Origin of the sequence: Glaciecola petra, assembly GCF_031846345.1 — a bacterium.
Lineage (GTDB): Bacteria > Pseudomonadota > Gammaproteobacteria > Enterobacterales > Alteromonadaceae > Glaciecola > Glaciecola petra.
The window spans coordinates 115,344-173,014 of sequence record NZ_JAVRHX010000001.1 but is presented as its reverse complement, the minus strand read 5'-3'; the positions used below and the strand labels follow the sequence as shown (position 1 = coordinate 173,014).

The following is a 57,671-nucleotide window of genomic DNA, read 5'->3' as shown; positions in this document are numbered from 1 at the left end:
AGGACAACCCGGTAAGACACCCATTGATTTAGGCTTAGAGCCTTAAATTACTGCATTGAGACATTAAGCGTAGGTATTAATTAGACTACCCGAACTAGACGTACTCGGTGCAGGAACCGCAGCGGCTGACTCTAACAATTGCAATACAGCCTGCCCTTCTTGTTTCTGCTGGTTATTAGCCAATTGTGCAGATTTTACTTGAAGCGCATAGTTAAGGCTTGTTGAACCTTGAATATCCATTGCGTTTCCTTATTCAATTGCTTCAATAGAGATGCTTGAAGCAGAACGAATTTGCAGGCACAATTGCCCACCTCATTAGTATCGGCACATGACGCTTATTATAAACGAAGAAATATGAATAAAATTATTGAAGCACTTAACGAAAATCTAAAAGTCATTTATCGCAAAGCGGTAGATGCCGATGCTGCATTAAACTCTCTACAACACGCAGGCAAGGGCAAGTTTGAAAGTATTTTCGCGGCTGAATCAGGGTTTGAAACCCGCAGTAAGCGTTTTGTCCCTTATGTTGAGGAACTTGCAGGTGAAATCGCAAAAGTTGCCAGCGCGGAGCAAGATATAGAGAGCGCGGAGCAAGATATAATAAACGAAGCCCTGCCCAATATAGTTAAAAAAATTGAGTTGATGCTAAACACACTTAAACAATTTAAAAAGACACTCAACTAAGTATTGAGTGTCTTTTGAAGAGACGCTATTGAACTTAATTTACGGCTTAACTTGCTCAACTTTATAACCTAGCCCGGCCAATTGAGTTAATAGACCATCTTCGCCAGGTAAATGAAGCGCGCCAACCAAAATATACTCGGTGTCTCCATCCCCAAACATCGTCTTTATTTTTTTCATCCATGCGTTGTTTCTTTGGGTTAATAACACCTTGCTTACTTCTGGGTAGTCACGAAATCCTTCTAAACCAACTTCCACCAATTTTTCCATATCGCCATTGCGCCAACTACTATGTAGGTCACTTATCATTTTGTCTATTTTGCCTAACTCATCAAGCGTATAGTTTATCAGCTTATTTGGCTCATCGCTGTTAAGCACACTCAAAAATCCTAGCTGCTCGGATGGCGTTTCAAACCACCCCAGCGATTTATTGGCTTCTGTCGCTTTGGTCAAAAAGTGTTTATCAACACCTTCTGCAGTAAATCCTCTCATTTGATATTCTGCGATCGTGATCGTCAACATTACACCCAAAGGATTCATTTGCATCATCATATCACCAGGGATACCTCTGCTAGCAAAATGAGCTTGCAAACGTTCGTACGTTTTAGCGTCCAACGCATCCTCTAAGGTGCTGCCGTCTTGAAACATCATAACTTGCATAGATTGCTGCATAAACTCAGGTTTCTCCATCGCAGCCATATCGGTCTCAAAGTAAACTTCATCTGACGCAGCAAATGCAGTATCAAATGCTTTTGGCAATGGATAATCATCAGGGGTTAGCAAATGAAAGGTTCCTCCGATATAAATAGTATCGTCACCTTTGCTAACCTTATAAACGGGCGCAGCGAAAGCTGCACTAGCTAGGCTACATCCAAATACCAATGTACCTAGTAATGTTAAAATTCTTCTCGTATCAGGGTTAAATAGTTTAAAACGCATTTTTTATCCTTTTCGTTAATCAATCGCCAAAATCAGTAGCTTGTTAAATGTTAGTAAAATCATACGACACCTTTGTTGTACTTTTATTGTCAATTTTTCATTTGTTTCCATTACGACGTAAACCGAACTTGGCATGCAAAGAGGGTCCTGTAGAGCAATATCATTTTGACAGAGCTAAACCCGAAAGACGACGTTCGATTTCTGACACCACCGCTAAATATTCCGGACTATCAACTTTACTATATTTCAGTTCAAATTCTGCTTTAGTCATCCCTTCTTCGAAACCAGTTACGTCTACCATAAAAAGCGCTTCATTCTTTTTATGGCGCAATGCTTGTTGCACTTGAACCGCTGTTTTTGGATCAACAGCCATCGCTGCAAAATGGGCGCCAGACATATCAGCAGCAAGGTCAATAAAACTGTACCCTGAACCACCCGCTCCCCTATCCATAAGTTCTTTAAATTCTCCAACGGCAATACTGATGCCTTTTTCAGACATAAGTTTTATTGCCGCAGAAAAAACAAAATGCAGGCTTAGATCTTGCCTATTGACTAAAACTGGTTTGACTCTAGCGTAAGGTAATCGGTCTAAAGCAAAACTAAGATCCCCAGTGAAAGTTGCAATTCTCCTGCTGCCTGCATAAATAGCTAGTGCTAGAATCGCCGCTTCGTTTTCCAGTGTCGCAGACCCATTTTCACTGAGCACATATGCTTCTTGCATTAAAGCTTGTATATAAATATCTAGTGAGTTTTCGGTAGCATTAATAGACAAACCATCAAGCAATCGTAAATAGTGAGCTATTTTGATTTTGAGTAAAATTGATTCTTCGTCATCGCCCCCAGTTTGTATATTTTTAAACTCGCGCAATAAGCTGTCTAGCGGAGTTAAATGTACGCGCATGCCAGTTGAGCTAATGGTCAATTTCTCTACACTGGCGATGGCTTTTGTCGCCACTAGGCTGTTTGTATAGGCATTGGCAACATATTCCATTATGCTCAAGGACCAACTACCCGGCAAACGTAACTTCCCAACTTTAACGGTGTTGATATTGACGCCACTGCCCTCAGTGATTTCGCTTTCAATATTGATAAAGACTGGAAAGAGTAGTGCGTCCAATTGGTAACTTAGATTAACCATTAGAATATTGTCTTTAAACAATATCTCTGCTCGCGCTTGTTGCTTTGCGCGCTGCAAAAAGCCAGCCAGACTTTCCGCTTGGAGGTCACTAACATCTATTGTTTGAGCGTCGTAGCGACTGCGTAAACTGGTCCTTAAATCAGATAATAGGGCTTGAATCTGATCGGCATTATTTACCTGTTTAGAGGCGTCGACGTTAACAGAGGGGCTAAACTCGATGATTAGCACAGTGAATAAGAGTAGCAAAATAAAGCAAGCTATCAGCACTCTTTTTATGAATCGACGCATTCGGTAATTAGGGCCATATTAAAAGATGTAATCATTTGTACAGAATAGCGAATTAAAGTTCAATAATACTCGAATAGAAAATAACGACTTGGTTTATCGTTGTACTCTGGAACCGCTTGGAAAACTGGATTAGTAAAATGACTTCAAACTTTCATTTGACTCACCATATTCTTCGCCAATCAATAATACCCTAGATTCAGGACTTGGGTCGATATTTTGAATTGCGAAAATTAGACACGCGGTCTTTAAAAGCTTTCCCATGCATCACGTTCATGACCATCCGTTTATAGAATATGTCAGGAACGTCTTCTTGATGATTAGATTGACGTTCCGTTATCGTCAATACTTGGATTTTTCTGGCAGGCTTTGATAAGTCCAATACGCTATTAGCCCATTACGGAAGATTAAAAAAGTTAGCCTTTCCTCGTGAAAGGCCTTCTGATCGTCATGAAAAATCCAACTAGTACCAAAACTCCCCACATCGCTGGTGCCGAGGCGGCGCTCACAGATTCAACGGTGAGTCTCAATCTATAGGTCACGTCGCCCGCGTTGCCAAGTGGAACCAGTTGCACAGAATACGTACCAGCACCTGACGTACCGAATATGTCACTTCCGGTTGAAAAAACAAATTGCGTACTAATGCTGCTAAAACTGGGCGCCTGTCTGTTAAGTGTTAATAATCCATTGGTGCCAGTAACATCAAGCGTTAATATGTCTAATGTCCAGTTACTTGCTGTCGTGAAAGTGAAGAAATCAAATTCGTCATCACCACTTCCCTGCATTGTACCGCTTGCACCGCCAGATAAGGTACCTAGGACGTCGTACATTCCGCCAGAGAGCAGTCCGGCATCAAATGTCGTTGTGGCGTTGTCGGTCAAATCACCTGATACGGATTCATCGTAAATAATGATTGCAGCATGTGATTTAAAAGATAGCAATATCGCTGTAATAACCAGTAGTTTTGTTATTTTATTCATTATTATTTCCATAATTCGGTATTTATTTTTTTAAGTATAAATAGCATGCAGCAATTATCACGCCATTAATTAAGTAGCTGAAAAACATATATTATTTATAGACTCGATGTGCTAAGTGTAAAAAATGCTGACACTAAAAAATGCTTGAATTATTATGATTGTTATTTATTAGCTCTAGATAGGGTGATTTTTTAACGCGATCTTAAGCAAAGCAATCCGACTAATCCAAATCCGAACAGCGCGAGTGTTACCGCCTTTATACTTGAGCTAAATTGCCTTTGCTTTCGAGCCATGCTTTTCTGTCTGGAGAACGTTTTTTAGAAAGTAACATATCCATCAGTTCCAACATACTTTCTGCATCTTCACTAGTAAGCCGAACCAACCTGCGTGTATTAGGATCCATGGTGGTTTCACGTAATTGTAAAGGGTTCATCTCTCCTAAGCCTTTGAAACGCTGAACATTGACTTTACCGCGTTTTTTCTCTGCCTCAATACGATCTAACACACCCTGTTTTTCGCTCTCATCCAGGGCATAATAAACTTCTTTACCTATATCGATACGAAATAATGGCGGCATTGCTACGTAAACATGTCCTGTGTTGACTAGAGTCCGAAAATGTTTCACGAACAAAGCACAAAGCAAAGTCGCTATGTGTAAACCATCAGAGTCTGCATCAGCCAAGATACATATTTTGCCATAACGTAAACCCGACAAATCATCAGAATCGGGGTCTATACCTAAGGCAACCGAAATATCATGTATTTCTTGGGAAGCCAATACTTGAGAAGAATCTACCTCCCAACTATTCAATATCTTTCCTCTTAAGGGCATAATCGCTTGAAATTCTCGGTCACGGGCTTGTTTTGCCGAACCACCGGCTGAGTCACCTTCGACTAAAAATAGTTCAGAATTTTCGTTTTCTTGGCTGGAACAATCGGTAAGCTTACCTGGTAATGCCGGTCCTTGAGTCACTTTTTTTCGGGCAACTTTTTTACTCTGACGTAATCGATTTTGCGCATTGGCAATACACAATTCAGCTAATAGTTCTGCCACGTCGGTATGCTGGTTTAGCCATAGGCTAAAAGCATCTTTTACAATACCCGACACAAATGCCGATGCTTGTCGAGAAGATAAACGCTCTTTGGTTTGACCCGCAAATTGAGGATCTTGCATTTTGGTTGACAGTACATAACAACACTTTTCCCAAATATCGTCTGCGGTAATTTTAACGCCGCGAGGCAATAGGTTTCTAAATTCACAAAACTCTCGAATAGCGTCTAGCAAACCTTGGCGTAAGCCATTAACGTGGGTACCACCCTGAGCCGTGGGAATAAGGTTCACATAACTTTCGGTTACCATATCTCCACCTTCTGGTAACCACATAACCGCCCAGTCAGCCGCCTCTCCATTACCAGAAAAACTACCAACAAAAGGTGCATCGTCAGGCAAAGTCGCATACTCTTTTAAACCTTCAATCAAATAATCCTGAAGGCCATCTTCGTAATACCAAGAGTGAGTTTCTTTCGCTATTTTGTCTTCGAATTTTATGTTTAAACCCGGACACAAAACTGCTTTGGCACGTAAAATATGTAGCAATTTAGATACCGAAAACTTTGATGTGTCGAAATAGCTAGGATCAGGCCAAAAATGTACTCTTGTGCCGGTATTACGCTTACCACAAGTGTCTATTACTGCTAACTCTTCTGCTTTATCGCCATTCTCAAAGGCAATTTGGTGTACTTTACCATCGCGTCGAATAGTGACTTCTACTCTGGTTGACAAGGCATTGACTACTGATATCCCTACCCCATGCAAACCACCTGAAAATTCATAGCTTTTGTTTGAGAATTTGCCGCCAGCATGCAATTTAGTCATGATCAGCTCAACACCGCTCATTTGTTCTTCAGGATGAATATCTACCGGCATTCCACGGCCGTCATCAATCACCTCTAAAGATTGATCTTCATGCAAAATCACTTTTATGTTGCTGGCAAACCCACCCAAAGCTTCATCAACACTATTATCAATAACTTCTTGGCTTAAATGGTTAGGGCGAGTGGTGTCGGTATACATGCCTGGTCTGCGTTTGACCGGCTCAAGACCGTTTAGAACTTCAATAGCGTCTGAATTATATTCGTTAGACATGCAGAGTACTCTTTGTTAGCGCGATTTTTATATCGTTTTTATTATATTTTATAATTTTGTGTCAAGCTGCGTTAAAACAACTGTATATAAATCCAATACTAGCAAGCAAACATAGATTGGGCAATGCTCAAGATAACAAGAATTTGAATATATCTGGCAAGTGTTTGTGATAATCAACAAAGCTATGATTACCGCCATCTTCAATGACTAATTTAGCCTTAGCATATTTTTTTGCTGCTAAACGATAGTCTAAGGTTTCATCACCCTTTTGAAGCAGTGTGAAATACGCTTTCGGGCTTTTTAGATATTCAGTGCTGGCTCCTTTTAACTTACTTAAGTGTCCGGAGTGAATAACAAATTTTTCATCTGTATAAGGGTTTACATGCTGACCAATATAAGCACTTAGCAAGTTAAAAGGCTCTACAGCCGGATTTATTAATACCGCTTTACCTCCATATTTTTCTACACAATAAGTGGATAAAAATCCCCCCATCGAACTGCCAATAAAACTAAATCGCCCCGTAGGCAGGGTGCTGACTAAAGAGTCGATTTTGCTGATACTCACATCAATGTCACCCGGTAACTCTGGCAAGTGCACGTTCAACCAGGGAAAATGTGTTTTTGCAAAGGCTAGGGTCTGTTGTGCTTTTTCAGATTTCGGGCTGGATAAAAACCCATGTAAATAAACCAAATGTTGCATATAATTCTTCTTATTATACTGTGTCGTTACTATCACTATTCAGAAATGTCTGAGGTCAGCTCTTGGCTTAAACAAAAATGCAGCCATTCAGCCAAAAATACATTCACCATAAATTTTTCATTACGCTGATGCATATTCAAATTTGGGTATTCGTAAACTGGCTCAAGACGAGCTGTGCGTTGTGCCTCTAACACTTCCGCAACTTTTGCATCATGGTATAACCTTACTACCATTTTAGGTTGTAAAAAAGTGGGGGTGTTTTTACTAATATGTGACATTTCCAAGGTACTGGTGTAGCGACTTGAATCAATGATTTTGATTCGATATTTGAGGCCATCAGCTACTTTAAATTCGAAGGTTAAATCTAGCGTATCGCAATCGGGAAGCAGTTTTAGCATGCACACGTAGTTGTGCTCACAAGTAGCAATTATACTTGGCAGGTGTGGCACATATTTTCTTTTCATACCCCTACTATTTTGCATTTGCTCCCTCATATTGAGATTTATCGGTAATATTCACTTTATTCCCCACTGTTCTAGCAGTTTGTGTTTATTTAGTAATAACCATTGCACCGCAATAATAGCGGTACTGTTATTTATGCGCCCCGTTTCTAGCCAAGTTGAAGCTTCATTTAATGAAACTCGTAGTACTTTTATGTCTTCGGCTTCGTAGTCTAAACCATGAATCCCCGATGCTTTTGTTGCATCAACTTCTCCAACAAAAAGTTCTATTGACTCTGTACAGGCACCTGGGCTTGGCAAAAAAGCACAGATTTTAGTTAATTTTGTGATCGCCATGCCGGCTTCTTCTTGGGCTTCTCGGTAACACAAGTCACCCGCACTTTCTCCAGGCTCTAATATACCAGCCACAACTTCAATCAACCATGGACTTTGCATGGTTTCAAAGGCTGGCATTCGAAATTGTTCAATTAGTACCAATTCATCTAGTTTAGGATCATACATAAGTACAGCTGCAGCATGACCACGTTCAAATACCTCTCTCGTGATTACATTGCTTTCACCACCTTCAAACAGAGGATGCGATACATGATACTTGTTTAAGCTAAAAAAACCTTGATAAAGCTTCTCTACTTTATGCACCGTAATATCATCTCGTGTGAATTTTGCCATTTATGCTACGCCTTAAATAAATTTAATAATCTGATCGTTAACCGAAAGGGCTTTGTATAATAGCCCATGAACCTGTTGAGAAAATGTATTGAGCTTTTGTGTAATCTATACTTCAGCAACTTTTCTTTGTAAGGATTAAGGTATTTACCTGCAGAATCATTACATTCTGTTACACTTAAACAATAAATGATACAAGCTAGTATTACATATTAGTACTTGTTTAACTTACACTTAGCCTTATTAACAAAACATCGATTTTATCAATATACTTAAATTGAACTTTGCAGAGCGACCATCAATGAAAAAAACATTAGTATCTTTAGTTTTAGGACTGGCAGTATCAAGCGGTGCATTAGCAGACGACTTAGCCACAATTTACGAATTAGCGCAAGCGAACGACCCTATAATTAATCGAGCAAAAGCGCAAAAAGATGCTGCCTATGCCGGTATTGCGGTCAGTAGAGCTAACTTGCTTCCGCAAATTTCTGGCACCTTGGCATATAGCGACAGTACCCGTGAGACTTTGTTTGGACCCAGTGTGGTTGATATTGATAGTTCTACTTTGTCTGCTGATATTACACTAAGTATGTCGTTGTATGATCATGCAAATTGGCTAGGACTTGACCGTGCTGAACTTGTTGCTCAACAAAGCGATGCAAGCTTGGGTGCCAATATGCAGAGTCTAATGCTACGCACAACTAATGCTTATCTAGCCGTGCTTAGAGAGCAAGACAGTGTTGAGTTTGTAAAGGCCGAACTTCGCGCAATTGAGCGCCAATTAGAACAAACCAAACAACGTTTTAATGTTGGTTTAACTGCAATAACAGATGTTCATGAAGCACAAGCTAATTTTGATAATACCGTAGCTCGACAAATTAGAGCAGAGAATTTGCTAGAACTAAGACTAGAAGAATTAAGAGAAATTACTGGAAAATACCACTCTAGAATTTCAATTCTCGATACAGAACGCTTCGACGCAGCGCCGCCGACTCCTGCTACTGCAGACGCTTGGATGGAAATTGCAGAGGAATCAAATTTAGATCTATTGGCACAACGTTTTGCAAGGGATATTGCTAAACAAGATGTCGATATTACACGCAGCGGCCATTACCCAACTCTTGGACTTAGATTAAACTACGGTACCAGCGACAACGAACAAACCTTTAATGGTGAAAAAAGCTCACCACCTCGTCTTGATGACAGTAGCATTGGGCTTACTTTGAGTGTTCCCATTTATCAAGGTGGGTCAGTCTCTGCGAATACTGACAGAAACAGAGCGAATTATGTTGTTGCAGCTGAAAATCTAGAACTCACGTATCGTCAAACAGTTCGTTCAGTAAGAAGTTCGTTTAACGACGTGAAAGCTGCGATCTCAACCATTAGAGCACTGCAACAGTCGGTTATCTCTGCAGAAAGTGCTTTAACAGCAACAGAAGCTGGTTTTGATGTGGGTACTCGTACTATCGTTGACGTATTAAATAGTACTCGAAATGTGTTTGATGCGCGTCGTAATCTTGCGGATGCTCGCTACAATTTCATCACGGCTATCGTTAGCCTAAAACAAGCAGCTGGCACATTGAAAGAAAGTGACCTGCTAGACATAAATAAAGTATTAATGCCAGCGCCAGTTCCAGCTTCTTAATAAAACCAGCTAAACAAGGGGTCAGACCCCTTGTTTATGTTTCTTTCTTGAGTCTCTTTCTTTTCTTTTTACTTAATACTGCAACTTGAGTACTTAATTGAGTAATTTGAGCTTGCAGATCACTCATCGATGGTTGACCTTTGTTAGCTTCTTTAGCGTGTTCTTCGTCCATCACACCTACTACAATTCCAATGACCATATTCAAAAATGCGAAAGCTGTGAAGAAAATAAAGGTCACATAGAATATCCAGCTCATGGGGTAATGATCCATTGTTTCATATTGGATGTCGGTCCAATCCTCAAAGGTCATCACTCGGAAAAGCGTCAACATCGAAATAGCGATGTTGCCCCATAAATCGTCATTTATATGTTGGAATAAGTAACTTCCAATAGCGGCATAAATATAAAAGATAATAAACATTAATAGCGCAACATAACCAAGCCGAGGTAATGCTTTTAATAATGAATTTATCAGCAACCGCAACTCGGGAATAATGGATATCATGCGCAAAACACGAAATATGCGTATCAACCTTGCTAACAAGGCCATTTCAGATTCATCTACAGGAATCAGACTGATAGCAACTACTAAGGTGTCAAATACATTCCAACCCGATTTAAAGAAGTTTTTCTTATTGTCTTCAGCGATAAATCTAATGATTATTTCAAACAAAAAGAAGACGGTAATAAACACGTCCATATAAGCCAACAAATAGAGTGTTGTTGGCTTCAAATTATATGTCTTGGCGCCTATTTCTAATGCTGAAATTATGATTATAGCAATAACAAAGAATTCGAATAATTTGTTATGTCTTAAATGCACAATACCTTTTTGAATATTTGCCAACAAGGCGATACTTCCCTATTACCTCGTTATAAATTGTACTCGTTTTTCAGAGCATCTAACCTTGTTTTCGATTCTGGCAGTGTCAGCGGTAAATCACCCAGTCTGCGCTGAGCAATTACGACGCTACCGTTCTTTAATAAGGCTTCAATATAATTCAAAAATATCTCTTCATTTTTTACTTCTTCCGACATTACGCGGTTATAAGCTTCTACTGCTTCCTCATACTTTCCTTGTTTGAATAAAATTTGAGCGTAAGTATCTGCGGTTGCAACGTTATCAGGTTCAATCTCATACGCTTTTTCAGCATAGCCAAAGGCAATATCTAGATTTCCCTTTTCCATGTGCAAATAAGCTATGTTATTGAGCACTACAAAATTAGAAGGAGACCTTTCTAGTATTTTTTCATAGTTTATTATCGCTACATCAGGGTTAGATGCAATTTTGCGCTCTGCCAATAACATTCTAGCAGCAATGTCGTTTTCGAACCTTTCAACATGTTGAGTTAACAAGCGAACAGTTTCTCCCGCTAAATTGCTTGCGTCAAAAGCTTGCACCAGTACAAAAAGATTATTGGTGTTTTGATTGTTTTCATAAGATGCCTTAGCATCTTCTAATCCTTCACTTGCGCGTCCTTCAGCAATTGCAATTCGAGCATTAACACCTCTTACAAATGGAAGTTGTAAATAACGAGGGTCCATAACAGCCAGAATCTCTTTTGCTTCACCAGGTTTGCCAGACATTACTTTGAAGTAACTTTGCATTAGTTTAACTTGGACATTGTCTTTTCTTTCCAGAAACTCATCTGCTAGACGAGCCCCCAACGCATATTCTCTATCATTATCTGCGAGTAATAACTGCCCTAAAACTGCATTCTGTTGATTGGGGTAAAGCTCTGCCCATGTGTTGTAATGTACTCGAGCCTCATCGTCCTGCTTGTTTTGCAAAAGTGCTAATCCTTTCATTGGCCATAAAGCCAAAGGTGCCTTGCGATCTGCATTTATCGTAGAAAAAGTCTCAACTGCTTCGGCAGTTTGTCCTTCACTTAATTGAACTCGACCAAATAATAAAGCCAAATTTTGATTGCTAGGGTCTGCATCAAATACACTTTTGATGCTGTCAATCGCTTCAGCGCCTTTATCTTCCCGGCTCTTTATTGCATAAAGGGCCGCAAGGCCTGTCATATTACCTGCGTCTTGTTCCAGCAACGCGTTTGTCGCGGCAATAGCTTGATCAAAGTTCTCTTCACGCATAGCAACCCGCAATGCCGACACCAAAACGCCAACATTATTAGGGTTTAGCGCTCTTGCATTATTTATCAAACGCTTCGCACCAAGATAATCTCCTTGGCGTTGCAAAATTTCTGATTCGAGCAAAAATCCATCAACAGAATTAGGTTCATCATTTTGCCACTGCTTTGCAAATTCGATCGCCTTATCGAGCTGCCCTGTGGCCAAATATGCGCTTGCTAAAGTTGTTTTAGCAGTAATAGACTCCGGTGATTTTGTCACCGCACTTTCTAAATCGACAACACCGCCTATATCATCTATAGACAATTTGAGTACACCCAAGCGGGTCAAATCTTCGGCTGTTTCACTAATTTTGTCGGCTTGCTCAATTATCTTCTTCGCTGCCTCTGTATCTCCTGACTGCAACAGCTCGTAACCTGCACGTGAAAACAATGAAGCATCGTTGCTATCAAGGTTATTAACACGCGCTAAAATTTCACCTGCATCATCGCCCATATTTGCTTGTAACTGACTTGCTGCAAGAATCCGTAACCCAGGGTGGTTATCCGGTAAAATCGAAGCGATTAATGATAAATGTCCGACGGCTTCTTCGTATTCAGCCAATTGATATGACGCTAACCCAGCAATAAGACGTAGTGAAGGATCAGCACGACCACCCGCAATCGCCATTTCACTGAATTCTTTGGCGCCTTGATAGTCTTCGGCAGCCGCGCGTACAACACTTTTCAACTGGTTTAGCAAAGGGTTGTTTTCACTAATCGCCCTTAATTCGTCTATGTATACTTCGGCTCGGGCTGTTTGTCGTTGTTCCACTAACATGCTTGCTAACGCAAATTTAGCTTCAATATCGTCGGGTGCCACTCGAATGTAATCTTCATAAATATTTGCTGCGTTTTCTGGGTCACCCGTGATCATATACATACGAGCAGTAAAACTGAGTACATCTCTATTGAGTGGTGCACGTTCATACATGCTTTTTGCTTTTTCCAGAGCCGTCTCAAATTCGCGGTCTAAAACAAGTCTGTAACCTTCAATTAGTCCTCGGTAAACCGTATTTGAGTCGAGTAATAGCAACTCTGTAATTAATTCCTCTGCTTTTAAGTTTTGTTCAAGTTGTACAAAAGACTGAATTTGTCTAAAACCCACTTCTAATTTTTCTGCAGAAGTTAACTCAGCTTCAGCATAATCAAGCTCGGCCAAAGCAACGTTTGCGCCCGTGCGTTGCAGGGCTTGTGCGAGCATAGGGATAACATCTTTAGAAGCATATCCAAGTTCTAAGGCTCTGGAGAGTTCTTTCTCAGCCGATTCAAAGTTTTTTTGTTTTAAATACAACTTACCCAATTGAAAACGAGGACTAGGGTCACGTGGTGCCTGTTGCACTGCATTTTTCAGCGCTACTACAGCAGATTGGCTGTCTCCTGCCTCTATAAAGGCCCTCGCCTCTTGCATAAATTCTTCTGAGGTTTTTTCTGCACATGCACCCAATAAACCTATCAAGATACAGAGCCAAAATATTTTGGGAGTTTTGTTTAACAAACCTTTAAGCCTATCTTTAAGAAACGACAAATTTAACCCTTGCTTAACCACATTTACCATCTGGGAAATACCTCTTGATGACGAGCACCGATAAAAAGCTCGTGTATTAATAACAGTTTACTGACGACTAAATAACATTAAAACATAGCTTAATCAATTTGTTTAGGGGCTAGTGGCCTTTAATACAGCTATTTTATGGTATGTGACGCATATTTCGCATATAATGCGCGCCAGTGAATGGCGCTCGCATCCTCTCTGCTTTGCCTTTTTATTCTTTTATTACTCAGGAAACACCATGACCGACACTGTCAATTTGACATTTAACGATTTAAATTTGCCGACCGCCATTCTGCAAGCACTCGAGAAAGTAGGCTACGAAAAGCCTTCGCCAATTCAAGCTAAGAGTATTCCTCTATTATTAGATGGGCACGACCTTTTGGGTCAAGCACAAACAGGAACTGGTAAAACTGCCGCTTTTGCGTTACCAATGCTATCTAACATCGACCCTGAAGATTCGTTCCCACAACTTTTGGTGCTTGCACCTACGCGTGAACTTGCCATTCAAGTTGCAGAAGCTTTTCAAGTTTATGCCAGCTTTTCTAAAAAAATCCGTGTATTGCCAATATATGGTGGTCAGTCCTATGATAATCAAATTAGACAATTAAAAAGAGGCGTCCAAGTGGTAGTGGGGACTCCTGGTCGAGTAATTGATCATATCAAGCGTAAAACCCTCAAACTCGACAGACTTCGCTTTTTAGTTTTAGATGAAGCCGACGAGATGTTACGAATGGGCTTTATTGATGATGTTGAATTAATACTCAGCCATGCACCAAAAGAAAGACAAACCGCTTTATTTTCAGCAACTATGCCTACGCAAATTAAAAAGATTTCGCAACGATACTTAAATGACCCTAAACACGTTAAAATTGAATCTAAAGTTTCTACGGCAAGCACAATTAAGCAGCGTTATTGTCAAGTTGCAGGCCACCATAAACTCGAGGCCCTAACCAGAATATTAGAAGTCGAAGAATTCGACGGTGTCATTATATTTGTGCGCACTAAAACCGCAACGGTGGAACTTGCCGACAAATTAGCCGCACGTGGCTACGACGTAGAGGCCTTAAATGGCGATATCCAACAGTCGGCTCGAGAACGAACAGTCGACCGTTTAAAACAGGGTAAAATTGACTTGTTAGTTGCAACCGATGTTGTTGCCCGTGGTTTAGATGTTGAGCGTGTTAGTCATGTTATTAACTATGATGTGCCTCACGATACTGAATCCTATGTGCATAGAATTGGGCGAACTGGCCGTGCTGGTCGCGAAGGCGATGCAATATTGTTTATTTCGCACCGCGAAAAACGCATGTTGTTTGCTATAGAAAAAGCCACTAAGCAACAAATCACCCACATGAAAATCCCATCAATAAGCGAATTGAACGAGTCTCGTTTAGGACGATTCAAAAATGCTGTGCTCGAGGCCATGAACGACGATTCGATCGAATCCTATATGCCTGTGATTGAAGCTATAGTTGAAGAGTCAGAAGCCTCACCAGAAGTCGTCATGGCAGCACTTGCAAAAGTTGCACAAGGTGAAGAACCGTTGATACTAAGCGAGAAAGATCGTCCTGATGTGAATGCGCAACCTCCAGCAAGGGAACGTGGTAGTCGCAATGATCGAAGCGACAATAGAAACAACAAAAAACGTGAAGGTGGAAGAGATCGTAAACAATCTCGTCCCAGAGGTAAACCTGAATCAGGTATGAAACGATTTAGAATTGAAGTTGGTTATGTGCATGGTGCTAAACCTGGTAACATAGTGGGCGCAATCGCTAACGAAGGTGACATTAGTAGTAAAAATATAGGCGCTATCGATATTCACGACAGTTTTTCTTTAATCGATTTACCTGAAAGTTTACCAAATAAAACTAAGGAAACCTTGCGCGGTACACGAGTAGCCGGCCAACGTCTAAACATGCGTGAATGGAGCGATGAGCCACCCAAAAAACGCAAAAAGAAGTAAGCATCTAATCGCAAGCTTGTATCATAATTAGTACGCTATAACTAAAAGGAATAAAATTGAAATTTTTATTCCTTTTTTTATTTCTTATATATGGCAGTATTTTGCTGTGAGGTGTAAAAGTGACAATATTAGAAATACACAAGAGAAAAACCCCCGTCATTAAAAGCACGCTTTGCGGCATCCTTGCCCGCTCTGCACAGGCCATCTATGGCCTGTGAAGGCTTTTAATGACAGAGGCTTTCCTCTTTTTTGTGTATTTCTAATATTGTCACTTTTACCTCGTACTTTGTTGCCTTCTTGGCCCCACCACAGAGCGCTCGCTGAAGCGGATGCTAAAGAACTGAGTATAGAATGAAATATTTTCCAATTTTTGTAGATGCTGAACATATTCACTGCCTATTGGTGGGTGCTGGTGAAGTGGCTGCGCGAAAGTGCGAGTTATTGCTAAAAACACCGGCCAAAATCACTATTGTTGCGCCTTGGGTGAGTGCAGCAGTTGAGGAATTAGCAAGGTCTGAGCAAATTATCTTGGAGCGACGCGAGTTTGAAGAAGGTGACTTGAACGGAAAACAAATGGTATTTGTCGCTACAGATAAACCTGAGGTTAACCAAGCAGTTCACGACTTAGCTTTTGAGCGAAACATATTAGTCAATGTAGTTGATAACACGCCGCTTTGTAAATTTATTACGCCTTCTATTGTTGACCGCTCACCGATTATTATTGCTATGTCTAGTGGCGGTGTTGCACCCGTTTTATTGCGTTATATACGCCAAAAGTTAGAGTCACTTATTCCCCATAATATAAAACGACTCGGTGCATTTTCAGAGCGTTTTAGAGACAAAGTGAAAAATGGTTTATCGAGTGTGACCGACCGACGCTATTTTTGGGAAGAAGTACTAGATGGCGATATTGGTGAAAACGTATTGCAAGGTAACGACGACTTAGCCGCAGCTCAACTTGATGTCGCCTTAAATAAGTATAAATCGGGTGATAAACCTAGTGGTCAGGTCTATTTGGTGGGGGCTGGGCCGGGCGATCCCGACTTACTGACCTTTCGTGCCTTACGTTTGATGCAGAAGGCAGACGTTGTTGTCTATGACCGCTTAGTTTCAAAAGATATATTGGAGCTGGTGAGACGCGATGCTGAAAAAATTTATGTGGGTAAAGAAAAGAGCAATCACACTATACCTCAGGCTGATATCAATCAATTGCTAGCAAAATTAGCGCTAGAAGGAAATCGTGTGGTTCGGCTAAAAGGCGGTGATCCTTTCATATTTGGACGTGGTGGTGAAGAAATAGAAACCTTGGTCGAACACGGCGTTGAATTTCAGGTGGTACCCGGCATAACAGCGGCTGCAGGTGCTGCAAGCTATGCAGGCATCCCGCTTACTCACAGGGATTATGCGCAATCAGTGACCTTTACAACAGGGCATTTGCGTGATAATTCAATTGATCTTGACTGGCCGTCCCTTGTGAAACCTAATCACACCTTAGTGTTTTACATGGGTTTGACTGGCTTACCTATTATTTGTGAAAAACTAATTGCCAACAATATGCCCGCAGATACCCCTATTGCCCTAATTGAAGGTGCCACTAGATCTAATCAGAAGGTGGTAACAGGCTCGCTAGAGAGCATTTTGACACAACCTGAAACCAAAAATTTAAAACCACCCACTTTGATTATTGTGGGAGGTGTGGTTAACTTACATAAGAAATTAAACTGGTTTTCAGTTTAATGAGACCTTTTAGGTATCGTTAAAATAGTGTTAGCAACACAACAATCGTAATGTAGGATGTCAGATTTTGTTAAGGCAATATATGTACAACTTGATAAAAAAACTGGTATACGCCTGTTTTTTGTTCAGTGCCTACTTTATAACTGCGCAGGCTCAACAGGTTAATTTTTATAAACAAGTAAACACAATTCAGACTGAATTTTCTTATTTGTGGAAACACAAAAATGACACGTTTCAATTGCGTTTTGATATCAATAATGAATCCCTTGGCCAAATGCCGAACTCCCCAATTAATTATAACCAACGCTTACTGCAAGATTGGGTTTACAACGAAGTAATGTGGGTAGCAAAAAGTATTGACCCCAAAAAATCTAAGGTCAAAATTACACGTAAAGGGGACCGCTTGGGTTTTAGTGTGGAAAGTAGGATCCCCGGTGAAGCACAGAAAATTCTCGATAATCTGACCACAGCCTACGAAACTGCCAAAAATGATTATTGGAAAAAACACTTTTTTGTGCAATATCAATCTAGCAATGGCGCTAATTTAATTCGACATGACCATGCCCGATATGCTGAGTTAAGTAGCATGGAATTAAAACCAATTGTCAGAGCTATAGAGAAAGCTCAGCAGAACCCCGGTGACAAGCGTGAATTTGTGAATATTGCGTTGAGCTGGATCCAAAACATCCCATACGACCGACTAGATAATAGACGAACTTCAAACGCTGCTGGCTTGATTTCTCCACGGGATCTATTGTTACAAAACAGAGGGGATTGTGACAGTAAGTCAACATTAATGGCGGCGATTTTAAAAGCCTACAATCCACAAATAAAAATTGAAATGGTATATTTGTCCGACCACGCTTTGTTAGCAATTTCAATGCCCTCTAAACCGCAGGAGTTGACCGTTACTAGTCAAGGTGTTAGTTATGTTTTGGTCGAGCCTACTGGTCCTGCTCAATATGAAATTGGTGAAGTCGCGCCCAGCACTCGACAAGAGTTAAGAAATAGTCAATTTCAATTAATCACTTTGTAAATTTTTACGTTCATTATACCGCATACCAACAAAGCAGAAACTTGCGCTAAATTCAGTTTAGATTTAAGGTTAATCGGTAATTATAATTAAAATAACTATTCGGCAGAACAATGATTAAAAAAACACACCCTTTTCACGCTTTTATAGCGGCTGCAGGCCTTGGCTTGCTGTCAACCATCGCTAGCTTTAATACTTTTGCACAAGATACTAAATCAGCAGAAACTGAAGAGACACAGGTTGAAGACGATCCATTGCAAGACTGGGACGTCTTAGCCCCTCCCCTTTCGTTGAAACAAATAAGTATAAAAACCAATGAAACTACTTGGTCTAGTCTAGATGTCTCACCCGACGGCAAACTAATGGTCTTTGATATGTTAGGCGATATTTTTATTGTCGACGCAAACGGCGGCAAAGCGCGAGCGTTGACGCAAGATTTTGCATGGAATATTCATCCTGCTATTAGCCCCGATGGCAAGAAAATAGCGTTTATTTCAGATCGTGATGGTTTATCTAATGCATGGGTGATGGATATCGATGGTACTAATTTAAAACAAATAACTAAAGAAAAGAAAAACCTTATTCATTCGCCAAAGTGGAGCCCTGATTCACAATATTTGGTAGTGAGTAAAGGTATTATGTCGTCACGCTCCATCCCCGCTGGTGAGATTTGGTTGTATCATCATACAGGTGGTTCGGGAGTGGCAATCAAAGAGCGCGAAAACGGTAAAGTAGAACAACAAAACATCGCCGACCCTGCCTTTTCACCCGATGGTCGTTATATTTATTTCACCCATGACGTTAGCCCAGGTTCTGGTTTTTCATACAATCGTGATCCGCTTAAATCAATATTTGCGATTACCCGTTACGATCGCCAAACCGGCGAAGAAGAGAGATTTGTGTCAGGTACAGGTGGTGCTGTCGTACCAACTCCTTCACCCGACGGCAAACATTTAGCCTTTATTCGTCGCGTAAAAAACAAGACTGTTTTATTTACGAAAGACTTAGCCACTGGTTTAGAGGAGCCTTTATTTTTCGACCTTGAACGCGACATGCAAGAGGGCTTTGGTAGCGAAGGCTACTTTGCTTATTACGATTGGACGCCCGATTCAAAGCATATTGTTTTTTGGACCGGCGGTAAGTTTCATCGTTTAAATGTTAAAGATAAATCACTTACCACCTTGAGTGTCGAAATAGAGTCTACACTCAACTACGCCGACGCGCTGCGTTTTAAAGTAGATGTTGCCCCTGATGAATTTGATGTAAAAGCAGCTAGATGGGCACAAAAATCACCTGATGGTAAGTCAGTTTTATTCCAAGCATTGGGCAAGTTATATGTTCACAATATTAAGTCAGGCAAGGTAAAACGACTCACCAAGCAAAACGATCATGATGAGTATTATCCGCGATATTCTGCTGACGGGAAAAAAATTGTTTATACCACTTGGAGTGACAACCATCTTGGTAACATTATGATTGTGTCTTCGCGCGGTGGTAAAGGTAAAGCAGTCAATGTAGATAAAGGCCACTTTATTGAGCCGAGTTTTTCTACTGACGGCAATTATATTACATATAGAAAAGTAACTGGGGGCTATTTGCTCGCCCCACAATATTCTAATGAACCTGGCATTTATGTGCTTAATCTTGACCAAGAAACTACTGAGCGCGTTGCTAATAGTGGTTTTGAACCTCACTTTGCTGGCGACAATAGTCGCGTCTACTTTACTGAAAACGCAAGAGGCGCTTATCGCGAAACTCGTTTTTCAAGTGTTGATTTAAATGGACAAGACAAGCAGGTCCACTTAAACGGCGCCGACAAAGTCGCAGAATATCGTTTATCACACGACGGCAAATGGGTCGCATTTGTTTACCAATTTAAAACCTATGTTGCTCCTTTTGAAACCAATGGTAAAACGTTTATGCTTGGTCCAGATATGAGCGCACTTCCGGTCAAACAATTATCTGCCAGAGCTGGCAGCTATATGACTTGGCGCGACGACAATAATACAGTTGGTTGGTCGCATGCTGCTACTTATTTTGAGCGTTCATTAAATGATGCCTTCGACTTTATAGCCGGCGCACCTGAAGCGTTACCAGAACCACTTGACCAAGGCATAGATGTCAGCTTTAAACAAAAAACCGATAAGCCTGACCAAGTAACGGCTATTGTAGGTGGCACAGTGCTGACTATGCGTAACGCAAATGAAGAACAAGAAATCATCGAAAATGCTGTTGTACTAATTGAAGGTAATCGCATAAAAGCGGTCGGCAATAGCGAAGATATTTCTATTCCTAGCGATGCCTTAGAAATAGACGCTACTGGCAAAGTGATTATTCCAGGGCTTGTAGATGCGCATGCACACGGGTCTCAAGGTAGTTACGAAATTATCCCAGAACAAAACTGGAGTCAGTACTCGAACTTGTCATTTGGTGTAACTACCATTCATGATCCATCTAACGATACTAGTGAAATTATGGCAGCGGCCGAATTACAGCGAGCAGGTATGCGTGTAGCGCCTCGAACCTATTCTACTGGCACCATTTTATATGGTGCTGAAGCCCTTGGTTATAAGTCGATAATTAATGACTATGACGATGCATATTTTCATGTGCAACGTTTACAAGACATGGGCGCTATTTCAGTTAAAAGCTACAACCAACCTCGCCGCGACCAGCGCCAACAAGTTTTAGTTGCTGCCGATAAGCTTGGCATGATGGTTGTGCCTGAAGGAGGTGGAAAGTTACAACAGAATATTAGTATGCTTGTTGATGGCCATACTGGTCTTGAACATAGCATTCCAATTGCTCGTGGCTATGACGATTTAACCCAACTATGGCAAGCTACCGAGTTTGGTTACACACCTACCTTTGGCGTGGCTTACGGTGGCATGATGGGTGAAGAATATTTTTATGACAAAACAGAAGTGTGGAAAAACGAGCGATTAATGCGTTATACACCTTCGTTTTTAGTTGATAGACGTGCTATTCGCCGTCCAACAGCGCCTGAAAATTACTATAATCATATAGAAGTTGCCAAGTATGCTAAGCATTTACGTGACCGCGGTGTAAGGGTCATGATTGGCGCCCATGGTCAACGTGAAGGTTTAGCGGCTCATTGGGAAATGTGGATAATGGCGCAAGGCGGATTTACACCGTTTGAAGCCATTAGAGGCGCAACAATCGATGGCGCTATTCATTTAGGTTTAGATGATGATTTAGGCTCAATTGAAGTAGGCAAATTAGCTGACATGGCAATCGTTGACGGTGGCGTACTAAATGATATTCGTAGAAGTGAATATGTCAGTCATGTGGTTATTAATGGTCGCGTATTCGAAAGTGCAACTATGAACGAAGTGGGTGCCAAAGAAAAACGTAGCAAGTTCTTCTTTGAAAACAATAATAAATTGTTTATGCCAGAACATACTGAACAGATGATTAAAGAAAAATCAGAACGCTTCCATTGGGTGCACTAGTTTTAGTTGAATTGAACTGAACTGCCGGTAGGCAATAGCGCTCAGCAGCAATGTTTCTTTTAACGATCATTTAGCTTTGGTGTATATTTTTTATTCAGGCCAACATCGTTATTGTAAAGCCCCCCGAAAGTTACACAAAACCTTCGGAGGGCTTAATGTTAGTTACACGACAAGAGTGGTGACTAAGCTAATATGTCCTCAACAAATTGAGGCACAATAACCGACGCAGGACCATGTATTTTTTCTTCAAATTGCGATTCTGTTTCGCTAGGCTCTAGATTTAGCTCTACAGTATGCGCTCCACAACTGTTGGCAAAACTCACAAAGCCAGCTGCCGGATACACATTGCCCGAGGTGCCAATAGAAACAAAGATATCTGCTTGATATAAGTGTTGTTCAATTCGGTCCATGTGATAAGGGACTTCACCAAACCATACAATATCGGGGCGCAGACTATTTGGCGTTTTGCAGCACTCGCAAAGCATTGTGGCGTCAGTGTTTGATTCAGTATAAATCGATTTATTACTTTGCGGACACTTGACCGATAATAGTTCACCATGCATATGAATCACGTTTTTATTACCAGCCCGCTCATGCAAGTTATCAACATTTTGTGTTACTACAACTACATTATTACCTAAACCTTGTTCTAGTTTAGCCAAGGCATTGTGAGCTTCGTTCGGCTTAATGCTGGGTGATAACAATTGCTGACGCCGCTCATTGTAAAACCGGTAAACCAAACCGGGATTAGCCGCAAAACCTTCTGGCGTGGCGACTTCTTCAACGCTATGGTTTTCCCAGAGCCCATTATTATCTCTAAACGTCTTAATGCCAGATTCTGCAGATATACCAGCGCCCGTGAGCACAACTATTTTAAGGGCTTTTTTATTTTTCAAAGACGCAATAGTACTGATTTTATTTGCTGGCATCGTTTTTCATCATAAACTTTTAATCCTAGCCTTTATTCAAAGACTTCTGTTTTTAAGCGTAGGCCATTTCCAAAATTTCTTTTGATACATCTAAGCTTATATCGCCGTGCTCGCCCAATTTAAAGCGACCATTTTCTTCTAACTTTGCCATGATGTCGTCTATCGCAGATTTTTCCAAACCATAGTCAGAAATGCGCGTTTTAACTTGCATCTGCTCAAAAAACGCTTGAGTTGCCGCAATCGTCTCATCGACTAACTCTTCTTCTGACTCATGTTCAAACTTAAATACTTCGCGACCTAATTGCTTAATTTTTTGGAATTTTTGTTGTTTTTGTTTGCGCATTAAAGAAGGTAACACTATCGCTAAGGTTTGAGCATGATCAAGGCCAAATAATGCGGTTAATTCATGACCAATCATATGAGTTGCCCAATCTTGGGGGACACCTTGTCCAATTAAGCCATTTAGTGCCATTGTTGCTGCCCACATTACATTTGCTCTAGTATCATAGTCTTTCGGGTTTTCGAGCGCTTTAGGTCCCTCTTGTATGAGGGTTTTTAAAATTGACTCAGCAAAGCCATCTTGTATTGGTGAATTGACTGGAAAAGTTAGGTATTGTTCGATCACGTGTACAAACGCATCAACCGTTCCGTTGCTGATCTGTTTTTGTGGCAGTGTAAAGGTATATTCAGGATCTAAAACCGCAAAAATAGGTTGTACACTGGGGTGACCAAACGCCAATTTTTGTTGCGTTGCTTTTTTAGTCACTACAGAGTTACCGTTGCTTTCTGAACCGGTTGCAGGCAAGGTTAACACCGCGCCAATAGGCAATGGATTCGAAAACTGGGCCTGTTTTTCCAAAATATGCCACGGATCACCTTCAAAGTTTGCACCAGCAGCAAGGAACTTGGCGCCATCTATAACACTGCCTCCGCCAACAGCTAAAATAAAATCAATACCTTCATCTTTTATAATGGTAAAGGCTTTAGACAGCGTTTCGAAAGTCGGATTTGGCTCAACGCCTGAAAATTCAGCATAAGAAATCCCTTCTAGCGCTTTAACCACATCATCATATACACCGTTTTTTTTAATTGAACCCCCACCGTACATTAAAAGAACTTTAGCATTAGTAGGTATACGTTTTGCGATTTTTGCCGTTTGTCCTTTTCCAAATAAAATTTCAGTTTGGTTTTTAAATTCAAAATTATACATGTTGGGTATCCTGTTTATAGTTCTTAACGCTTTTTGTATAGACAATGTGGCGATAAAACTCGCCAATTCAAGCTAATAAGTTAAGCAGCGTAAACCGTACTAATAAAGCTCATTCTTATTTAAGAAACAGCTTTCAGTACATCAAGCACCTTACTCATTCTTTGTTTTACTGTGCCCTTTAATACGTGATATTTGATGCCACGTTTATCCAACTGGTTTTCTATAAAAACCTGAAACTCTTTGCGTTTTACTTCTCCAGAGCGCTCCCATGTATCTTCAAAAGGAATGTCATCGCAACATAAAAATACCACATCAAAACGAGCTTTACTTTCATCAGCCAATTTGTCTAATTCGGGTAATGCACAACCATAATAGTCTTGGGCAAAGTGCCAGGTTGTTAGCGCGTTGGTATCGACAAATAAATACTCGTTTGCTTTTAACAACGCTTCCTCTTCTTGACGTATTTGCTCTTGTGCAATATGCAAGAGTTGCTCCTGACTGAGCAATCGATCAACTTGGTTTTGTTCCCAAAATGTTCGCCCATATTCCAGTACTAGCTGCGTCGAAAAGTGCTCTGCTAATTTTTTCGCAATGGTGGTTTTTCCTGTCGAAGGAGCGCCCATAAAGACGACTTTAGTGATTTTTTTATGACTCACTCTGATACTCTGATAAGGTTGATGTTTGCTTTTTATGTTGTTTCCACCATGAATATTGGCCGAAAAAGCACATGACTAAAAATGTAAAATATAAAAGTGATGTAGGATAAAGGCCCTTTTGGTAATAGACATAAATTGCCACCACATCGACCACAATCCAAAAAGTCCAATTTACTAAATAACGTCGTGTCAGTAAAAACTGTGCAACTAAGCTAGTACAAGTGGTGAATGCATCTAAATATGCAAAACTAGCATCGGTTTTATTTGCCATCACATAACCAAGTATTACACTCGTTAACAACGCCACGCCTGTCCAAAGCGCTGTATGTATAAGTGTGCCATGCTCAACCACTAAGTCTGCTTGCTGTTCTGTAGACTGGCTATTTGCGCGCCAATTCCACCAACCGTAAAATTGCAAAAATATGTAAACAACATTCAATGCGGCATCTGAGTATAAATTGATATTAAAAAAAATGTAGGTATATAAAGAAACTTGAATTAAACCGAAAAACCAGCACCAAATATTGCGCTTAATAATGAGGAATATACAAATAAAACCAGAAACTGCAGCGACTATTTCTATTGTACTGGCACCCAAAAAGCCGCTAATAAATTGCTCTAAAGTCATATGAAATAGAAAAACGCTAAGCTTTTTTAATGGTTAGATAAATATGGCACAAATACCGCCTCATCAGCAAGTAAAGTTTTCAATTAGCCATAATTAAGCTATTGAACACTGACTTTTAGTCTTGTAATAAGTACAAGACAAGATTAATGCCTAGCCCTTTAACTAAACAACTTGACCTGATTTTTATAATACCGTCTCTCTTGCTTCATTAAGCTAATTGCTCACTAAGAAACGACTAAAACATTAATTAGGTCAACATTATGATTGCAAAAACACCATTATTTAGACAAGAAGCACTAGATGCTCAAAAGGATAAGCAATATGGTGAAGCCGTCTTATTACCTTCATTCAATATACTTACCATCACTATATTGATATTTTTATGCGTGACTATCGCAATATATTTCGCTCACAATTACACCTTTTCGAATACGGTAGAAATCAGAGGGTGGATAGAGGCAAGCAAACCGGGTATCGCAATAAAATCAGCTGATAATGTTGGTATCATCGAGAGTGTGTTGGTGAAAAATGGCGATTTAATAAGTAAGGGACAAGCACTTTTTACCATAAAAAGAGCTTCGTCGATTGTCACCAGCAACCGAGATTTAAATATAAAAAGAGCCTCCTTAAAACGTACAAACGAGCTTAAAATTGCGCAAATTGATGCCCAAAAAACGCTAATGGAGACCAAAACAAAGCATCTAGAAACGCAACAAGACTTGATAAACCGCAAAGCTACCTTGCTTTCAAAACAATCTGCTCTTATTGCTAGCAGAATCGACAGACTACTTAAGCAAATAGCTGAAAACCAATCTCTTGCAAACAAAGGATTGATAGCGCAGTCACAAATCGACGTTATCCACTCTCATTTGCACGATAATCAGACGCAACTAAGTCAAATCAATATACAGTTATTAGATGCCCAAACTGCAAAATCTAAGTTCATTCAAGCAACAAAAGAAACTAGAACAACTATTATAGAATTAACGCAACAAAAAGCCCTCTTGCTAAGCTCATTACAATCTGAGTTGTTAGCGATAAAACAATCCTTAGAATATACCGTTACTGCGCCAACAGATGGTTTCATAGAAAATATTACTTTAGGAAAAGGCGATAGCGTTGTTAATAATCAGTTAATGGCCAATATTGCCGCGAATTCGGCGCACATAAAAGCCTTCGCTTATATTCCCAGTCATGATTTAAATTTCATCAATACTGATAAAATTGTGAATATTAAAGTAGATGGCTTTGATTACAAACGCTTTGGAATGCTTAGTGCAAAAATACAGCATATATCGAAGCAAGTTACGGTGCCACAACATAGACAATCTTTGCCTGTAATCCCCTCTGCCCCATCATTTTTGAGCCAGTTGTCAATACAATCAAACTACCTAACACACGGCAACAAAAGCTGGTTATTAAAACCTGGCATGCTCTTTACAGCATCGGTAACACTTGAAGAATTAAGTGTTTTCGAATGGGTTTTTAGTTCATTGATTTCCCTACAAGAATTACGCTAATGGATACCGCGTCCCAAGTAACTTGGTTACAAAAAATTGCGTTATCTAAACGTGGAGTGCCGGTTGTCATGCAAAGTGAATCGAGCGAATGTGGGCTTGCCTGTATAGCAATGATTTGCCAGTTTTATGAAAATTTTATTGAAATTCGTGACCTAAGAAATACATGTTCATTCCAATCTCGCGGCATTAATTTAAGTGACTTAGTTGAGTTAAGTAACACCCTAGGACTCACTAGTCGAGCGCTAAAAGTATCTCTTAACGAACTCAAAAACCTGAGGCTTCCAGCTGTATTGCATTGGAATCTTAACCATTTTGTAGTGTTAGAGAAGGTCACTCGGAACTTTGTTCATATAAACGACCCTGCCTTAGGCAAACGTAAGCTCAGTTTCGAAAAATGTAGCTATTGTTTTACTGGCATAGGATTGGAGCTTATACCAAACCATGGGTTCAAGAAACTGACAAAACAAAAACAACTAAAGCTTAGCGATTTTATGCAGGGAATTAGCGGTATTAAAAGGCAACTTTTGTGGCTGCTTGGATTATCTATTTTATTACAGTGCTTTATGCTTGTGGCACCATTTTATATGCAGACAATTGTCGACCACATTATTGCCAGTCAAAATCAAAGTCTATTGCTGGTATTGGCGCTTGGATTTGCCATTTTGCTATGCATCGATACTTTGACAACTTGGGCTAGGGAACAACTCCTATTGCGTTTTTCCAATCAATTCAATTTGATAATTTCTGAACGCGTTTTTTCACACTTATTAAGTTTACCTATGCGTTATTTTAAAACACGACATATGGGCGATATCGTCAGCAGATTTGGGTCTTTACAAAATATACGCAATATTGTTTCACAGGGCATAGTGGGTGCGATGATTGATAGTTTATTAGGAGTCGCTACTTTAATCGTAATGCTCTTTTATTCTCCCCTTTTGAGCTTTTTAGTCCTTTTTTGGGTGGTGCTTTACGCTTTATTGAGATGGGTATTTTACTATCCACTAAAACAACACAATCAAGAGTCCCTGCATGCTGACGCCAAGCAACAGAGTTACTTTATGCAAAGTCTTCGCGCTATCACCACGACTAAATTAGCGCAAAAAGAGGCCCTAACCACTGCGACCTGGATGAATCATTTGGTTTGCTTGGTTAATCAACAAATTAAAATTGGTGAATGGCAAATTAGATTTAGCACTATTAATAAATTGCTATTTGGCTTCGAGAATATATTCATCATTTTTGTTGCCGCAAGCCTTGTTATGGAAAACGCATTTACCTTAGGAATGCTGTTCGCTTTTATTAGCTATAAAGGTAAGTTTATTGCAGCTAGCACTAGCATGATTGACAAATGGATTGAATTCACTTTGTTATCAGTGCATTTAAAAAGGCTTGAAGACATTGTTTTTACAAAGCCAGAAAACACATCAAGCTTAACAAACAAACTCGCTTATAAAAGACTTACTACTTTGCAAAAAACTCAGAATATTCAAAATGACGTGGGTGCTCGGATAGATATCAACGAGTTAAGTTTTGCTCATGATAAATCCAGAAGCAGACTTTTTAAAAATATAAACACTGTATTTGAATCAGGCGAGTTGGTCGCAATAGTCGGCAAAAGTGGGTGTGGCAAAAGCTCTTTTTTAATGTGCTTATTAGGTTTGTATGAATACGATGATGGCTCAATTTCTATTGATGGCCAAACGCTCAATTCTTGGAATAGACAAGACGCAGGTGTTGCCGGCGTATTACAAGACGACCAGTTACTAAATGGCTCTCTGATAGACAATATATGTCAGTTCAACCAACGCCCTGACTACAAATTTGCAATAAAGTGTGCGCAAGTAGCCTGTATTCATGAGGATATTATGCACATGACTATGCAGTATGAATCTCTCATTGGCGACATGGGTGATAATCTTAGCGGGGGGCAAAAGCAACGTTTATTGCTAGCCAGAGCACTCTATCAAAAGCCACGATTGTTGGTGCTAGACGAAGCGACCAGTCATTTAGATATTCAAACAGAAGCCACAATTTGCAACAACTTAAAACAACTCTCCTGCACCATAGTAATGGTGGCTCATCGGCCACAAGCTATTGCAACCGCTAACAAAATTTATGCTTTATCGTCAATTGGCCTGACTGAGATCAGTTATTCAAGCGATAACTTTCAACCCTCAACCAACAAAAAGGATGATAACTAATGCTTACCAATATTGAAGTATTATCAAACAGAGAAAAACAAATAGCCCTAAAAATTATGGACGGGCTACCAAACAAAATCATTGCTTGTGATTTATTTATTAGCGAGCGAACGGTCAAGTTCCATTGTGCAAATATTTACCGAAAATTGGCAATTAGAAATCGCCATGCCTTGGTCGCACAATACTACCGAGAGCTAGGCAGTTTAACCGTATAAACATAACAAAGCGAAACGCTAACCTAAGATCCCCACATAAATGTGCGATATTAGGTTGGGCATTTTTTGAACAATCCAAATCGGCAACACTCAACCCCAAAGGCTACACCTTATTAAGCTTTTCCAAAGGCTTTTGCTAAGTACGCATTAAATGCTGGCTGTGCGGCTTTTTTGTCTGCATTAATTTGTTGCGCTTCAGGCAATTCACTCATTTTTTTCATCAACTCTTTAGCACCAGGTGCTTCTGCTAATAGGTCAATGTCATAAAGTTTCTTGGCAACACCAGCGGCGAGATCTGCAGAGTAGTAAAACATGATGTCTGCTGCGCTGAGCTTGTCACCAGCAAGGTAGGGCGAAAACGACGCTGCTCTGGCTAAGCTTTGTATGCCAACATAAAGTGCGCGTTTGACTTCTTTTTTAGTGACGTCTGCTACTGGCACACCCCAAAATGCTTCATGGTGGCAACGGCGCGCAGGTAGCTCTATATATAGCTCCACCATTTTCGACAACTCACGAATTCTTGCTCGCTCAAAAGCATTCCCAGAAAGTAGCGGTACACTTGGTTCTATTTCATCGAGATACTCTAAAATAACGTTAGATTCGACTAAAACGCCATGTTCAGTTTGTAATGCTGGCACTTTACCAGTTGGACAAATTGCTAAGTATTCTGGCGTTTGATTGGGATAAGTCATCACCGTTTTATACTCTATACCTTTTAGCGCCATGGCTAATTTTATCATGTTGTAATAATTACTAACGTCAAACCCATAAAGTGTAAGCATGCTAATTCCAGTTATTCAAAGTGTTTAAAATCACTAATCGTACTATGAAACAATGGCGGTCAAATTCAACATTTAATTATTGATAACTAAGTATTAGTCATATGATTAGTGAATTGCTAAGACCATTAACTATTGCATTGTTTGAGTAATTTTAATAAACAAAATGTGACTTTATATAATTGAATATTTATCAAGGATGCCTTATTTTTATTCAAAATAACCATATTGAGCATCCTATGAATTCTGTATTTTTAAGAAATTATTCTGCAATTAAACCGCTAACGTTAGTGCTTTTAACTTTGCTAAGTTGTGGTTTGCAAGCCAACGATAAAAGTAAAGAAATCGATATGGCATACAGCCGTCTTATCGTCGCATTGCCTGAAAATAGTCAGATAATTGCCTCGCCTTACCCAGAAAATTTAGGCACTTATGGTGACGGCGTGAGCAGCCAAACTGCGCTTGATCCAAACATGATTGGTGGTCAAATTTTGCTTGTATATGCGCCTAAAAAACGCAATGCATACGATGCTGGTGTGATTTTGCCTATTTCACCCGCGGTTAAGAAAGGTGATGCACTGTATCTTACTTTCTTCGCCAAAGCGCTAACACCTCCTAAAGGACAAAATACCATTCGTATTGAAGGCGTAGGAGTTCAACAAAGTATAGAGCCTTACGGGAGTATTTTTACAAACACGATTACACTTAACGACAAACTACAGTCTTTTTCATTTGCGGGCATCGCCACAAAAAACTATAAAGCTGGGGAATTACAAGTGTCGTTCCATGTGGGCACAGGCAAGCAAGAAATTGCCTTTGGCCCTGTATTTATTTTTAATGTTGGCCAAAATGCGACTGTTTCTGAATTACCTTATATTGATCAATAAACGATACATTTTGGAAACAAGACTGTTTACTCACCTCGTGTAATTTCGTAAAACAAGTCAATGGCGCTCTCTGCGCCTCCTTTTGCTTCAATATACATTTTTGGCATGAGTTGATATTTTAAAATTACTTCGCTGGCAGAATCGAATAACCCAACCCCGTAAGTAATTTGAATATCGTCAGATAACCTACCTGTGAGTTGCACTTGAGTATCGTTCCCCTGCCCAGCAGTTTGAAAACCTAAAGATTGAAATCCTAAGCTTTTGCCAAGTTTATTAACACTGTTTTCACTACTACCAATACCAAAATTAACCAGCATGTTGGCCAGCATTACCTGATTAGATGTGCCCTCTCCTCCACCAAAATCAGTACCTTGTAACAAATACGACAATTGACGTGCTTGACTCATGTTCGGTTCAGAAAACAAATCAACTTTGGGTAACACTGGGTTACCTGTAATTCTAACACCGGCTATTACATCGTCGGCCGTATTAAGAGGATTGCGAATAGCCGATAAATTAAATTGCGGTAAACTGGGCAATCCTGAGAAAAAGATACTGCCTTCTCTTATTTGTAGCATTTGGCCATAAGCCTCATATTTGCCATTGAGAACATTTACCGTTCCATTTAGATATGTTTCCATTGCACTAGCAATCTGCTTTTGTTTGTCATATTTTTGTACTACCTGCAAATGTAAGTCGCCCGCTAAACTTGCCTGTAAGTCAAAGGCGTCAATCTGCACTCGTTTTAATTTTGGTTTGTCTATTACCAAACGCAAATCTATATCAAGGCCTATTGGTATTTCAGCTGGCTCTGGCGGTCTTCCAAGAATTTGCACGTCACGGGAAGGCGATTTTGCGCTTTTAGGTAACTCTTTTATATTGATATCTGCGTTCGGAATGGCGATTTCACCTTGCAAACTAAATTGCGTGGGCGAAATTGAAATGCTTAAATTAGGCGTAGCTAATAACTCATGATCATCATAGGCCAATTGCATGCCAGCCCCTTTTATATTGCCTTTAAATAAAAACCCTTCATTAAAATCGAGTACACCATTGTAATCGGCGCTACCTGAACCTAATTCAAATTCACCGTCAATGGTCGCTTTATTGTTTACTATTTCAATACTTTGGTTAAATTCGGTAAAAGGATACGGGTAGTCATCAAGCACCAGTTCACCGTCGTTAACATACAATTCACCATTGAATAAAGGATTATCTAACTGGCCTTCAAATACTAACTGGCCGTTTATTTTCCCAACTAGTTTCTCGGCGGTAACGATATATTTTTGAAGGGGTGACAAATCCAAATTTTGGATATTTAATTGTCCACTGTGGTGTCTATTTTCAGGTGCTAAATCCAATTTTGATTGTAAGCCTAATGACCCGGTTTCGGTTGTGCCTGCAAATATCACGCTAGATAGCATGTCATCGTTTAATTCAACATTCGCCACAACGGCAAACAAATCAATATTTCGCTCAGCGGTGACCAATTTTGAATTAGCAATAAAATTATAAGCATGAGCCTGTAAACCTGAGTCCTTCGACATGTCGATTGCAATATTACTAACTAATGGGACGGTAGTACCTAACTTAAAATTATCTCGCCAATAATATTGCAGAGCTTTACCCAAATCGTAATTTAATACCAGTTTTGCTTGCGTATCTTTTTGTGCGGAATCGCTTCTATAAACTATATCATTCAGACAAAGTGATTGCTCACTAACTTGTGAATTAGCTAACCAACAATGATCACCTACTTCAAACGCTTGTTCACTGACAAAAATAGGGACAGACTGCACCAATTTTATATGATCAAAGGGTAGTATCCATTCGCCCGTTGACCACCTACCTCGCCAACTCAGCACCTGACTTAGATCATTTTCTGACGGTAACGTGAGTGTTCCTTCTAAATGTTGAACAAGCGTTACTTCCGGATGAGTGGCTGAAATCATTATTGCGTGAGTATCTAAATCGCCAACGATACTGAGCTTAGCTTCCTCAATAGTTTGCCCCGCTGCTTGCAGGCTATTTGCATTAAGTGAAATATTTGCTTGCCAATTGTCAGATATATCTAATAAGGTATTAAGTTCGGCATTTTCTATTGATGTATCTTTAAATTGTAGAGACCTCATGCTGAGTTGGCTGGCAATACGCGGCATATTCACAGCACCTTTAATACTAACTTGCCCTTCAATTGTCCCGCTTAAATCTGGGTGAATATTGGGTAAATCGTCTAACATCAAGCGCAAATCAAAATTACTATTGGCGTTAGCAACATTGGCGTAATCCAAAGGTAAGACCAATTCGCCCTCTGCACTTAGGTCGTTACCTGCTTGCTCTAATTTTAGTGATTTGACTTGCAATATGCCCGATTTTGTTAAAGTGGTATCACAATTAATTTTTAAGCTTTGCCCCTCAATAGTGCCTTGTATGTTCTCACATGCAACCGCACCCCAAACATTATTGCTATCTAGGTTTCCTTCGAAACTAAATTTACCCGAAAGATCAGAACTTAAATCTGGTAGTAAGGTTTGTAATCGAAGTGCCGAAAATTCAACTTGGGTCTCACTTTCGATAACCTTATCATTTGTCGAGCTTGCCACTAAACTGGTCTTCGAAGTTGCAAGTAACTCTCCAATTGGGCCACTGGTCATTAAGCGCGATATATTTAAGCTTTTATTTACAATTGAAGCCTGTGCTACAAGTTCAATATTACTTGCTTGTATCGCCTCCAAAGCTTTAACTGTTTGAGTTTGGTCTTTATTTGTTGGCGCGTCTTTGGTCGCTTGCTCAAACTCCACATCAGGAGATGCATGTGAAATAAGCTCAACTGTCCTGGCGTTTAATTCAATATTGTATAATGCTGTATCACCAGAAATGTTGATGAAAAGCGACTCAATCGGCACGCTAAATTGAGGCAGCCATGCTTGCAACTCGCTCAAGTAATCCTTGGCTTGTAGGTTTATATCAAGGGGTAAATTAGCGTCGCTAATATCTGTCTGCACATACAACTTAAGTAAATCCGGTAATGTTGAGTCATTTGTTAAGTTATTTGTTGAGTTGGCATCCTGATGTTTAATAGTAAGCGCAATTTCAGAAGTATTACCCAATATATTAAGTGCTAATTTATCGGCAGATGTTTTAGTGAATGCATGATTAGGCTCTAAATCAATGATTATTTTGTGCCAATAATTGTTATCCAATGCAACGAACACATTGGCTTTAAAGCGTTTAAAGACTTGCTCAATCGGATTGGTTCGCAGATTTAATTCTAATTTCTGTTTTAATAAGCTTGCTGTTATTGCACTCGATTCGGTACATAATTTTTCGGGCTGATGTAAACAGATTGTGCCGACATTGACTTTTTTTATAGCAAGTTCGATGGGAATAAATACCGTAGGCACAGTCACGGGCTGATACTGATAATCAGATATCATCTTTAACAAAGTTTCTTCGGGATCTATTGATGTTTGTTGAGTACCTGAAGGCTCTATATTGGCTGAAGGCTCTATATTGGCTGAAGGCTTTACATTTGCTAAAGGCTCCTGCCCCGTCTCTAAAAAAACATCGATGCTATCAATCATGAGTGATTCTATGGTGATTTGCTGGTCGGCTCTAGCAAGCAAGTGCATATTACTTATTTCAACAAACTTCGTAGGCTTGCCCGCAATTTGCTGAAAAAGCATAAACTTCGTCACACTCACGTTCGATACCTCAATGGGTAAAGGCATGCGAACATATTCGGTTGTTGGTGGTGTATCTTCTGTTTCTTCTGGTTTATTGAGTAACACCACTTTTAAAGCATCTGCATGCAACTTATCTACACAGGCAACTCGATTAAATAAGCAGTTTAGACCTAAATCGATAATCAAGTTTTTGCCATTGACTTCGATACTAGGTAAATTGATTTCTACTGAACCAAGATTTAATGCTGAATAAAAGCTACCGGATACTTCCTTTATTTCAATTCCTTCTTGATCGTTTGCTATCCCTACCATAACGTTAACGCCAATAGGTGAAAGCGCGACTCCCACTATTACAAAAACTAGGAATACCAGCCCTAAAAAAATATAAGCAATTTTTTTACCCATATTAAAGCCCCGGTCCAATAATCAAATGAACATCCCATCTCTCTTCAAAATCAGATTTACCGCGAGCCACATAAATTTGTACATTGCCAATGGGAGACAACCAGTGTGCGCCAACGCCAACGCCCGTGGCTAAATTTTCTGCAAATTCATTACTAGCGTTGCCGGTATCAAAAAACACTGCCGCCCGCCAATTTTCTGTGACATTGTAAGCGTACTCTATACTTGCAACGGCTAAGTATTTGCCACCTAGCAATTCGATATCTGAATCTTCGTCAATTTCTCCTCGTTCATTTTCGATTCGCCGAAAATCAGAAACCTCGTTTAATCCAAAGCCACGAATACTTTGGTCACCACCAGCAAAAAATCGTAAAGATGACGGTACTCTTGAAAAATCGCTGGTAGAAATAGCGCCAGCATCTGCTCTTAGAACAAGCCGATGCCGATCAAATTGTCGTATCCATTTTGTTCTGGCAATCACTTTAAAGAAGTCGATATCTGACAAAAAGTCTTTGCTTCCGGCCTCTACCGTTAATTGTTGATAATCTCCCCAATTAACAAATAAATCACCGTCTTTACGAGTTCGATTGAAAGTAAAACCAGGCAACACTAAACGCGTGGTTTGTTTTTCTTGCAAACCCTGTTCAAAAGACTCTTGCTGCAACTTTATAAAGGCTATCTTGTCCCAATCACCATCAACTTTACCGCCCCATTGTCGCTGCGCAGCGAGCGTAATTGTCTCACTATTAGTTTGGTTATCGTCGACCAATTTGTAACCTACTTGATAATTTAAAAAATCCTTTAAAGGATTTTCTTTAGGGACTCTATAGTCTACCTCCAAAAACTGCTCAGGCTCTGACACGTAAAGTTCGCCCCCTAATGAATGTCCTCTTAAATTTACCCATGGTCTATCCCAACTCAAACTTACTCGAGGGCCTGTATCAGTGCTAAAACCTATACCAGGGTTAAATATATCTTTGGGTTTGGGATCTAAAATTACTTCAACAGGAACCAACAAGCCTTCCTTTCGTGAGGCATTAGCCCTAGCGATAGCATTGTTAAAATAGCCTGTACTCGACATATCAACTGAAAATTGGCCAATTTTTGTTTGGTCAAAATATTCCCCCGTTTTAAAGGTGCGAACACCAGTCGCTATATCTTGGCCACGTGTATCTTCCAAAAAAACAATTTCGCCAAATTTGTGTCTTTTGCCTAGAATAAATTCCCACTCTATCGTGGCTGTGCTTTGTTGCTCATTTTCATCGGAAAGAATATTTAATTTATGGTCAATAAACTTAAAATCGAAATAACCATAAAGTAAAGCAAAGGTAATAAGTTGGTTTTTTAGACTGCTATATTCATCATGATCCAAAATCTTATTTTGCAATCCGCTAACTTGCTTAAGCACCTTTGCCAAGTTCTCTGGAAGTAATGTTGTATTACTTATGTCGTGCAATAAATTAATTTTCGAGATGACTACTGCTTGATTCAAGGTGACATTCATCGCGATACTAAATGGATACTCACCCTCTTCACGCTCTTGTTTTCCATCATCGTTAAATTCTGCAAACTGAATAGGCGTCAGAACAAATTCAGCATTGTAATATGCAAAGGCCTGCACTGCTTTGTCGGCCGCTTTAACAATCTTTTGCTCATATTCATCTACTGCAAATTCCGAAACAGGCAAGCTTACTTGTTGCACAAATATTTCGATATTTTCAATGATGTCGTCGTCTTCAATCCCGGTAATGGTTAATTCAGTTGCCTCGCTTGAAACACTTAAGCTACCTAAGCATAAAAAAAGGCACAAAAAAATGCTCGGCATCCGCCATTGCTGTAACCTCTTTGACACCTTACTTTCCATTATTCGATTTACCAACAATCCGGCCAACTGATCAGTTATGTTTAATTTTTGCCTTCGCTATTATGAATATCACTGCAAGGACGCAGTAAACAGCACAAGGATGTGTAATTCAGTTTTTACACTGAGTTATTCATTTTAACATTTTCAATTAATAAGCACTACGGAGACTTAGTATGAAAACTCAAATGATTACATTATTACCTCAACAACTTGACCAAGTATCAGGAGGCGTTGTAGATGGAGGTTGCATTGGCCAGAGCCTACCTCCATACTTAAAAGCCGTTAAACCGCCATTTGGTATCGACAATCCATCCCAAAAACTACCCGGTTATGTCACTTTAGCGATAGACGAAAATGGCGGCAATTTCCCGTTTATTTAATTAGCAATTAAGCAAAAAACTGCCCTTAGCATATTATATTTATATTGTGTTAAGGGTTTACTTGACTGAAATTAACTACGCTGTTAACAGCCAAATAAGCGATGAAAACGATTCTGATCATTGGGCAAGCTAACTCACTTGAAGTTCAATCTCTTCAATCACTAGCTAAGCGCCTTGGTATTAGCGTATATGTTATTGACGCAGCATATATGGGCAAATACCTTGACCTTGAATACTACCCACACAACGACCAAACCAATTTAGTTATTGATGCACACGACAAAACTGAGCTTATCCCTATTGATAGTATTTGTGGTATTTATTGCGCAAAAATTAACCCACCCATTGGCAAGAGCCCCTTGCAACAAATGGAATATAGCTGCCTCTTTCAACTGCTGCTTAGTCAACAAAACTTGAATTGGGTAAACTCTATAAAAGCTATTCAGTTTCATCGAACCAAACCAAAACAATTACATTTAGCCAAACGATTAGGGGCAAATATTCCAGCGACCTACATCGGTTGCCAACAGGATGCGATAGAGTCTTTTATAAATTTGCACAAAGAAATTATTGTTAAACCTGTTTTTGCCGGCCACTTAAGTTACAAACTTACTCCCTCACAAAAACATTCGAAGCAGATAAATACTTGGGCTAAACAAGCAGTCACTCTGCAAGAGTACATAAAAGGTCAAGATGTGCGCACGTATATTGTAGGTGACTTTATAATCTCAGCCATTATTAAGCCAAAACAAAAAAGTCACAATAAAGAGGTCTCAAATGAGTTCGAAATTAGTGATTATCGAGAATTGCCCAATCCTGAGATGATACCCATGCAACTGCCACTTAGCGTTCAGCAACTTGCTATTAGGATCATGAGGGCTTTCCATTTGCGATTTACGGCCATTGACTGGCGCTTAACACCAAACGGCGAATTTGTATTTTTAGAAGCCAACCCAGCTCCGTTATTTGTGTATGCACAAAATAAACTTGGTGTAGAAATAGATAAGGCGCTTATAAGTTTGCTGATTAACTAATCACACATTCTCATAAACGCCCGTTGTACAAAGCCTTGCTACTTACATGCCTATAAGCAAGTAATTTAAGGACTTTATTCTGCCGCTTCAGCTTTGGCCATATCACCGGCTTTGATGATAGATACGTTTTCTAAATCGAAGTATTTTTTCATCACTTTATGTACGTCGTCGGCTGTCAATGACGCCATCTGAGCTTCGTACTCTTTATACCATTGCATATTTCTTCCAAGATAGAGGTTTCTGCGCAGTGTGCCAACCAATTCATTATCTTGCGCACGACTGACCTTTTTAGCTTGCAAGAGTCCTGACTTAGCACTTTCAATCTCCTCATCGGTAAATCCATCTTTTAGCATAATTTCCATGACTTCTTTAAACCCTTTTTCAACTTTGTTCAGGTTTTGAGGGGCACAAATTGCATAAGCGCCAAAGGTAGATTTTTCATTCATTGCATTTTGATTCAAAAATGAACCCGCACCATAGCTCAAGCCGTCTTGCTGGCGCAGACGAGTCGCTAAGCGACTATTTAGGAAACCTCCGCCTAATATATAGTTACCTAACTCTAGTGCAGGCGCGTCCGGATGATTAATACCCACTGGTAACATAAGTGCCGCCACAAAAGTCGCGTTTTCTTTGTCTGGTGTATTAAACTCGATATTTTGTGCCGCGACTTCCTTAAACGGGTCAACAATTCGCTTATAGTCAGCTTTACTTTCCCAAGTCGTAAACAGACCCTCTATGTCTGATTTAATTGCCTTGCTATCAAAATCTCCAACAATACCAATTTCTAAGTTATCAGCACCATAAAACTGCTTATGGAACGCTTTTACATCGTCCAAGGTTAACGCTTCAAGCGAAACTAAATATTCCTCAAAAGTTTCTACATAAGAAGGGTGCCCCTTTGGAAATGGACTTTGTAAACGACTATACTGATTAAAAGCTAGACGTTGAGGGTCTTGCAAGTTTTGTTCTACGTCCACTTTTAAAGTGCTTTTGTATTGTTCGAATTCTTCTTTGTCGAACGAAGGCGACTTAAGTATTTTGTCGAGTAATTTCATTACTGCGCTTAAGTTTTCGTTAGTTGTACTGACAGATGCGAAAGCAAAGCTCGCTCCACTAGACACGTTAACTTGCGCTTTTAATTTGTCAAACTCATCTTGAATATCCTGTCGTGACAACCCAGCGGCACCTCTTAATATCATTTGCCCGGTCGCGCTTGAGACCAGCGCCTTATTTGTTAAACTGTCTTCATCCCCATACCTAAATAACATGCTAACTCTTACAGCCTCGCCTCGAGTGCGCTTTTCAAGCATTGAGACTTTTGTACCATTTTTAAATTCAACGATTTCAGTACGGCCATCAATGTTATCAAATGAAGGCTCAAATAATTCACCTTGCGCAATAGCTTCACGACCGGTGTAGCCTTCTAGCATATCTGCAACACTTGCCACTTTTGGAATATCAACTCTTTCTGGCGTTTCACTCGGGATAAATTGACCTACGGTACGGTTGTTGCGAACTAAATAAGCCTCGGCAACCCGTTGTACATCTTCCACGCTGACTTTTTCGATTCTATCTCTGTGTAAAAAGTACAAGCGCCAATCTCCCATGCCCAACCATTCAGAGAGTTGTAAAGCAATGCGTTCTGAAGAATTGAACGATAATTCTATATTTTTTAATAAGTTTCGTTTAGCTCGATCAACTTCATCAGCTGAAACAGGTGCATCTTTGATATTTTCAATCGTTTCTATCATGACCTTTTTGGTTGGTTCAATATCAGCTTGTTTATCAATAAACGCAAAAAACAAAGCTAAGCCAGGCTCTTGCCATTGAAAATTAAACCCAAAGACTCGACTAGCAAGTTGCTCTTCAACAAGTGCTTTGTGCATGCGTCCGCTTGGCGTATCACCTAGTACTTGCGCAAGTACTTCAAGCGCGGCAAAGTCAGAATGTGAACCTGCTGGAATATGATAAGCTGAGCCAACAAGTTTAGTATCGCCAACACGCCTAACCGTGACGCTTCTTTCACCTGCTTTTGCGGGTTCCTCAGTATATAGAGCGGGTAATACTCGTGTTGGTTTAGGAATAGGTGCAAAGTATTTATCTACCAAAGCCAGCATGTCATCTTTTTCAAACTTACCCGCTATTATTAGCGTCGCGTTATCAGGCTGATAATACTTTTTATAGAATGCTTTTAAGCGGTCAATTGGCACATTCTCTAAGTCAGAGCGGGCACCAATAGTCGTCTTGCCATAATTATGCCAGTCATAAGCAACCGCCATCATACTCTGTAAAGACACTCTGAAAGGGTCATTCTCGCCACTCTCAAATTCGTTACGTACGACGGTCATTTCACTATCAAGGTCTTCTTTGGCAATAAATGAGTCAACCATCCGGCTGGCTTCCATTGAAAGTGCCCAATTGATATTTTCTTCAGTCGCCGCAAAAGTCTCAAAGTAATTGGTCCGGTCTGTCCATGTGGTGCCGTTTGGCCTTGCACCTGCAGCACTCAATTCTGCTGGAATATCTGGGTGCTTAGGTGTTCCTTTAAAAACCAAATGTTCCAAAAGGTGAGCCATACCCGTCTCACCATAATTCTCGTGTTTTGATCCCACCCTGTAGGTCACGTTAACGGTAACGGTTTCTTTTGTATTGTCTGGGAATAATAGAACTTGTAGTCCATTGTCGAGACGATATTCGCTGATCCCTTCAACTTCTGTGACTTTTTCGAATTCTGTATTTGCAAACACATGACTGCTGGCTAGAGCAACAGCCCCAACAATTAGTAATTTGCCTAAAAATGGTCTTGTCATTAGGTTTCCTTTAATTTCTATTTTTGTTTTTTTAAAATTTAATACACCATATTATCAGGTGATAACACTTCTTCCAGTTTAGCTTTTGACATGAGTTGTTTTTCAAGTACTAAATCGTATACGCTGCGATTATTCTCAAGCGCTTCTTTGGCTAAAGCGGTGCACATTTCATAGCCTAAGTGTGGATTAAGTGCCGTTACAATGCCAATTGAATTTTTCACATTGTCTTCGCAAACTCTTTTATTGGCACTTATGCCCATTATGCAACGCTTACCTAAAGTGCTCATGCCAGACTTAAGTATTTCAATTGATTCAAAAACACTTTCAACCATAACCGGTTCCATTACGTTTAGCTCAAGTTGACCGGCTTCAGCGGCTAAAGTCACGGTTAAATCGTTACCAATTACTTTAAACGCAATTTGGTTCACCACTTCTGGGATCACTGGATTGACTTTACCAGGCATAATAGACGAACCTGGTTGCATTGGTGGAAGGTTGATTTCGTTTAAGCCTGCGCGAGGCCCTGAAGATAATAAGCGCAAATCATTGCAGATTTTCGATAACTTCACCGCGAGTTGTTTTAGCGCCGAAGAATACATGACCAATGCACCTGTATCGTGAGTGGCCTCAATCAAATCATCTGCTAAAAATATTTCTCTGTGGGTGACTGTGCCCAGATGTACAACGACTCTTTCACGATATTTTGGGTCTGCATTTAGACCTGTACCAATAGCTGTGCCACCCATATTCACTTCTAAAAACTGTTTGCTGCTATTTTTTAAACGCGCGATTTCATTCTTTAAACTAGAAGCAAAGGCTTTAAAACTTTGACCTAATGTCATAGGAACCGCGTCTTGTAATTGCGTACGTCCCATCTTTAATACAGTATGAAATTCCTTCGCCTTAGCGTTAAAACAATCTATTAAAGTGCCTATTTCACTCAATAATTTATCGTTCGCATCCATTAACGCTATTTTGATAGCAGTTGGGTAAGCATCATTAGTTGATTGAGAGCAATTAACATGATTATTAGGATGGCAGTATTGGTAGTCTCCCAGTGCTTTACCCATAATTTCGAGAGCACGATTTGCAACGACTTCATTTATATTCATGTTAGTCGACGTTCCGGCCCCGCCTTGTATCATGTCCACAATAAAATGATTATGAAGGCTACCCAAGACGATTTCATCACAAGCTTGGCAGATTGCATTTTTAATATCATCAGACAAATTACCTAAGTCATGGTTGGCAAGTGCTGCCGCTTTTTTTACTTTAGCCAAACCACATATAAAATCAGGGTAAAAGTTTAAGGTAATGCCGCTAATATCAAAATTTTCTAATGCACGCAGTGTCTGTATTCCATAATAAGCGGTGTCTGGCACAGATTTATGACCAAGCAAATCATGCTCTTGACGCTGTCCACGAGCTTGATACATTGTTGAGATATTTTCATACCGATTACTAGCGTGCTGCATACGTCTAATAATAATCTGGGAGATAGTAGAGGTGATTTGCAGCGCTAGACTGCCATTGCCACTTAAGGCTGTTAGTAAATCTTCGCGCTCAAAAACAAAAATATGAGCCTCTGTTAATGCTCGAGCACTCAAGCCAAGCTTATGTGGTGGAGCGATAAGAACTGTTTCTCCGATAAATTCATGATCAGAAAAAACCGTTAAGCTTTGTTCTTGGTTACCGCGCCCATCAAATAATTGGATACTGCCTGATTCAATAACGTACAAAGTATTGGATAAGTCATCCCCATTAAACAATATATCGTTTTCACGTAATATTTGTTTTGTAGCATGTTCAGCCAGCATTGCTAGGTCACTGTCTGCTGCTCCTTGAAACAATTCTGCGCATTTAAGGCAATCTATAATGGATTTGTTTTCCATACTTTTTTCTCTCATTTACAAAATGAAACGTGATAAATCCTCGTTTTCTACCAAGGCTTGTAGGTGCTCATTAACATAAACGTCATCCACTGTTATCGCTTCACCAGAACGGTCAGAAGCGTCGAACGATATTTCTTCCATTAAACGTTCTAACACCGTATGTAAACGACGAGCGCCAATGTTTTCTGTCTTTTCATTAACTTGCCATGCGGCTTCTGCAATTCGTTTAATACCCGATTCAGCAAACTCTACTTGCACACCTTCCGTTGCCAACAAGGCTTTATACTGCTCCGTTAACGAGGCATTTGGCTCTGTCAGTATGCGCACAAAGTCACCCACAGTTAGTGCTGAAAGCTCTACTCTAATTGGCAAGCGCCCTTGTAATTCAGGAATTAAGTCTGAAGGTTTGGACATTTGAAAGGCCCCAGAGGCAACAAACAAAATATGGTCAGTTTTTACCATACCGTGTTTAGTCGATACGGTTGAACCTTCGACTAATGGTAATAAATCGCGTTGCACACCTTCGCGCGATACATCACCGCCGCTGTTGGAACCCTCACGTTTACAAATTTTGTCTATTTCATCAATAAATACAATGCCATTTTGCTCTAAAGACTCAATCGCATTTTCCTTTAGGTCTTCATGGTTGATCAGTTTAACCGACTCTTCTTCTATCAAGACTTTAAAAGCATCTTTGATTTTGAGTTTTTTCTTCTTTTTCTTATCGCCAGATAGATTTTGAAACATTCCTTGAAGTTGATTAGTCATCTCTTCCATGCCAGGTGGTGCCATTATTTCAACACCTACTTGCGGTAATGCGACATTAATCTCTATTTCTTTATCGTCTAATGAACCTTCACGAAGTTTTTTACGGAAAACCTGTCGGGCACCCTTTTCTTCGACCTCTTCTTTGTCTCCGAAAGCATTTTCTGGTGGGGGAATAAGAATATCCAATATACGGTCTTCTGCGGCTTCCTCTGCTCTATATTTCACTTTGGCTGCAGCCGTTTCCTTTGTCATCTTTACTGCAATATCAGCCAAGTCACGAATAATTGTTTCGACTTCCTTGCCCACATAACCTACTTCAGTAAATTTAGTCGCCTCAACTTTAATAAAAGGGGCATTCGCCAACTTAGCTAGACGACGCGCAATTTCGGTTTTACCTACGCCAGTGGGGCCAATCATAAGTATATTCTTTGGCGTGACTTCTTGGCGAAGTTCAGGCTCTAACTGCATTCTACGCCAGCGATTTCTAAGGGCTATCGATACGGCTCTTTTTGCATCAGCTTGACCAATAATATGCTTATCGAGTGCGTGCACAATTTCTCTTGGTGTCATTTCAGACATATCACTTCCTATCTGTATGTATACCGCTATTTGTTAACTATAAATCTATTTTAAATAACAGCATTATTAATGTGTAACGATTTGTTAAAAGTCGAGTGTTTCAACGGTTTGATTTTGATTGGTGAAAACACATATATCACCAGCAATAGTCAACGCCTTCTCGGCTATTTCTTGCGCACTTAAGTCGGTATTTTCAAGTAAGCCAGTCGCCGCTGCTTGCGCAAATGGGCCGCCTGATCCTATGGCAATCAGGTCGTTTTCAGGTTGCACTACGTCGCCTGTCCCGGTAATAATGAAAGAAGCGGTATGGTCTGCAACCGCCAACAAGGCCTCTAATCGCCTTAGTGCTCGGTCAGTTCGCCAATCTTTGGCCAGTTCTACGGCCGCTCTGGTCAAATGACCTTGATGAATTTCTAATTTGCTTTCAAAACGTTCAAATAGTGTAAATGCGTCGGCTGTTCCACCGGCAAAACCTGCCAGCACTTTACCTTGATATAAACGCCTTACTTTGCGGGCATTGCCTTTCATAACAGTGTTGCCAAGAGACACTTGGCCGTCTCCTGCAACTACCACTTGGTTGTTACGACGCACAGATACAATTGTAGTCATTAAATACTCCTGAAAAAATACACCTTTGGCAAGGTGTTTGACCATCTACTCGGTCATGTACAAGAGAAGTGGGGTTCTTAGTTTATAATTCAAGTTTACATTTTTTGTAAAATTGGTGATGTCAGCACGCAATGCACTACCAAATTTTACAGCCATTAATATTAGCTCTTTCAATTTCGTCGCGCACTCTCTCAGCAAGTCGTTTATTGTCATAAGTCCCTAACACAACTCGATACCAAATGCCTGTCTCCATATCGCTTACTTTTATTTGTGACTCCTTGCCAGCTAGGGCTATTTTAGCTCTCAGCTCTTCAGCTTGACTTGCCCTCTTAAACGAACCGCATTGCATAATATAAGTGCCAATACTCTTAATCGGCCCTTTTGCGTCAACTTCTACTGAATATTCAGGTAATGAATCTATATATTCCCATTCTTCATCATCTAACTCGGGTAAGGGGGGTAATTCCGCTACTTCAATTGCGCTATTGTTGTCTGCTATTGCGGTGTTTTTCACATCATTGGATGCTATAGATTGGTCTAAATTCTTGCTAGCAGCCTCAGACTCAGATTCAAGACTGCTTACCTTGTTTTGCTTATCGCTTTGGCTAAGTTGGTATAGCGCAAAAATAAATGACACAATTAATGCTACCGCCAATAATATTTTAAAAATAGGCAGTGATTGTTTTTTCTTTTTTGTTTGTTTGCGCTTTTGAGGCGTTCTTACATAGTCTTTGGTTGGCATAGTATTTATAAGCTTAATTGTTATTTTGTGCTGACTAAAGCGGCGAATAAAGCGTCGTTAATTAGTTATCGAGCAAGTATGTGCTGGCACCTGACAGTAGTATAGAAAAATAAACGCATAAACACTCGATATTTTTCGCCTATTTCGCCCAACTTAAGTCGCATTCAATTTTTAGGAAAGTATAATACTCCGATATCTCGTGACCCTAACAAAACGTAATTAGCTAAAATCAGCAGGCATAATATCAATTGCCCATCTCACTTTTGCAGACAATGAGTGCTTGTGTAAACTGTTGCGAACTTGCTCAAGCGCCTTATTCAAGTATTGATTAGTGTCTGCTTGAGCGACGCTTAGATAGCGGTATCTAGTTTGCTTTTTCTCTACGCCGGCAGGAAATGGACCAAAGTACCTTAAGTGTTTAAACTGCGAAAATAAGCTGTTTGCAAAAACCAAAAATGCCAATGCTGTTTTTTGATCAATGTGCTCAACTCTTAAACACGCTTGCCAACTTACCGGTGGCAAGTGCGCCGCGATTCGCTCTTGAAGTAAGGTCCTTGCAAAATGGCTATAACCATTATTGACTAAATCTTGCAATAGTGGATTACTCACCTGATAACTTTGCAACCAAACTTCGCCTGGCTTATTGGCTCGCCCTGCTCTACCAGAAAATTGAGTCACCAGTTGAGCTAATTTTTCTGGTGCTTTAAAGTCGCTGCTAAATAAATAAGAATCGACATTTAAAATAAGTGCAAGGGTTACGTTTTCAAAATGATGCCCTTTCGCAACTATTTGCGTGCCTACTAACAGTTGGTGTTTTTGTTGATTAATTTCGTCAAATAATGTGTTTAGTTTGCGCTTTCCTCGAGTGCTGTCACTATCAATACGCACACATGAATAACTGGGAAATTGCTCAGTCAAAAAGGTCTGGATTTGTTCCGTGCCAACTCCCTGAGTTGTAACACTTTGTGATGAACAAACACTACATTTTGGTTTAAACGAGTGTGCATTATAAGCTTTATTTTGCCCACAACGATGACACTGCAAGTTATTTGTTGTTACATGAACGGTAAATGGGGTGTCACAATCGTTGCAAGTTTCGACGTGGCCGCACTCTGTGCAAATTAATGCTGGCGCATATCCTCTTCGGTTCACAAAAATGAGTACTTGTTCACCCTTTTTTAGAGTTTGCTCAATGCGCACTAACATGGCAGGCGCAATCCCCGATTGCAAGGGTAAACCAGTTAAATCCATAAGTTTCATAACCGGCATTGCTGCACCACCGGCACGCTGCAATAATTGTAAATGGCGATACTTTTTGTTTAATGCATTATGCAAAGTTTCGAGCGCAGGACTAGCACTTCCTAAGACCAAACTAATATCGTATTGTTTAGCCCTATATGCAGCCACATCGCGAGCATGGTAACGCAGTCCATCTTGTTGTTTAAATGACTCATCGTGTTCTTCGTCAACGATTATCATCCCCAAATCAGCAAAGGGCATAAATACTGCCGACCGCGTACCTATCACAATACCAAGCTGATTATGCTTAGCTTTTTGCCATACTTTAAGCCGCTCCGCATCGGTTAAACCAGAATGCCATACCGCCACTACATCGCCAAAACGACGTTGAAAACGCTTAACCGTTTGAGGTGTTAAACCTATTTCGGGCACCAAAAGCAACACTTGTTTACCAAGTAGTAGCTTTTCTTCGATGACTTGCAAATAGACTTCTGTTTTGCCACTACCCGTCACACCCTCTATCAAAAAAACAGTAAATTGACTTGCCTGATTAATGCTCGCAATTGCAATCGATTGTTCTGGGTTGGGGCGCTGTTTACTGCCCAGGACTATTTGTTGCTGCCATTGTCCGGTAGGCTCTGGCTTTTCCACGAGTTCGATTAGGTTTTTTTCTTGTAGACCTTTAATTACTGTGTTGGAAAATTCAGATTTAAGCTGACTTAGGCGCAAATCGTGCTCACTTACACGTTCATACAAGTTTAACTGCTGCTTACTACGCGCCAGCAATTGCGCCGCGCGTTGTTTGTCCTCACTTGAAAATGCCTGCTTTGATGTTAAATAGTATATCGCCGCCGGAGTAGCGCTAGCGCCTTTATTCAGAGCACTTGGCAACATAGTCGCAAAGACTTCACCAACTGGCGCAATGTAAAACTGTGCAAGCCATTGTGCTAGTTTTAATAATGTTGCATCAAATAGTGCTACTTGATCCAAACATTCAAGCACATTTTTTATTTTTGTAGATTCTAAAGTTGAGTCATTGGACAGCTCTACAACAATACCAAGCACTTTCCTTTTACCAAATGGCACTAAAACTCGCCCGCCAATTACTACTTGTTGAGATTGCTCAGCATTTAAAGCGTAGTCAAAATAGGTATACAAAGGCAACGGCATGGCCACCTTTGCATAGTGTTGTAAAGGCTCACTCATCTTGCATCAAATACTCAATCGCCGCTTTTGCCATTAGTCCATTTTGATGGCCTACATTTGGCACTGTAACAAGTTGCCACTCAAAATCGATGTTTTGAGTGTGCGCTTTAAGCTGCGCTTGAGCAAAAAATGTATGCCCACGAGCAAGTCTATGCGGACCTTGCAACATAGCCTGTTCAGCCTTACGTAAACTCCTATGGTTGGGGTCATTGTCGTCTTCACCCAACAAGACTAACAAAGGCTTTTGCAACGCCTTGGTGATATCGGCTTGGGTTGCTGTGGTGTTTTTCAATCCATAAGGGAAATTAAGCTCAAAATTTGGCATGGTATACCACCCAGCATTGGCGCTTATTATTTTAGATGCTCGTGCTTCTGGCACAAAATATATAAAGCGATGAACAAACTGTGAACCTGCAGAGTGACCATACATCATATAAGTCGATTGTGTGTTTTGATAGGCTCTCTTGACATATGAAAATAGTGGCTCGATTGCTGAGTAAGACCATTGTGCTTTTATATTCTTACTTTGATAATCGCTTCCTGCAGCAAACATGTTACCTAAGTTATACCCGTCAGCCCCGGGAAAGTCCTCTCTAGAGAACTGCGGCACAATTAATAATATATTGTTTTGTTCTGCATGGTCAGCCCATTCGTCACGATAACGATCGGCGTCTCGATTTGTGCCATGCATAACAAACAACACTTTTGTGTGTTGATTATATGCTTTAGGTTTGTATGCCCACACTTTTATCGCCGGTCCTTGCCACTGTGTAAACAAAAATAGATGTTTGCCTACCGGCGCTTGGCTAGGACGTTCTTTATTGGCACTTTGTTGGTTGGTTTGTTCACATGCAATCAAAAACACACACACCAAAGCAGTGCAGCTAACAATAAGCAAGCGTTTGATTGCCAATAATCTATTTACCGGTATTACCGGCTTGTTTAGCTTGTACATTACTCTCACTTTATTATCGCAAAAACTGCTTTGGTTATTATAATATACCTCTAAATACAGTTAATACACACACAATAAAGCATTATATAAAAACAAATAACTTGATGCTTTGGCCAGTTTTGTATAATATGCGCGCTCCAAAATTCAGAGTGTTGATTGTTCAGCACTCATTTTAATTAACGACGCTTGGTGTGCGACTTCGGGTTGTATAGCGAGGCGGCCTAAAAAATATAGGTAACCCATGAAAGCTGATATTCATCCTACATATGAAGAAATAACCGCAACATGTTCTTGCGGCAATGTACTTAAAGTGCGCTCTACGCTAGGTAAAGACATTAACCTTGACGTATGTTCTGCTTGTCACCCGTTCTACACAGGTAAGCAACGTAATGTTGACACCGGTGGCCGTGTTGACAAGTTCAAGAAACGTTTTGGTGCACTTAGCAAGAAATAAATACAACAGTCGCTTTAGTAAAAGCACTCTTGTTAAAAACCGCTTTGCTCTATTGAGTTCAGCGGTTTTTTTGTATTAGCTCCTCTTTATCAAGTTAAAAATCGACAATATTGCCCTCAGTCTTTTTTGGTGAAAAGAATTCGCAAGGTAAAGACAATAAGCAAGCCTATAATCATGAAACTTGAAAAACTTCCTGCACCAATAGACACACTTGTAGTAACTGTTTCCACCACATAGATATCACGATCGGCACTTTCTAGCGGTAATGCATATAATGAATCGAGCTGCTCCCCACTCACCGTTGCCACAATATCGCTATAACCTACTTCATATAAATCAATGAGTACATCATAGTGTTGTGTACTAAAACCTAAATCTAAGGTAGTTAATACTTCAAACTCATCCTCGTCGGTATCATCAAAAATGGTAAATGACTCAGTAGTAAAATATAGCTCCCATGGACCACCATCTCGGCTAAGATATAAATCAGCGAATACTTGCGCCCGTTGACCAGCGTAAGCGCCATATACATCAGCGTCGAAGCTAACACTAAATGTCTGATAAAAACCATCACTGTCATTGTCTTCAAACAAACGACTATTTGCTGAATAGATATCAAATTCTAGATACTCTCTAATGGCTTGAGATTTTCCGCTTTGCGAGCTGCTGTTTTCTGAAGCAAGTGCATCAAATGATTGATTAACCTTATTCAAATGCTCTAATTTGCGTTCTGCCATTACCTGCTCACGGGTTTTACGTTCTATTTGCAATGTCTCTAGTTGGTTTATCGCATCAAAAGCAAATAATTGTGCTTCATTCTTGCCTTTCGCGAATTTACTTAGTTTTTGCTTTGGAATTTGCCCATCATAATTCACTATTATGGAACGCACGCTTTGTTTGTTTTTTAGCTCTGCCTCTGCAACTGCGTTCATCCCAGAGAATAAACTAAGCAACAAAAATATAGCGCACTTTCCTAATGATTTGAGTTGCTTTGGCAATGAATAAGTAGAAAATGTTTGCGCGCTATTTTCAGTAATTTCATGTGTTAACGTACTTTTTTTCATGACTAATCTCCGCTCTTTATGCAGTCAATTTTGCTTCAATTAGGTACTATTTTAATAAAGGCAAATGAATGGAAGCTGAACGTTACCTAAAGCCTAAGTTCTTCAAAATGAATGAGCTTTCAAAGGCTATAAATAGACACAAACGATTGAATCAATCTGTTTTATTCAGATGAATACTTTATGTAAAGGTCTATAGTTAATGAGGTAATTAACTTGAGACGAAAGCTCGTCATATAAATCTATCGGAGATTAAAATGTCAAAATCAACAGCAAGTGGCTGCCCTGTTATGCATGGTGGTAACACAGGGTCAAATGACTCAGTAACAAAATGGTGGCCCGAAACATTAAACCTAGATATTTTGCACCAACACGATGCTCGCACAGATCCGATGGATAGCGATTACAACCATCGTAATGCAGTAAAAAACTTAGATTTCGAAGCTGTAAAATCTGATTTAAGAACCTTACTAACTGATAGCCAAGACTGGTGGCCAGCTGATTGGGGTCACTATGGTGGACTCATGATTCGATTAGCATGGCACTCGGCTGGTTCATATCGTATGGGTGATGGCAGGGGCGGCGCAGGCTCTGGAAATATTCGCTTTGCACCATTAAACTCGTGGCCCGACAATGCAAGCTTAGACAAAGCACGTCGTTTATTGTGGCCTATGAAAAAGAAATACGGAAATGCATTAAGCTGGGCCGACTTGATTATTCTAAGTGGCAATATTGCATATGAATCCATGGGACTTAAAACTTTCGGTTTTGGTTTTGGCCGAGAAGACATTTGGGGACCAGAAAAAGACGTTTATTGGGGTGGTGAGAACGAGTGGTTAGCCCCGTCTGAGAATCGTTATGGTGATTTAGAAACTCCCAGTACACTAGAAAACCCCTTAGCGGCCGTGCATATGGGTTTAATTTACGTTAATCCAGAAGGTGTTAACGGCAACCCTGACCCTGCTAAAACGGCTCTGCATATCAGAGAAACCTTTTCGCGTATGGCGATGAACGACGAAGAAACTGCTGCTTTAACTTGTGGTGGACATACCGTTGGTAAAGCACATGGTGCCACAGACGGAAGCGACATTGGCCCAGAGCCAGAAGGCTGCCCCATACATAAACAAGCGCTTGGCTGGGAAAATCCACAACATAATGGCAAAGCCAATAAAACGTTTACCTCAGGCATTGAGGGTGCTTGGACAAAAGAGCCCCTTAAATTTGACATGGGATATTTTGACTATTTATTTAACTATGAATGGGAATTGACAAAATCACCGGCGGGTGCGCATCAGTATCAACCCGTTAACATGCCTGAAAGCGAAAAACCTGCTGATCCGACTGATTTGTCTGTCAAAAGAATGCCAATGATGACTGATGCAGATATGGCGATGAAGGTCGACCCCATTTATCACGATATATGTCAGAAATTTATGCAAGACCCTGCTTATTTTCAAGACACCTTTGCCAGAGCTTGGTTTAAGTTGACTCACAGAGACATGGGACCAAGCGCTAATTATTTGGGTCCTGATGTACCCAATGAAGAATTAATATGGCAAGACCCTATACCACTTGGGTCAAGCGATTATGACATTGCTACAGTCAAAGCAAAACTTGCGGCAAGTGGTTTGTCTTCTGCTGACATGATTGCGACCGCATGGGATAGTGCTAGAACCTATCGCGGCTCAGATAAACGCGGCGGCGCCAACGGTGCTCGTATTCGATTAGCACCTCAAAAAGACTGGGTAGCGAATGAGCCTGAGCGCTTAACTAAGGTTTTGGGTGTGATTGAAGATATTGCTTCACAAACGGGAGCATCTATTGCTGATACTATTGTTTTAGCTGGTAATGTTGGCCTTGAACAATCCATTAAAGCTGCCGGATTTGACATTGAAGTCCCGTTTGCAGCAGGTCGAGGTGATGCTTCTGATAAGCAAACAGATGCAGAAAGCTTTGAGGTATTGCAAGTGCTTGCCGATGGTTTTAGGAATTTTCAACTTAAAGAATATGCCGTTTCACCTGAAGCTATGATGCTAGACCGCGCCCAATTACTGGGACTATCTGCATCGGAGATGACAGTGTTAGTTGGTGGCATGAGAGTATTAGGCACTAACTTTGCAGGTTCTTTGCATGGTGTGTTTACAGACACAGTGGGCCAACTTAGCACCGACTTTTTTGTCAACTTAACCGATATGTCGATGTCATGGGAGCCACTAGGTGATGGTACTTATGAATTGAAAGACAGAGTCACTGGCAAACGGAGATACACGGCTACCAGCGCAGATTTAGTCTTTGGTTCAAACTCAGTGCTTCGTTCATATGCTGAACTTTATGCGCAAGATGACAACGCAGAAAAATTTGTGCGAGACTTCGTGGCTGCCTGGAACAAAGTAATGAACAACGACCGCTTTGATCTTTTGGACTAGTTGTACTTGTTTGCTAGTTTAATTTTAATAACGCCGGCAATTGCCGGCATTATTTTTATTGTCACTAAATAAACATATTGTCATCTTGCTCATAGTATTGTCTTTTGCCCTTATGTCTTGCAGTCGAGAGCAAGGGCATATGAATGAAAAAAAACTAAGCCGTCTACAGATCAAGCGGAAAAAGCGGTAGCTATAGTAAAACCCGACCCAGCTCTAGTTGAACATCGCTCGCTTACTCGATATGGATATTGATGCCTTTATTGAAGACAATTTTGTTGGTGCATCTTTGCTGCGGCGAAAGGCTTTTGTGCTAAGACTTTAAATCACTACTAAAGAGTGATAATGCTTCTCTTTAAGAACCCACATGTCGACTATTTCCCACTATCAAAAGATATGTCAATATATTCGGCCATATTTTCAGTGTATATTGGTTCGCGCAAAACGCTAAAAATAAGATTAAAACACTAAAAATAAGCAAAAAATACACGGAGCGCTTGTATGTCAGAAAACCAACAACAAAAAGAAGAAGAAAGCATTAGTAGCGAGGTCTTTGACGAAATTAAAACCGAGTCTACAGGCTTAGTAAAAGGTTTAGTGGATGAAGTGTTTGGAGATTTCCTTAAGTTTTTAAGCATACTAACAACAACCGCTTATTGGTTTTATCGCCCTTTGAGTATCAATTCAAAAGATCACCAAGATCCCTCTTCGCGATTTATGAACGATCTCCAATTAGCAAAGTCTTTGTTCTTTCTATTGATCATTTTTTTGGTCATTGGAGGCACTGCAGAATCTGATAGTACCGATGTTTGGATACATCAAGCTATGTTTCTTGTTGTGTTCAGTTTCTTTTTAATTGTGTTTATTGTAATGGGCAAAATTTGGTGTGTATTCGCTAGGCCAACAATTGATGACAATCGTCAATTCAGCGCTAATTTATTGTATCAAGGCTGCACATTGATATTTATTCAAGGCATACTTTTTGGTTTTTTCGATTTAACAATTTTAGAAACAGTTGATAATCCAACAACATTAGAAAATGCCAGTAATACGACAGGATTGAATTATGACAATCAAGAATTTAACACCCTTGCCCTTATAACGGTGTTTTTAATACCCTACTTTCATACTCTCTATTTCTTCCATAAATTGAGCCAGGCCTATAGCGTTAAACAAAAGAAGCTTGGGATGATTTATGTCATAGTTGTAATTGCTGTATTCTTATTTTTTGTGAGCATTGTCAACGAAGTGTTCTTATCTGAAGATTCTCCAGACTATGAGGAAATTAGCAAATTTACGCCATCGAGCATTGGCAATCATTAAAGCTTGTTGATCTTTACTGTGTGATTTCAAAGTGCGTAATAACAAAGTTATTACTGAATTATCCAACATTCAGCTAATGTTCAGCTAGCAAATATAATAATAAGTGCTTTAGTGCCATTAATTAAATGAGGTTCTGTAAACCTGTATTATTAGCAAACACTAGGTTCCTTATTTGTTAAGGATCTTTTAAACTGACACCATAGACTTTGATGGATTTATTGAATGAAATTTACTTTAGTATTGATATTGTTCGGATTATGCATGCTTCCATTACAAGAAGCGCGCGCAAACAATGCTGTCAGTAATGCTCTGAAAATAAGTACTCCAACTTCAGGCTTTTTACGCAGCAATAATGCTCGAGACTTAAAAGTAAAAAGCCGTCAACAAGCTACTTCATTGGTAAAATCGCGGTACAGAGCGAAGGTTATAAGTGTCAGTTCAAGCAAAGTGAATGGTAATCCTGGTTATAAGGCAAAACTCTTAGGGAATGATGGCACCGTTTTTTATGTTTATGTCGATGCTAAATCGGGACAAATGAGAAGACGATAATCCTTTGTTTAAATAGGAACTGCCATGCGTTTATTACTTGTTGAAGATGACCAAACTTTACAAAATAACTTAAAACAGCATTTGTTATCGGCCAACTTTACAGTAGACGCCGCTTGCGATGGTGAAGAAGGACTATTTCAGGGTCAAGAGTACGAATACGATGCAGCTATTATAGATTTAGGCTTACCCAAACTTGATGGCATTAAGCTTATTACAGAATTGCGTAGAGACCATCACGATTACCCAATTCTTATTCTTACAGCGCGCGATAATTGGCAAGATAAAGTCGAAGGCTTAGATGCTGGTGCTGATGACTATCTGAGCAAGCCATTCCATCCAGAAGAACTCATTGCGCGACTTAACGCCCTTATTAGACGGTCGGTTGGAAAGGCAAGCCCACTGATTAAAAATGGCCCGCTATGCTTAAACATCAGCAGTCATGAAATTACAATGGCGGGAAAAATTATTAGTTTGAGTGGGTCTGAATATAAATTATTTGCTTATTTAATGATGCATATTGGCGAAGTAAAATCTAAAAGTGTTTTGATAGAGCATATTTATGACCAAGATTTTGATTTAGACTCTAATGTTATTGAAGTATTTGTTCGCCGTTTACGAAAAAAGCTCGACCCAGAGGGTAAATTCGATCTGATCGAAACGCTCAGGGGCCAGGGTTATAAACTTAAACATTTAACATGATTAACTCACTAAACTCCCTTCGCACACGAATTTTAATCAGTGCACTCTTGATTGTGATAATTGTATTGCCTGGCATTGGTATTGCTTTAAATAATGCGTTTGAACAGCAAGTGAAAGAGAATGTGCAAGACCAACTTAACGCTTATTTTTACTCTATCTTGGCTGTTACTGAGTTTGAGAATAACGAATTACTAATGCCTGAGGTATTGCTAGAAAACCAGTTCAACGTGATTAACTCGGGTTTATATGCGCTTATTTCTAACAATGCTAATACTATTATTTCAAATAATGAAAATATCAACAAAACTGCCACAGGAAATCCAGAAAACACGAGTTTTGAGTCTCGTATTTTATGGTTTTCAAATTCTTTTTTAGGTGTTAATGAAACTTTAAATCTTGCTAAAACACTACCACAACCAGAGCTCGGGGAAAGTGATTTTGGGCAAATCGAACTCAATCAAGAAATGCATTTTATTTATAGCTTCAGTGTGCGATTTGATCAGGCTACTGAAACCGATGCTGGCACCCCACTATCACCTGTAATTACGCTCCATATCATTAAAGATTTAGCGAGTTTGAGTCAGCAAGTTGAAAGCTTCCAGCGTCAATTATGGGTGTGGTTAGTTGCCTTAATTGTTATCCTGCTAATTATTCAACTGTTTTGGCTTGTATGGACACTTAAACCCCTTGCACGCTTTACGAAAGAATTAAACGCTATACAAGATGGTAAAATTGAACAGTTGTCTGAGCAGTATCCAAACGAATTAAAAGCTGTCGCAAGGCAACTAAATACATTATTAACAAACGAGCAGCGCCAACGTCAGCGTTATCGCAATTCATTATCTGACTTAGCTCATAGCCTAAAAACGCCTTTGGCGGTTATGCAAAGTCAACAAGACTTGAATTCTGATTCACAAGAACAAATTAGCCACATAAACCATATAATCAGCCGTCAACTTAAACGGGCTAAGAGCGCCGGTAATCAAGCTTGGCACTTAGGCATAGAAGTAACACAGGTAGTCGACAAGTTGTGCGCCGCTCTGGCGAAAATTTATCCCCACATTCACATTAAATATGGCCAAAAACCTAGTACTGAGCTTATTTTCCGTGGTGACGAAAGTGACTTAACCGAAATATTAGGGAATCTATTAGACAATGCCTGTAAAGCAGCTCAAAGACAAATATTACTAAATGTATATAAAGACGAAAGTTTGCTTGTAATAAGCATTGAAGACGATGGCAATGGTATACCTGAAACGCAAAAACTGACAATACTCGATCGTGGCAAAAGGGCCGATACATATGACCAAGGTCACGGTATTGGCTTGTCTATAGTATTAGATTTAGTGCATAGTTACGAAGGCACTTTGACTATTGGAGAATCGACGGTTTTGGGCGGTGCTAGATTTGCAATTAGCTTCAACACCTCTAAAAATTAAGCGGCTAACAACGTACTTATAAGTAATACTTTAGTCTATTTTTCCATTATGAAGTAAATATGAAATAAATAAACTGCATATATATCAATCAAGTATGTGTTTGTTAAAAAAGATCACTTCCATATATTAAAAAAATTTAATGTTAAACCGATAACCTTATAGTAGCTATTGCAATTAGGTCATGGTCGTTAATGTTAAATCCAGTAAGTTATGTACGTAATCTTAAGTGGTCAGTGAAATTATTTTTAATTTCAGCACCCGCCATCTTGATTTCTGTTGTTGTCGCATCAAGTAGCATATGGTCAATGCTCTCACAGAGCCATGCAAACACAAATGCTGTGCAAGCAGCTAAGCATAAACAAACTGTGATTTATGAGGTTATTGACGCTATTCAAGCTAGCCATATTTATTTACTTGCGTTAGTTGCAAGTACCGACAGTGCAGACATCCGAAAAAACGCGATTGGTTCAATTAAGTCTTTCTCCATTATTGACGAAGCTATGGCAAAAGCAATTGAAAAATATCCCTTACAGAATCAATTCAAAACATTAAAAGACGACATCACCGCACTTAAACCTGTGTCGATGCAAATTATTAAGTATGGAAAACGCAATAAAGATAATGAAGCGATGACGATACTTAACGAAAACGAAGATAAATATGCGGCTGTTCAAAAGGCAGCATCTGCAATTTTAGCAAATGAACAAGAACAACTTAGTGAACTAGTCCAACAAAACCAAATACGTAGTGCACAATTTGGATGGATACTCGCAGGTGTTATAGTCATTTCAATTATACTGACATCCCTGTTTATATGGGTAACTGCAAGATACTTATCAACTTCTATCGAGCGTATTAAGGGGCGCTTAGATGATTTTGCTAAAGGCGATTTAACGCATTCAATAAACAAAGAACAATGCAGTGATGAAATTGGCATGGCGCTCGACACGTTGCTTGACTCAATATCAATAGTCAACAAAATTGTAAACGGTATT

General features: G+C 39.9%; 45 protein-coding genes (2 of these 45 cut by a window edge). 20 read left to right on the top strand and 25 right to left on the bottom strand.

The window, feature by feature from the left end; translation table 11 throughout:
* Positions 1-46: the 3' end of an EF-P beta-lysylation protein EpmB gene (gene epmB, locus RM552_RS00770; protein WP_311366892.1), read on the top strand. The gene continues 1,001 nt to the left of window position 1, outside the view; the window shows 46 of its 1,047 coding nt (coding positions 1,002-1,047); its start codon lies beyond the left edge, outside the window; the stop codon is at positions 44-46.
* 17 nt (positions 47-63) lie between these two features.
* Here epmB and RM552_RS00765 read toward each other — a convergent pair whose 3' ends face one another.
* Positions 64-240 carry a hypothetical protein gene (locus tag RM552_RS00765; RefSeq protein WP_311366891.1) on the bottom strand — a complete coding sequence of 59 codons (177 nt, stop codon included), beginning with the start codon at positions 238-240 and terminating at the stop codon, positions 64-66.
* Between the two features lie 114 nt (positions 241-354).
* On the opposite strand from RM552_RS00765, the gene RM552_RS00760 reads away from it, so the two are divergent.
* Entirely contained in the window at positions 355-684 is a 330-nt protein-coding gene (locus RM552_RS00760) for a hypothetical protein (protein ID WP_311366890.1), read from the top strand.
* A gap of 39 nt (positions 685-723) precedes the next feature.
* Here the strand turns inward: RM552_RS00760 and RM552_RS00755 are convergent, their stop codons facing one another.
* From RM552_RS00755 to nudF, 7 genes are all read right to left on the bottom strand, one after another.
* Positions 724-1,620 (bottom strand): TraB/GumN family protein, encoded by an 897-nt coding sequence (locus tag RM552_RS00755; RefSeq protein ID WP_311366889.1) that lies wholly within the window; start codon positions 1,618-1,620, stop codon positions 724-726.
* A 160-nt stretch (positions 1,621-1,780) separates the two neighbouring features.
* A complete protein-coding gene (locus RM552_RS00750; protein ID WP_311366888.1) occupies positions 1,781-3,046 on the bottom strand; it encodes a hypothetical protein in 1,266 nt (421 codons plus the stop codon).
* Positions 3,047-3,459: 413 nt separating this feature from the next.
* Positions 3,460-4,023, bottom strand: coding sequence for a hypothetical protein (locus tag RM552_RS00745; protein ID WP_311366887.1), 564 nt, complete (start codon positions 4,021-4,023; stop codon positions 3,460-3,462).
* A 256-nt stretch (positions 4,024-4,279) separates the two neighbouring features.
* Positions 4,280-6,169, bottom strand: a complete 1,890-nt coding sequence (gene parE, locus RM552_RS00740; protein WP_311366886.1) for a DNA topoisomerase IV subunit B — start codon at positions 6,167-6,169, stop codon at positions 4,280-4,282.
* A gap of 127 nt (positions 6,170-6,296) precedes the next feature.
* Positions 6,297-6,869 (bottom strand): YqiA/YcfP family alpha/beta fold hydrolase, encoded by a 573-nt coding sequence (locus tag RM552_RS00735; protein ID WP_311366885.1) that lies wholly within the window; start codon positions 6,867-6,869, stop codon positions 6,297-6,299.
* 35 nt (positions 6,870-6,904) lie between these two features.
* Entirely contained in the window at positions 6,905-7,351 is a 447-nt protein-coding gene (locus tag RM552_RS00730; RefSeq protein ID WP_311366884.1) for a DUF1249 domain-containing protein, read from the bottom strand.
* Between the two features lie 33 nt (positions 7,352-7,384).
* Entirely contained in the window at positions 7,385-7,999 is a 615-nt protein-coding gene (gene nudF / locus RM552_RS00725) for an ADP-ribose diphosphatase (RefSeq protein WP_311366883.1), read from the bottom strand.
* A 298-nt stretch (positions 8,000-8,297) separates the two neighbouring features.
* Between nudF and tolC the strand changes: the two genes are divergently transcribed.
* Complete coding sequence (tolC, locus tag RM552_RS00720; protein WP_311366882.1) at positions 8,298-9,641, top strand: outer membrane channel protein TolC; 1,344 nt, start codon at positions 8,298-8,300, stop codon at positions 9,639-9,641.
* A gap of 34 nt (positions 9,642-9,675) precedes the next feature.
* On the opposite strand, the gene RM552_RS00715 is transcribed toward tolC, so the two are convergent.
* The gene (locus RM552_RS00715; protein WP_311366881.1) at positions 9,676-10,491 is read right to left on the bottom strand and encodes an ion transporter; all 816 of its coding nucleotides are present in this window, start codon (positions 10,489-10,491) and stop codon (positions 9,676-9,678) included.
* Positions 10,492-10,514: 23 nt separating this feature from the next.
* Positions 10,515-13,301, bottom strand: a complete 2,787-nt coding sequence (gene prsT / locus RM552_RS00710) for an XrtA/PEP-CTERM system TPR-repeat protein PrsT (protein ID WP_311366880.1) — start codon at positions 13,299-13,301, stop codon at positions 10,515-10,517.
* Between the two features lie 265 nt (positions 13,302-13,566).
* Between prsT and RM552_RS00705 the strand changes: the two genes are divergently transcribed.
* The 4 genes from RM552_RS00705 to RM552_RS00690 all read left to right on the top strand — a co-directional run bounded on the left by RM552_RS00705 (position 13,567) and on the right by RM552_RS00690 (position 21,534).
* Positions 13,567-15,291, top strand: a complete 1,725-nt coding sequence (locus RM552_RS00705) for a DEAD/DEAH box helicase (protein WP_311366879.1) — start codon at positions 13,567-13,569, stop codon at positions 15,289-15,291.
* A gap of 351 nt (positions 15,292-15,642) precedes the next feature.
* On the top strand, positions 15,643-17,028 hold the full coding sequence (gene cysG / locus RM552_RS00700) for a siroheme synthase CysG (protein ID WP_311366878.1): 1,386 nt from the start codon (positions 15,643-15,645) through the stop codon (positions 17,026-17,028).
* Positions 17,029-17,110: 82 nt separating this feature from the next.
* Positions 17,111-18,064 (top strand): hypothetical protein, encoded by a 954-nt coding sequence (locus tag RM552_RS00695; RefSeq protein WP_311366877.1) that lies wholly within the window; start codon positions 17,111-17,113, stop codon positions 18,062-18,064.
* Positions 18,065-18,174: 110 nt separating this feature from the next.
* Positions 18,175-21,534 (top strand): amidohydrolase family protein, encoded by a 3,360-nt coding sequence (locus RM552_RS00690; protein WP_311366876.1) that lies wholly within the window; start codon positions 18,175-18,177, stop codon positions 21,532-21,534.
* A gap of 182 nt (positions 21,535-21,716) precedes the next feature.
* Here the strand turns inward: RM552_RS00690 and cobB are convergent, their stop codons facing one another.
* From cobB to pnuC, 4 genes are all read right to left on the bottom strand, one after another.
* Positions 21,717-22,463, bottom strand: a complete 747-nt coding sequence (cobB, locus tag RM552_RS00685) for a Sir2 family NAD+-dependent deacetylase (protein ID WP_311366875.1) — start codon at positions 22,461-22,463, stop codon at positions 21,717-21,719.
* Positions 22,464-22,515: 52 nt separating this feature from the next.
* The gene (locus RM552_RS00680; protein WP_311366874.1) at positions 22,516-23,673 is read right to left on the bottom strand and encodes an iron-containing alcohol dehydrogenase; all 1,158 of its coding nucleotides are present in this window, start codon (positions 23,671-23,673) and stop codon (positions 22,516-22,518) included.
* 119 nt (positions 23,674-23,792) lie between these two features.
* Positions 23,793-24,329, bottom strand: a complete 537-nt coding sequence (locus RM552_RS00675; protein ID WP_311366873.1) for an AAA family ATPase — start codon at positions 24,327-24,329, stop codon at positions 23,793-23,795.
* The gene (pnuC, locus tag RM552_RS00670; protein ID WP_311366872.1) at positions 24,319-24,957 is read right to left on the bottom strand and encodes a nicotinamide riboside transporter PnuC; all 639 of its coding nucleotides are present in this window, start codon (positions 24,955-24,957) and stop codon (positions 24,319-24,321) included. Before pnuC ends, RM552_RS00675 begins: the two co-directional genes overlap by 11 nt.
* A 260-nt stretch (positions 24,958-25,217) precedes the next feature.
* Between pnuC and RM552_RS00665 the strand changes: the two genes are divergently transcribed.
* Genes RM552_RS00665 through RM552_RS00655 form a run of 3 tightly spaced genes read left to right on the top strand, consistent with a single transcriptional unit; the run spans position 25,218 to position 28,896 of the window.
* Positions 25,218-26,477: an HlyD family secretion protein gene (locus RM552_RS00665; RefSeq protein ID WP_311366871.1), complete on the top strand. Its 1,260-nt coding sequence runs from the start codon at positions 25,218-25,220 to the stop codon at positions 26,475-26,477.
* Positions 26,477-28,681, top strand: coding sequence for a peptidase domain-containing ABC transporter (locus RM552_RS00660; protein ID WP_311366870.1), 2,205 nt, complete (start codon positions 26,477-26,479; stop codon positions 28,679-28,681). The genes RM552_RS00665 and RM552_RS00660 overlap by 1 nt, the downstream gene beginning before the upstream one ends.
* The gene (locus tag RM552_RS00655; protein WP_311366869.1) at positions 28,681-28,896 is read left to right on the top strand and encodes a LuxR C-terminal-related transcriptional regulator; all 216 of its coding nucleotides are present in this window, start codon (positions 28,681-28,683) and stop codon (positions 28,894-28,896) included. Before RM552_RS00660 ends, RM552_RS00655 begins: the two co-directional genes overlap by 1 nt.
* 113 nt (positions 28,897-29,009) lie before the next feature.
* Here the strand turns inward: RM552_RS00655 and RM552_RS00650 are convergent, their stop codons facing one another.
* Entirely contained in the window at positions 29,010-29,678 is a 669-nt protein-coding gene (locus RM552_RS00650) for a glutathione S-transferase family protein (protein ID WP_311366868.1), read from the bottom strand.
* 236 nt (positions 29,679-29,914) lie between these two features.
* Here RM552_RS00650 and RM552_RS00645 point away from each other — a divergent pair, with 236 nt between their 5' ends.
* Positions 29,915-30,562, top strand: coding sequence for a hypothetical protein (locus RM552_RS00645; RefSeq protein WP_311366867.1), 648 nt, complete (start codon positions 29,915-29,917; stop codon positions 30,560-30,562).
* Between the two features lie 26 nt (positions 30,563-30,588).
* Here RM552_RS00645 and RM552_RS00640 read toward each other — a convergent pair whose 3' ends face one another.
* Both RM552_RS00640 and RM552_RS00635 read right to left on the bottom strand, forming a co-directional pair.
* Positions 30,589-34,653, bottom strand: a complete 4,065-nt coding sequence (locus RM552_RS00640; protein ID WP_311366866.1) for a translocation/assembly module TamB domain-containing protein — start codon at positions 34,651-34,653, stop codon at positions 30,589-30,591.
* A 1-nt stretch (position 34,654) separates the two neighbouring features.
* The gene (locus RM552_RS00635) at positions 34,655-36,475 is read right to left on the bottom strand and encodes an autotransporter assembly complex protein TamA (protein ID WP_311366865.1); all 1,821 of its coding nucleotides are present in this window, start codon (positions 36,473-36,475) and stop codon (positions 34,655-34,657) included.
* Positions 36,476-36,687: 212 nt separating this feature from the next.
* Between RM552_RS00635 and RM552_RS00630 the strand changes: the two genes are divergently transcribed.
* Both RM552_RS00630 and RM552_RS00625 read left to right on the top strand, forming a co-directional pair.
* Positions 36,688-36,894, top strand: coding sequence for a hypothetical protein (locus RM552_RS00630; protein ID WP_311366864.1), 207 nt, complete (start codon positions 36,688-36,690; stop codon positions 36,892-36,894).
* A 101-nt stretch (positions 36,895-36,995) separates the two neighbouring features.
* Positions 36,996-37,928 (top strand): ATP-grasp domain-containing protein, encoded by a 933-nt coding sequence (locus RM552_RS00625; RefSeq protein WP_311366863.1) that lies wholly within the window; start codon positions 36,996-36,998, stop codon positions 37,926-37,928.
* A 74-nt stretch (positions 37,929-38,002) separates the two neighbouring features.
* Here RM552_RS00625 and RM552_RS00620 read toward each other — a convergent pair whose 3' ends face one another.
* The 7 genes from RM552_RS00620 to RM552_RS00585 all read right to left on the bottom strand — a co-directional run bounded on the left by RM552_RS00620 (position 38,003) and on the right by RM552_RS00585 (position 48,728).
* Positions 38,003-40,738, bottom strand: a complete 2,736-nt coding sequence (locus RM552_RS00620; RefSeq protein ID WP_311366862.1) for a M16 family metallopeptidase — start codon at positions 40,736-40,738, stop codon at positions 38,003-38,005.
* Between the two features lie 38 nt (positions 40,739-40,776).
* Positions 40,777-42,630: an aspartate ammonia-lyase gene (gene aspA / locus RM552_RS00615; RefSeq protein ID WP_349254625.1), complete on the bottom strand. Its 1,854-nt coding sequence runs from the start codon at positions 42,628-42,630 to the stop codon at positions 40,777-40,779.
* Positions 42,631-42,645: 15 nt separating this feature from the next.
* Positions 42,646-43,977 carry an ATP-dependent protease ATPase subunit HslU gene (gene hslU, locus RM552_RS00605; RefSeq protein ID WP_311366861.1) on the bottom strand — a complete coding sequence of 444 codons (1,332 nt, stop codon included), beginning with the start codon at positions 43,975-43,977 and terminating at the stop codon, positions 42,646-42,648.
* An 84-nt stretch (positions 43,978-44,061) separates the two neighbouring features.
* A complete protein-coding gene (gene hslV / locus RM552_RS00600) occupies positions 44,062-44,586 on the bottom strand; it encodes an ATP-dependent protease subunit HslV (RefSeq protein ID WP_311366860.1) in 525 nt (174 codons plus the stop codon).
* A 136-nt stretch (positions 44,587-44,722) separates the two neighbouring features.
* Positions 44,723-45,328 (bottom strand): SPOR domain-containing protein, encoded by a 606-nt coding sequence (locus RM552_RS00595; protein ID WP_311366859.1) that lies wholly within the window; start codon positions 45,326-45,328, stop codon positions 44,723-44,725.
* Positions 45,329-45,547: 219 nt separating this feature from the next.
* On the bottom strand, positions 45,548-47,773 hold the full coding sequence (locus RM552_RS00590; RefSeq protein WP_311366858.1) for a primosomal protein N': 2,226 nt from the start codon (positions 47,771-47,773) through the stop codon (positions 45,548-45,550).
* Positions 47,766-48,728, bottom strand: a complete 963-nt coding sequence (locus RM552_RS00585) for a hypothetical protein (RefSeq protein ID WP_311366857.1) — start codon at positions 48,726-48,728, stop codon at positions 47,766-47,768. The genes RM552_RS00590 and RM552_RS00585 overlap by 8 nt, the downstream gene beginning before the upstream one ends.
* Before the next feature lie 241 nt (positions 48,729-48,969).
* Here RM552_RS00585 and rpmE point away from each other — a divergent pair, with 241 nt between their 5' ends.
* Positions 48,970-49,182: a 50S ribosomal protein L31 gene (gene rpmE, locus RM552_RS00580; protein WP_311366856.1), complete on the top strand. Its 213-nt coding sequence runs from the start codon at positions 48,970-48,972 to the stop codon at positions 49,180-49,182.
* Positions 49,183-49,298: 116 nt separating this feature from the next.
* Here the strand turns inward: rpmE and RM552_RS00575 are convergent, their stop codons facing one another.
* Entirely contained in the window at positions 49,299-50,246 is a 948-nt protein-coding gene (locus RM552_RS00575; protein WP_311366855.1) for a choice-of-anchor H family protein, read from the bottom strand.
* A 254-nt stretch (positions 50,247-50,500) separates the two neighbouring features.
* Here RM552_RS00575 and katG point away from each other — a divergent pair, with 254 nt between their 5' ends.
* From katG to RM552_RS00545, 6 genes are all read left to right on the top strand, one after another.
* Positions 50,501-52,669 (top strand): catalase/peroxidase HPI, encoded by a 2,169-nt coding sequence (gene katG, locus RM552_RS00570; RefSeq protein ID WP_311366854.1) that lies wholly within the window; start codon positions 50,501-50,503, stop codon positions 52,667-52,669.
* A 498-nt stretch (positions 52,670-53,167) separates the two neighbouring features.
* Entirely contained in the window at positions 53,168-53,989 is an 822-nt protein-coding gene (locus tag RM552_RS00565; RefSeq protein WP_311366853.1) for a hypothetical protein, read from the top strand.
* Between the two features lie 222 nt (positions 53,990-54,211).
* Complete coding sequence (locus RM552_RS00560; RefSeq protein ID WP_311366852.1) at positions 54,212-54,538, top strand: PepSY domain-containing protein; 327 nt, start codon at positions 54,212-54,214, stop codon at positions 54,536-54,538.
* Positions 54,539-54,562: 24 nt separating this feature from the next.
* Positions 54,563-55,237, top strand: a complete 675-nt coding sequence (locus RM552_RS00555) for a response regulator transcription factor (RefSeq protein WP_311366851.1) — start codon at positions 54,563-54,565, stop codon at positions 55,235-55,237.
* A complete protein-coding gene (locus tag RM552_RS00550) occupies positions 55,234-56,676 on the top strand; it encodes an ATP-binding protein (RefSeq protein WP_311366850.1) in 1,443 nt (480 codons plus the stop codon). The genes RM552_RS00555 and RM552_RS00550 overlap by 4 nt, the downstream gene beginning before the upstream one ends.
* Positions 56,677-56,909: 233 nt before the next feature.
* A protein-coding gene (locus RM552_RS00545; RefSeq protein WP_311366849.1) for a methyl-accepting chemotaxis protein crosses the window boundary here: on the top strand, positions 56,910-57,671 show its beginning. It continues 834 nt past the right edge of the window; 762 of the gene's 1,596 nt are visible here — the first part of the coding sequence; its start codon is at positions 56,910-56,912; its stop codon lies off the right edge, out of view.

What these genes read in the sequence shown, in the direction of transcription:
- RM552_RS00765 (WP_311366891.1), bottom strand. Translation starts at nt 240, where the DNA reads ATGGATATTCAAGGTTCAACAAGCCTTAACTATGCGCTTCAAGTAAAA.
- RM552_RS00760 (WP_311366890.1), top strand. Translation starts at nt 355, where the DNA reads ATGAATAAAATTATTGAAGCACTTAACGAAAATCTAAAAGTCATTTAT.
- RM552_RS00755 (WP_311366889.1), bottom strand. Translation starts at nt 1,620, where the DNA reads ATGCGTTTTAAACTATTTAACCCTGATACGAGAAGAATTTTAACATTA.
- RM552_RS00750 (WP_311366888.1), bottom strand. Translation starts at nt 3,046, where the DNA reads ATGCGTCGATTCATAAAAAGAGTGCTGATAGCTTGCTTTATTTTGCTA.
- RM552_RS00745 (WP_311366887.1), bottom strand. Translation starts at nt 4,023, where the DNA reads ATGAATAAAATAACAAAACTACTGGTTATTACAGCGATATTGCTATCT.
- parE (WP_311366886.1), bottom strand. Translation starts at nt 6,169, where the DNA reads ATGTCTAACGAATATAATTCAGACGCTATTGAAGTTCTAAACGGTCTT.
- RM552_RS00735 (WP_311366885.1), bottom strand. Translation starts at nt 6,869, where the DNA reads ATGCAACATTTGGTTTATTTACATGGGTTTTTATCCAGCCCGAAATCT.
- RM552_RS00730 (WP_311366884.1), bottom strand. Translation starts at nt 7,351, where the DNA reads ATGCAAAATAGTAGGGGTATGAAAAGAAAATATGTGCCACACCTGCCA.
- nudF (WP_311366883.1), bottom strand. Translation starts at nt 7,999, where the DNA reads ATGGCAAAATTCACACGAGATGATATTACGGTGCATAAAGTAGAGAAG.
- tolC (WP_311366882.1), top strand. Translation starts at nt 8,298, where the DNA reads ATGAAAAAAACATTAGTATCTTTAGTTTTAGGACTGGCAGTATCAAGC.
- RM552_RS00705 (WP_311366879.1), top strand. Translation starts at nt 13,567, where the DNA reads ATGACCGACACTGTCAATTTGACATTTAACGATTTAAATTTGCCGACC.
- cysG (WP_311366878.1), top strand. Translation starts at nt 15,643, where the DNA reads ATGAAATATTTTCCAATTTTTGTAGATGCTGAACATATTCACTGCCTA.
- RM552_RS00695 (WP_311366877.1), top strand. Translation starts at nt 17,111, where the DNA reads ATGTACAACTTGATAAAAAAACTGGTATACGCCTGTTTTTTGTTCAGT.
- RM552_RS00690 (WP_311366876.1), top strand. Translation starts at nt 18,175, where the DNA reads ATGATTAAAAAAACACACCCTTTTCACGCTTTTATAGCGGCTGCAGGC.
- cobB (WP_311366875.1), bottom strand. Translation starts at nt 22,463, where the DNA reads ATGCCAGCAAATAAAATCAGTACTATTGCGTCTTTGAAAAATAAAAAA.
- RM552_RS00680 (WP_311366874.1), bottom strand. Translation starts at nt 23,673, where the DNA reads ATGTATAATTTTGAATTTAAAAACCAAACTGAAATTTTATTTGGAAAA.
- pnuC (WP_311366872.1), bottom strand. Translation starts at nt 24,957, where the DNA reads ATGACTTTAGAGCAATTTATTAGCGGCTTTTTGGGTGCCAGTACAATA.
- RM552_RS00665 (WP_311366871.1), top strand. Translation starts at nt 25,218, where the DNA reads ATGATTGCAAAAACACCATTATTTAGACAAGAAGCACTAGATGCTCAA.
- RM552_RS00660 (WP_311366870.1), top strand. Translation starts at nt 26,477, where the DNA reads ATGGATACCGCGTCCCAAGTAACTTGGTTACAAAAAATTGCGTTATCT.
- RM552_RS00655 (WP_311366869.1), top strand. Translation starts at nt 28,681, where the DNA reads ATGCTTACCAATATTGAAGTATTATCAAACAGAGAAAAACAAATAGCC.
- RM552_RS00650 (WP_311366868.1), bottom strand. Translation starts at nt 29,678, where the DNA reads ATGCTTACACTTTATGGGTTTGACGTTAGTAATTATTACAACATGATA.
- RM552_RS00645 (WP_311366867.1), top strand. Translation starts at nt 29,915, where the DNA reads ATGAATTCTGTATTTTTAAGAAATTATTCTGCAATTAAACCGCTAACG.
- RM552_RS00640 (WP_311366866.1), bottom strand. Translation starts at nt 34,653, where the DNA reads ATGGGTAAAAAAATTGCTTATATTTTTTTAGGGCTGGTATTCCTAGTT.
- RM552_RS00635 (WP_311366865.1), bottom strand. Translation starts at nt 36,475, where the DNA reads ATGCCGAGCATTTTTTTGTGCCTTTTTTTATGCTTAGGTAGCTTAAGT.
- RM552_RS00630 (WP_311366864.1), top strand. Translation starts at nt 36,688, where the DNA reads ATGAAAACTCAAATGATTACATTATTACCTCAACAACTTGACCAAGTA.
- RM552_RS00625 (WP_311366863.1), top strand. Translation starts at nt 36,996, where the DNA reads ATGAAAACGATTCTGATCATTGGGCAAGCTAACTCACTTGAAGTTCAA.
- RM552_RS00620 (WP_311366862.1), bottom strand. Translation starts at nt 40,738, where the DNA reads ATGACAAGACCATTTTTAGGCAAATTACTAATTGTTGGGGCTGTTGCT.
- aspA (WP_349254625.1), bottom strand. Translation starts at nt 42,630, where the DNA reads ATGGAAAACAAATCCATTATAGATTGCCTTAAATGCGCAGAATTGTTT.
- hslU (WP_311366861.1), bottom strand. Translation starts at nt 43,977, where the DNA reads ATGTCTGAAATGACACCAAGAGAAATTGTGCACGCACTCGATAAGCAT.
- hslV (WP_311366860.1), bottom strand. Translation starts at nt 44,586, where the DNA reads ATGACTACAATTGTATCTGTGCGTCGTAACAACCAAGTGGTAGTTGCA.
- RM552_RS00595 (WP_311366859.1), bottom strand. Translation starts at nt 45,328, where the DNA reads ATGCCAACCAAAGACTATGTAAGAACGCCTCAAAAGCGCAAACAAACA.
- RM552_RS00590 (WP_311366858.1), bottom strand. Translation starts at nt 47,773, where the DNA reads ATGAGTGAGCCTTTACAACACTATGCAAAGGTGGCCATGCCGTTGCCT.
- RM552_RS00585 (WP_311366857.1), bottom strand. Translation starts at nt 48,728, where the DNA reads ATGTACAAGCTAAACAAGCCGGTAATACCGGTAAATAGATTATTGGCA.
- rpmE (WP_311366856.1), top strand. Translation starts at nt 48,970, where the DNA reads ATGAAAGCTGATATTCATCCTACATATGAAGAAATAACCGCAACATGT.
- RM552_RS00575 (WP_311366855.1), bottom strand. Translation starts at nt 50,246, where the DNA reads ATGAAAAAAAGTACGTTAACACATGAAATTACTGAAAATAGCGCGCAA.
- katG (WP_311366854.1), top strand. Translation starts at nt 50,501, where the DNA reads ATGTCAAAATCAACAGCAAGTGGCTGCCCTGTTATGCATGGTGGTAAC.
- RM552_RS00565 (WP_311366853.1), top strand. Translation starts at nt 53,168, where the DNA reads ATGTCAGAAAACCAACAACAAAAAGAAGAAGAAAGCATTAGTAGCGAG.
- RM552_RS00560 (WP_311366852.1), top strand. Translation starts at nt 54,212, where the DNA reads ATGAAATTTACTTTAGTATTGATATTGTTCGGATTATGCATGCTTCCA.
- RM552_RS00555 (WP_311366851.1), top strand. Translation starts at nt 54,563, where the DNA reads ATGCGTTTATTACTTGTTGAAGATGACCAAACTTTACAAAATAACTTA.
- RM552_RS00550 (WP_311366850.1), top strand. Translation starts at nt 55,234, where the DNA reads ATGATTAACTCACTAAACTCCCTTCGCACACGAATTTTAATCAGTGCA.